This window comes from Streptomyces sp. NPDC008313, from assembly GCF_042956125.1.
In the GTDB taxonomy this organism is placed as follows: domain Bacteria; phylum Actinomycetota; class Actinomycetes; order Streptomycetales; family Streptomycetaceae; genus Streptomyces.
The window spans coordinates 1-57,671 of the sequence record NZ_JBIBFR010000005.1; the positions used below are offsets into that span (position 1 = coordinate 1).

Genomic DNA, 57,671 nt, shown 5'->3' on the forward strand with positions numbered 1-57,671 from the left:
CGCCCGTCGAATACGAAGTCAACTACTACACCGAACTCACGAAACCCCAGTTCATCACCACAATCTGAGATCTCTACCGAACCCGGGGCGGTTCATAGTGACTCGTGGCCTCGCCATAGGCGCACTTGCCGCCCGGGTTCATCATCAGCTCGTCCATCCGCGGCTGGTACGGCGGCCGGTTGTACGTCACCTCGAGCGCGGCGTTGTTACAGAACCGCTTCCAGGACGCATACGTGTCTTCCGAGGCGGCCTGCAGACCGAACGTGGTCGTATCCCACCCGCTGGCGGCGGCCTTCTTCACCGTGTCCGTCACCGCGAAGCGCACGTTCTGGTTGGTCGACGTGCACGACCCGGTCGGGTTGGTCGGGGACTCGGAGGTGATGCGTTCCTTGCTGGAGGGGCGGTTGGACCAGTTCGTTCCGGAGTTGATCGCGCTGCCGCCGGAACTGTTCATTCGGTGCAGCTGCACCGCCCGGGCCTCGCTGTTGTACGTGTGTACCAACGTGATCGCGAACTGAGCTTTGAGGATTGTCTTGCCCTCAAGGCTTCCAGTGGGGGCCGCGTAGTACTGGCGCTGTACGTCGTTGGTACCCGTGCAGCGCACCGAGACATCGGCCGGGCAGCGTCCCACACCCTTGCCGGACTCGACACCGTCGGCCGAGTTGGAGAACTTCCAGCCCTCCAGGCCAGGGTTCGCGGAGGAGACCCAGGTCCAGCCCGTACGGGAAGCGGTTTTGACCACTGGGTCGATGAACACGGGGTAACGGGTGTTCTTGCCGCGCAACAGTTTGGTATCGGGCCTGAGCATCATCGCACCATGCTCGACTGCGAGATTCACATCTGCGACCTGAGCGCCCTCCGGTGGGCCGGGCCCCGCCTGTACCCGATGATCGCTGATCACCGGTGCCCTGCTCGAATCCCACATCACGGGCTGAGGTGCCTCGAACACCGTTCCGCCAGAGGCCGCGTCCTTGGCGACGAGTCCGCCGTCGTCGTCCTCGTCCACCGAAAGGCCTTCTGCCTTGACCGGCAGAGAGATCGCGCCAAGCTTCGGATTGGCTGCTGCTTCGGCCGACTTGACGACAAGCACATGAGAAAAGCCATCGCTCTCAGCACGCACCACCAGGTCAACGTCCGGCAGCACCCCCTTGTACGTTGCCGTGTCACCACGCACCACCGGCTCGGGCAAGTTCGCCGGCCACGAGACCGACATCGATGTGCCGTCCCGCGTCAAAGTGGCGAAAGTCCTGTCCCCGCCCCCGGAGATGCTCATCACCGTACTTGAGGCCCTCGGTGCAAGGCGACCATCCGCCCGCTCGACAAGTGTGGTGTCGATGTCAATCCACTTGCCGTCCTTGCGTGTCCGCACCGGCTGGACGAACTCCTTGAATCTGAACGTTCCGTCCGGGTTCGCGAAGGTCTGACTGCGCTCGTCACGCAATGGGGAAATCTCCACCGGCTTGCCGGACTCCGCCGCCGCGTCACTCGCCGCGGCCTCGGACACGGCCCCCTTCGGGGTCGCCTTCTTCGCTCCACCGTCCTCGGTGGAGGCGGTCGTCGCCGCGACATCGGCGGCAGCGGCGGGTGGAAGCGTCCCCGCCCCCAGTGCGAGGATCGCGACCAGCATGGAGGGCAGGGCCGCTGCCCGCTTCCCAGTCAAGCGCTCTCCACGTCTCGTCCATCGTATTCTCACTGTCCCCACTCCTGCTGTGTACGGCGCCGTGCCCATCACCTAGCGGATTGCCGAGCCGAAAGCCTTGCCCTCCTCCGGGATCCCGTCCATCCCCGGCTTCAGCGTCGTGACCGTCCCTGACGCACCGCCTGCCACCGGCCAGGGAAGGGAGTACACGACGCCCTTCTGCGCGCCTGCCGACTTGCTGTACGGCACCCCTACGTACAGGCGCGATCCCGTCCCCCACAGGCCGAGCCCGGTGAAGTCTCTTGCCTCGGCTGTGTCCGGCAGGCCGGCTCCGCGTGTGAGCATCCGGTCCCCGTCTCCGGGGGCTCCCAGTCCGTTGAAGACCTGGACTGCCCCGGCGTTCTCCACCGAGCCGACCTCCTGGTTGGGCACGCTCACCGCGAGCCTCACGGTCTCCGGCGTTCCCACCTCACCGGCGTCGGTGCCGGAAATCACCACTCGCTGCCCGAAGAAGTCCCCGACCACCGGATCGCCCTCGACACCAGGGGACAGTCGGTCAACCAGGTTGACCTCGTTGACAATTCCAGTGGGCTTCACGTGCACAACCGTCACTGCACCCGCATCCGCGACATTGCCGACATCCTCGTTGGGCGTACCGATGGCCAGTAGCGCGTCCGTCTCCGACGCCGCGTCCTCAGGACGGTAGGAGACGATCGCCACCGCCGTGCCGAACCGGTCATCCTTCTCCGCGGTGCCCGACACAAGTGCCGGTTGATTCTCGTCGACCGCCCCCAGTGCAGTCGGACGACCGTCGGCGAGCGTGTGGTTGAAGACTGTCACCGCCCCCGCGAAAGTCTCCGTGCCGATCGCCTCGCCGGGCGCACCGACGACGAAGTAACGACTGCGTGCGGCGAGCGAGTAGCCGAATCGGTCGTTCGCCTCCGCGACTCCTGGGATCCCCGGGTCATCCTGATTGACAGTCGTCGCCATGCTCCCCTGTACGTAGTGGATACAACCCGCGTCCTCCAACGAGCCGATCGCTTCGCCCGGCACCCCGACTGCCAGGAACGGCTTGCCTGTCGACGTCCGGGCCGCCGCCAAGGAGAACCCGAACAGGTCGCCGGCCTCCGTCGCCGTCGAACCGTCCAGGCCTGCCTGGGTATAGCTGTCGATGACCGACCCTGCCCCAATCCCTGCCGGTGTGCCGTGGACGACGTACACCCCGCCTGCGTCCGGCTGCGGCCCCTGCGCGGTGGTGACGTCCTCGTATGGCGCGCCGGCCACCAGGTCTGCGCATCCGTCGTCGTCTGCGTCATAGACCGAGATCGCGTAGCCGAACTGGTCCCCCGCCTCCGGATTGGCGGTCATGCCGCTCAGCGCTTGAGATATCTCGTAGACGCCCTTGCCTCCGCCCAGCACCACCCGAACCAAGCCCGCCTTGGACTGTCCTTCCACCGTGGCCTGTGGGTCCGCGATGGCCGTGTCTCTGACGCCATCGCCGTTGAAGTCCGACTCGACCCCTGCCGTGCAGGAGGCAGCCACAGCGGGTCGCGCCGTCGCGAGCACAAAGGTTCCGACGGCAGTGATCAGGCCCGCCGCAAGTCCCGCACCGATCGCACGCGAACACACACGACCACCTGACCTCAACCGCACAATCGCCACCCCATGTCACAAGATCCGCGCAAGAAGGCCGAGGTAACAGCAGTTGATGACGCAGAGTCAACGGCCGTGACAAGGAATGACGCAATGAGCACAAGAAGCGCAAGCAAGTAAACGAGAAGCACCAAACGGGGTGAGAGATTTGCAGCAACTGGAATTCGCCCACCACGACCGGACACCACGCACCCGGTGCGCAGACCTTGGCGCCCTGGTTCAGCGGGCCCGCCTCGCGAAGGGGACGCGCACGCGTCGAGCCCATCAGCGTTTGCGAACGCCATGGCTTCGCCGGCGCACCGACAGGCCCGACCCGATCGCCCTTCTCATCGAGCACTTGGCCGATACTGGCCGCGTCTTGCCACAGGCCGGATGATGCCGAGATGCGCATCACTTCCTGTCTTCGGCCGGCGGGACTGGCGGGACTCGACTTCACGCGCGCCCGATTTACCCTCGTTTGCTCCCGTGCGGTCAAGCGGGCGGTGGGCCCCGGGAGCGCAGCACTTCACCGGCGGACGCAGACGAGGACGAGTTCGGTGGCCTCGCCGCCCGGCAACTGGTCCTCGATCCGGGCGACCCTGGTGGAGGCGGCGCTCGCGGGCAGGTGGTCGGTGGCCCGGTCGTGCTGGACGTCGGCGAGCCTGGCCGCGAACGGCCCGGCGACGGCGAGGACGGCCACCCACAGCCCGAGCAGCAGCCAGGGCACGGCCCTTCGCCGGGCGGGCGTGGTTGTCTTTCCGGACCCCATGCCGGGTCCCCGTCCTGGGCGGGTGTCTGGACACGCACCAGACACCCGCCGCGCGGGACCGGATTCGTCACGCCGGAGGGCGACTTGAGGGCTACTGCGCGGGGTGGCGGGACGCCGGGACTACTCCCTGGGGAGTACGGGGGTGCCGTGCGCGGGGGCTGGTACCGGGTCCGGCCGTGCCGGTCCTCACGACGGCATCCGGGCCGCCTCCAGCAGCCGGCTCACGTCGTCGGGGTGGATCGTCAGGGCCGCGCCGACCGTCGCCAGCGCGTCCCGTTCGGCCGGGGTGTAGGGGCCGTCGGCGAGGGCGATGTGCGCTCCCTGGAGCAGGACCGCCTCGCGGCCGGCGGGGGCGAGGTGCGGGGCCAGCGGGTCGAGGGCCTCGTGGAGCTCTATGGTGAGCCCGGCGCCGCAGGGCTGCCCGTAGACGCGGCCGGTGTCGGCGGCGAGCGCGTCGACGAGGGCGTTGAGCCCCTCCGCGGTGCAGTCGTCGTACCCCGCCGCGCGGACGGCGCCCGCCGCCGCCTCCAGGGACGAGGTGGCGCAGCCGCCGCCGGCCGCGAGGACGGCGAGGGCGACGGTGTGCACGGCGTCGCGCAGCATCGCCGAGAAGCGGACGGTGGTCGGGTGGTCGAGGACGTCGGTGCCGTAGTGGTGGCGGCAGGCGGCGCACTCGACGACGGGGCCGCTCTCGCCGCGCGGGAGGACCGGGACGCCCAGGAGGGTGAAGCGGCGGCGGCCGGTCAGGCGCTGGTAGTTGCGGTCGCCTCCGCAGCCGGGGCAGAAGAACTCGCCGTCGCCGACGGCGGTCCAGGCGGTGCGGACGCCCAGGATGCGGGGAACGCGACCTGTGTGACCGTCGTGGACAACACGGTCGTTCCGTCCCCATCCTGGCAGCACGTCGCACCTCCGTAACCCCGCGGCCACATCGCCGCGTTGGCGTGATGTTAGCCACATTGTCGACGCCGAGTCAGTACCTCGGGCGAGACCTCTCCGTGACACGCGCGGGGATTGGCCGGTATGCGACGGAGCCCCGCCCGCCGGAAACGGCGGGCGGGGCTCCACAAGCCGCTGGTGAGCGGGGTCAGCGGGAGGCACGGTTGACCGCGGAGACGACGGCCTTCAGCGACGCGCGTGTCGTATTCGCGTCGATGCCGATTCCCCACAGAACCTGGCCGTCGATGGCGCACTCGATGTACGAGGCGGCCTGTGCGGACGCACCCTCGCTCATCGTGTGCTCCTGGTAGTCCAGCAGCCGTACGTCGATGCCGACGGACTGCAGGGCGTCGAAGAACGCGGAGATCGGGCCGTTGCCGGAACCGGTCAGGACCGTGTCGGCGCCGTCCACGGACGCCTCGACGGTCAGCGTGTCGACGCCGTCCTTGTCGGTGGTCGACTGGCCGTTCTTGACCTGGATGCGGCCCCACGCGTTCTCGGGGTTCGGCAGGTACTCGTCCTGGAAGACCGCCCAGATGTCGCCCGGGGTGACCTCGCCGCCCTCGGCGTCCGTCTTCGCCTGGATGATCTTCGAGAACTCGATCTGCATCCGGCGCGGCAGGTCCAGCTTGTGGTCGTTCTTCAGGACGTACGCGATGCCGCCCTTGCCGGACTGCGAGTTGACGCGGATGACGGCCTCGTAGGAGCGGCCGACGTCCTTCGGGTCGATCGGCAGGTACGGGACGGCCCACTCGATGTCGTCGACGGTGACACCCCTGGCCTTCGCGTCGGCCTCCATGGCGTCGAAGCCCTTCTTGATGGCGTCCTGGTGGGAGCCGGAGAAGGAGGTGTAGACGAGGTCGCCGACGTAGGGGTGCCGGGCGTGCACCTCCATCTGGTTGCAGTACTCGGCGGTGCGGCGGACCTCGTCGATGTTCGAGAAGTCGATCTGCGGGTCGACGCCCTGCGAGAAGAGGTTCATGCCCAGGGTGACCAGGTCGACGTTGCCGGTGCGCTCGCCCTGCCCGAACAGGCAGCCCTCGATGCGGTCGGCGCCGGCCATCAGGGCCAGCTCGGCGGCGGCGACGGCCGTGCCGCGGTCGTTGTGCGGGTGGACCGACAGGCAGACGTGCTCGCGGCGCGACAGGTTGCGCGACATCCACTCGAAGCGGTCGGCGTGCGTGGACGGGGTGGAACGCTCCACGGTGGCCGGCAGGTTGAGGATGATCTCGCGGCCGGGGCCGGGCTGCCAGACGTCCATGACGGCCTCGCAGACCTCCAGGGCGAAGTCCAGCTCGGTGTCGGTGAAGATCTCGGGGCTGTACTGGTAGCCGAAGGTGGTCCGGTCGTCCAGCAGCTTCTCCGCGTACTCCATGACCAGGCGCGTGCCGTCGACGGCGATCTGCTTGATCTGGTCCTTGGAGCCGCGGAAGACGACCCGGCGGAAGACGGGCGCGGTGGCGTTGTACAGGTGGACCGTGGCGCGCCGGGCGCCGACCAGGGACTCCACCGTGCGCTCGATCAGGTCCTCGCGGGCCTGGGTCAGTACGGAGATCGTCACGTCGTCGGGGATCGCGGTCTCGTCCTCGATGATCGAGCGGACGAAGTCGAAGTCGGTCTGCCCGGAGGCGGGGAAACCGACCTCGATCTCCTTGTAGCCCATCGTGACCAGCAGGTCGAACATCTCGCGCTTGCGGGCGGGCGACATCGGGTCGATCAGCGCCTGGTTGCCGTCGCGCAGGTCCGTGGACAGCCAGCGGGGGGCGACGGTGACCCGGTTGCCGGGCCAGGTGCGGTCGGGGATGTCCACCTGCTCGTACCGGCCGTACTTGTGGACCGGCATGGAGGTGGCGCGCTGGAAGGTCGCGGCGTTGGTGATCGGGGTGGGGCTGGTGGGGCTACCGGCTGTGGCGGTCATGACGCGAGGGGCTCCTCTGGGTCCGCTTGACCTGGGAGGCATCAGCCTCCGAGGGACGGCCGACGGCGCAACGCCGAACTCCGCGGGGAGGGGGTCGGCCTCGACTACAGGCCCTCGCCGCGGCAGCTAAGGAGAAGCAGCCCGAAACGCATGATGCTCCGCAGCCTAACCGAGGCGCGCCGCGTACGGGGGCCTGTATCAGTATGCGGGACCGCGTGGCGCCAATGGGAGAAAAGTGCCGTATACCACTGAAGAGTGGGCGATGTGGACGGTTGCCCCGTCATTTCACCTATCCATGTCGCGGATAGTGACAGCGCCCTCACGGAGTGCGACTCTGCGAACATGACTGCCGAACCCGCAGGCTTCGAGCCTGTCTTCTGCACCATCGTGCCGCCCCACATCCTCGACACGCTCGCGCAGCACGAGGATCCCGCCCTCGCCGGCCCCGCCCGCCGCACCCTGCAGCGCGACGCCTTCGAGCGCACCCAGCGCCACATGACGACCGTCCTCGGCGCGACGGGCCTGGCCCCGCTGGAGACGGCGGCCGAGGAGACGCCCCACCGCACCGTGTACGACGCCCGGCACCACGAGACCCTGCCCGGCCGCAAGGTGCGCGGCGAGGGCGACGACCCCGGCAGGGACGCCACGGTCAACCGCGCCTACGCCGGGCTCGGCGCCACCTTCGAGCTGTACCTGAAGGCGTACCGGCGCAACTCGATCGACGGCAAGGGCCTGCCGCTGAACGCGACCGTGCACTACTCCGAGGACTACAACAACGCCTTCTGGAACGGCGAGCAGATGGTCTTCGGCGACGGAGACGGCGAGATCTTCCTCGACTTCACCATCCCGGTCGACGTCATCGGCCACGAGCTGACCCACGGTGTCACGCAGTACACGGCGAACCTCACCTACTTCGGCCAGCCGGGCGCCCTCAACGAGTCGATGTCGGACGTCTTCGGCTCGCTGATCAAGCAGTACGCGCTCGGGCAGACCGCCGCCGAGGCCGACTGGCTGATCGGGGCGGGCCTGCTCGCCCCGCGTGTCACCGGCAAGGCGCTGCGCTCCATGAAGGCGCCCGGCACGGCGTACGACGACGACGTGCTCGGCAAGGACCCGCAGCCCGCGACGATGGACGACTACGTCACCACGGGCCGCGACAACGGCGGCGTCCACATCAACTCCGGCATCCCCAACCACGCCTTCTACCTGGTCGCCGACGCGCTCGGCGGGCACGCGTGGGAGCGGGCCGGGCGGATCTGGTACGAGGTGCTGACGGGCGGCGAGCTGGGCTCACAGGCGAGCTTCGCGGACTTCGCCAAGCTGACGGCCGCCCAGGCCCGCAGCAGCTTCGGCGACGGTGACGAGCTGCGCGAGGTGCAGAAGGCGTGGGAGCGGGTCGGCGTCCCCACGACCTGATCCCGAGGGCGTCGTGGCGTCGGCGGCCGTCCCGTACTAGACAGGAGCCATGCGTATCCAGGTGGAGCGGACAGGCGGGTTCGCCGGCATCGAACGCCGCGCCGAGATCGACACCTCGGGGCTGGCCGACGCCGGCGAATGGCACGCGCTGGCCGAGCGGGTGCTGGCCGCGGGCGGCGGCACACCGCCCGCCGGGGTCCCGGACGGCTTCCGGTACCGGATCACCGTCGACGGCCGGACCGTGCACGCCGCGGACCCCCGGCTGACGGAGGACCAGCGGCGGCTGGTCTCACGCGTGCTGAAGGAGGGCGCCTAGCGGCCCGGGTGCCCGGGGCCTGACCCCTGGGACCCGGGTTCCGCCTCCGCGCCGCTCAGAAGCCCAGCTTGCGCAGCTGCCTCGGGTCGCGCTGCCAGTCCTTCGCCACCTTGACGTGCAGGTCGAGGAAGACGGGCGTGCCCAGCAGCGCCTCGATCTGCTTGCGGGACTTGATGCCGACGTCCTTCAGGCGCTTGCCCTTCGGGCCGATGATGATGCCCTTCTGGCTGGGGCGCTCGATGTAGACGAAGGCGTGGATGTCGAGGAGCGGCTTGTCGGCGGGGCGGTCCTCACGGGGCAGCATCTCCTCGACGACCACGGCGATGGAGTGCGGCAGTTCGTCCCGCACGCCCTCCAGCGCGGCCTCGCGGATCAGCTCGGCCACCATGACCTGCTCGGGCTCGTCGGTGAGGTCGCCCTCCGGGTAGAGCGCCGGGCCCTCGGGCAGCAGCGGGATCAGCAGGTCCGCGAGCAGGTCGACCTGCTGGTTGGCCTTCGCCGAGACCGGCACGATCTCCGCCCACTCGAAGCCCAGCTCCCGGCCGAGCTGGTCGATGGCGATCAGCTGTTCGGCGAGGGCCTTGCTGTCCACCAGGTCGGTCTTCGTGACGATCGCGATCTTCGGCGTCTTCTTGATGGACGCCAGTTCCTTCGCGATGAAGCGGTCGCCCGGGCCCAGCTTCTCGTTGGCCGGGAGGCAGAAGCCGATCACGTCGACCTCGGCCCACGTGGTGCGGACGATGTCGTTGAGCCGCTCGCCGAGCAGGGTGCGCGGCTTGTGCAGCCCCGGGGTGTCCACCAGGATCAGCTGCGCGTCGGGCCGGTGCACGATGCCGCGCACCGTGTGCCGCGTGGTCTGCGGCTGGTTCGCGGTGATCGCCACCTTCTTGCCGACCAGAGCGTTCGTGAGGGTGGACTTGCCCGCGTTGGGGCGGCCCACGAAGCAGGCGAAGCCGGCGCGGTGAATGGCCTCGGACGGCTCGGATGACTGGGTACGGACGCTCATGGCGCCCATTGTCCCTGATCCCCGGAGCGCCGCCGCACGCCCCGCGCTGAGCGGCGCCCCCGAGGGCCGCCCGGCGGGTCCCCGGCGACGCCCGCGCCGCCGCCCGCGCGGCTTCCAGGCCATCCGAAACACGCCGGAAACCTGGACGTGCGCAACCCGAAACGCGAGCCGGTGACCCTCGGACGACGCCCCGACACCGCTGGAGTGCCCGTGACCCTGGCCGCCTCACTGCCCCTCGTTCTCGGCTCCGCCCGCACCGAGGGCCCCCGCATCGACACCGGGGACACCGCCTGGCTCCTCGCGGCGACCGCGCTCGTCCTGCTGATGACCCCCGGTCTCGCCCTCTTCTACGGCGGCATGGTGCGGACGAAGAGCGTCCTCAACATGCTGATGATGAGCTTCGTCTCGATCGCCCTGGTCACGGTCGTGTGGCTGGCGGCCGGCTACTCCCTGGCGTTCGGCGACGACGCCTTCGGCGGCCTCGTCGGCGGTCTGCGGCACGCCGGCATGGCGGGCCTCGGCCCGGACAGCGTCCAGGGCACGGTCCCCACCGTGCTGTTCGCCACGTTCCAGCTGACCTTCGCGATCGTCACGGCCGCGCTGATCAGCGGCGCGGTCGCCGACCGGACGAAGTTCGGGGCCTGGCTCGTGTTCGTCCCCGTGTGGACGCTGCTCGTATACGTTCCCGTCGCCCACTGGGTGTGGGGGCCGGGCGGCTGGATCACGGCCGACCTGCACGCGCTGGACTTCGCGGGCGGTATGCCCGTCGAGATCGCCTCGGGGGCGTCGGGGCTCGCCCTCTGCCTGGTCCTCGGCCCCCGGCTCGGCTTCCGGAAGGACGCCATGCGGCCGCACAACCTGCCGATGGTCGTCCTGGGCGCGGGCCTGCTGTGGTTCGGCTGGTTCGGCTTCAACGCGGGCTCCGCGCTCGCCGCCGACGGGCTCGCCGCCTCCGCCTTCCTCAACACCCTCGCCGCCGGCTGCACCGGCCTGCTGGGCTGGCTCTTCGTCGAGCAGAAGCGCGACGGGCACCCCACGACGCTGGGCGCCGCGTCCGGCGCGGTCGCGGGCCTGGTGGCCATCACCCCGTCCTGCGGCTCGGTCTCGCTGCTCGGCGGGCTCGTCGTCGGACTCGCCGCGGGCGCGGTCTGCTCGTACGCGGTGAGCTGGAAGTTCAAGCTGAACTACGACGACTCGCTGGACGTCGTCGGCGTCCACCTCGTCGGCGGGATCATCGGCACGCTGCTCATCGGGGTGTTCGCGGTGCGGGGCATGACCGGGGGCGCGCAGGGGCTGCTGTACGGGGGCGGGCTCGGGCAGCTCGGCCGGCAGCTGGTCGGCGTCCTGGCGGTCGGGGCGTACGCCTTCCTCGTCACGTACGGCATCGGGAAGCTGATCGACACCACGATGGGTCTCAGGGCCGCCGAGGACGAGGAGCGGACCGGCCTCGACCTTACGGTGCACGCGGAGAGCGCCTACGATCACGGGGTTCTGGGGCACGGAGCCCCGGTCTCGTCCGCCAGCGCCCAGAAGGTCAGGCTCCAGTGAAGCTCATCACCGCGATCGTCAAGCCGTACCGCCTCGACGAGGTCAAGACCGCGCTCCAGGAGATCGGCGTGCAGGGCCTGACCGTCACGGAGGCGAGCGGCTACGGCCGCCAGCGCGGCCACACCGAGGTGTACCGGGGCGCCGAGTACCAGATCGACCTGGTCCCCAAGGTCCGCATCGAGGTCGTCGTCGAGGACGCGGACGCCGAGGCCGTCGTCGACGCCGTCGTCGGGGCCGCCCGCACCGGCAAGATCGGCGACGGCAAGGTCTGGTCGGTCCCGGTCGACACGGTCGTCCGGGTCCGCACCGGCGAACGCGGCCCGGACGCCCTGTAACTGTTCCAGCCCCTCCGGCGTCTGAGGAGCGGGGCCCGGGGCAGAGCCCCGTTTCGGGAAGGGAAGGGGCGGAGGGGGTGAAGAACTACTCCGCGGAGACGACGCTGCGCACCGCCCCGTCCACTCCCGCGAGCAGCACCGGCGTCCCCGCGCCGCCCAGGTCCCGCACCGCCGCCAGGTCCTCCTCCGGCAGCGCCTCCGCCTCGGAGACGACCGCCGCCGCCTCCAGGGACTTCGCCCCGGACGCCACCGCCATCGCGACGGCCGTCCGCAGCGCGCTCAGCCGCAGCGAGGGAAGGCCGACCGTCCCGGCCACGTACGTACGCCCCGTCTCGTCCCGTACGGCCGCCCCCTCGGGCACACCGTTGCGGGCCCGGGCGGAACGGGCCAGGGTGACGATCTTGCGGTCCTCGGGGTCCAGCGCGCTGCTCTCGGTCATGCCCCGAGCATACGAAGCGGCGGCCACGCCCCCGCGCTCACCCCGCCACCGGGCGGCCGGACGCGGCGGGCCGCCCCCGGCCGGCGGGTCTCAGGGCCGGTTCTCGGGGCCGGGTATCGGGGGCGGGTCTCAGGGCCGGTCGAGGCGGAGGCGGTCGGCCCGCGGCAGACCGGCCACCACCAGGTCGTACGAGTCCTCGACGAGCTCCCGGACCAGCCGGTCGGGAAGCGCGCCGTCGACGGTCACCGTGTTCCAGTGCCGCTTGTTCATGTGGTAGCCGGGGACGACGAGGTCCGGGTATTCCTCGCGCAGACGGACCGCGTCCTCCGGGTCGCACTTCAGGTTGACCGTGAGGGGGCGGGCGTCGAGGGCCGTGAGCGCGAAGAGCTTGCCCTGGACCTTGAAGACCGAGGTCTCCGGGTTGAAGGGGAAGTCCTCTACGACCGCGTTGAAGGAAAGGCAGAACGCGCGCAGCTGCTGCGGGGTCACTCCGGTTTCTCCTCCTCCTTGGGCACTTCCACGGCGGGCGCGGGCTCGACGAGCACCGTGACGATCTTGTTGCGGCGGCCCGCCGACGCCTCGGCGGTGAGCCGCAGCTTCCGCTCGTCGGGCAGCTCGACCACCGACGAGGCCCCGGCGATCGGGACCCGTCCGAGGGCCTTCGCGAGCAGACCGCCGACCGTCTCCACGTCCTCGTCGTCGTACGCCTCGATGCCGTACAGCTCGCCGAGGTCGCCGATGTCCAGGCGCGCCGTCACCCGGAAGCGGTCCTCGCCGAGCTCCACCACCGGCGGCAGCTCGCGGTCGTACTCGTCGGTGATCTCGCCGACGATCTCCTCGAGGATGTCCTCGATGGTGACGATGCCGGCGGTGCCGCCGTACTCGTCGATGACGACGGCAACGTGGTTGCGGTGCTGCTGCATCTCGCGCAGCAGGTCGCCCGCGTTCTTCGTGTCGGGCACGAAGGCGGCGGGCCGCATCGCCGTCGAGACGAGCTCGCTCTCGGCGTCGCGGCTGATGTGCGTCTTGCGGGCGAGGTCCTTGAGGTAGACGATCCCGACGATGTCGTCCTCGTTCTCCCCGGTGACGGGGATGCGCGAGAAGCCCGAGCGCAGCGCGAGGGTGAGGGCCTGGCGGATCGTCTTGAAGCGCTCGATGACCACCAGGTCGGTGCGCGGCACCATCACCTCGCGGACGAGGGTGTCGCCGAGCTCGAAGACGGAGTGCACCATACGGCGTTCCTCGTCCTCGATGAGCGACTCCTTCTCGGCGAGGTCGACCATCGCCCGCAGCTCCGCCTCGGAGGCGAACGGGCCGCGCCTGAAGCCCTTGCCGGGGGTGAGCGCGTTGCCGATGAGGATGAGCAGCGGCGGGATCGGGCCCATCACACGGGCGAGCGGCAGCAGGACGTACGCCGCCGCCGTGGCCGTGTTCAGCGGGTGCTGGCGGCCGATGGTGCGCGGGGAGACGCCGACGGCCACGTACGAGACGAGGACCATCACGCCGATCGCGACGACGAGCGACTCCCAGGTCCGGTCGAACTCCTTCAGGCAGGCGTACGTGACGACCGAGGCGGCCGCCATCTCGCAGGCGACGCGCACCAGCAGCGCGACGTTCAGATAGCGGGTCGGGTCGGCGGCGACCTGCGCGAGTTTCGCGCTGCCGCGCCGGCCGACGCGGACGGCCTCCTCGGCGCGGAAGCTGGAGACGCGGGCGATCCCGGCCTCCGCGCAGGCGGCGAGCCAGGCGACGACGATGAGGGCGACGACCCCGAAGGCGAGTTGGAGGCTCATGAGACGGTCGGGGCCGGGGACGGGCCGGTGAGGCCCTTCTCCGCGCGCCAGCCGTCCACGATGGCCGCCTGGAGGCCGAACATCTCGGCCTTCTCGTCCGGCTCCTCGTGGTCGTAGCCGAGCAGGTGCAGCACTCCGTGGACGGTGAGGAGCTGGAGCTCCTCGTCCATGGAGTGCTGCGTCGGGGCGTCCTTGCCCTGCTGCTCGGCGACCTCCGGGCAGAGCACGATGTCGCCGAGCAGGCCCTGCGGCGGCTCGTCGTCGTCCTTCGTCGGCGGACGCAGTTCGTCCATCGGGAAGGACATGACGTCCGTGGGCCCGGGCAGGTCCATCCACTGCACGTGCAGCTGCGCCATGGCGTCGGTGTCCACGACGATCACCGAGAGCTCGGAGAGCGGGTGGATGCGCATCCGTGCGAGCGCGTAGCGGGCGATGTCGAGGATCGCCTGCTCGTCGACCTCGGTTCCGGACTCGTTGTTGACGTCGATCGACATGGTCGCGCTGGCTCTACTTCCCCTTATGGCCGGCTTTGCCGCGAGTGCTCCTGTGGGAGCCGTTCTCGGTGCCGTTCTCACTGTCGTACTTCTCGTACGCGTCGACGATACGGCCGACGAGCTTGTGCCGTACGACATCCTGGGACGTGAGACGCGAGAAGTGCACGTCGTCGATGCCCTCCAGGATCTCCTGCACCTGGCGCAGACCGGACTTCGTGCCGCTCGGCAGGTCGACCTGCGTCACGTCACCGGTGATGACGATCTTCGAGTCGAAGCCGAGCCGGGTGAGGAACATCTTCATCTGCTCGGGGCTGGTGTTCTGCGCCTCGTCCAGGATGATGAAGGCGTCGTTGAGGGTGTTGTGCGTCAGGAGATAGTCCTGGGTGACGTACAGGGAGTCCTCGGCCGCCACCTGGATGCAGACGGTTTCCTCACGGCCCGCGGGTTCGATGCTGTCGATGAATCGCGACGGGTTTCCGCCGCCTCCGGCCATGAGGTACCTCTCCGCCTTGCGTGCGAGGCGGAAGGGGGCGATGTCCTCGGGCAGGCGGATGTCGACGATGTGAGCGTCGTGGCGGTGCTCGACCTGCCGGCCCTTCGCCAGTCCTGGCTTGCGGCCGTCGGCCGGCCGACGACGGGCGTAGGCCACCCCGCCCAGAGATCGTACGAGGGAGACCACGTCGTCGCGCAGCAGGATCGATGTCGTCGTGTACTGGATCCGGCAGGTGCGGCCCGCCTGAGCGACGGGGCCGCCGTCGGAGTCGAGAAGCCCCTGGAGGAGCGCGAGCCGGACTTCTGCGGAGTTGTGCAGGTAGTCGTCCGGGACGAACTTCGAGTGCGAGCGGGTACGCAGCAGGTCCAGCTCGCGCAGAATGCGGGTGACCGGGTTCTCGAGCGTGACCACGTCTCCGGGGGACTTGATTCGGTTGAGCACGTAGTCCGAACCGCCCTTGTGGCGAGCCACGACACCCGGAAGCGCGGCCTCCAGGGCCTGTGCCAGCTCGGGATCCGCCGTCGCGAAGGACGGTGTGGTGGAGCCCGTCAGACAGCCGTCGCCCAGCAGCAACCCCAGCGCGTACGGGTCCATCGGGACCTTGCGCTCCGGGAGGTGGACCGGCGCGGTGAGCATCGGCAGCTCGTAGCGGCGCGCGTGTGCCGCCCGCAGGTTGCCGATCATCTCCTGGGTCTCCAGGACCCGCCACGGCTTGTTCCGCCGACGGTCGGAGGCCGTGCGGACCGTCCACAGGTGCTCGCCGCAGCACAGAGTCCAGGAACCGTCCTGGGCGCTGACGCGGTAGACGTCCTTCTCGCCCTGCGGATAGACGCCGAGCACCGGGGTCGGTTCGCCGTTCGATCCGATGACCAGGTCACCGACCCGCAGGTCTCCGATGGGCCGCCAGCCGTCCGGAGTGAGGACGTTCGTGAAGACGGGCTGAGCCCGGCCACGCATGTACGCCAGGGGTGCCACCTCGATCGTGCCCGCTGCCATGAGGCGCGGGATGGAGTCGGGGTCGAGCATGTCGTGCAGGGCGTCGTAGAGCGGGCGCAGGTAGGGGTCGATCTTCTCGTAGAGGGTGCCGGGCAGGAAGCCGAGGCGCTCGCCGGCCTCGACGGCCGGGCGGGTCAGGATGATGCGGTTGACCTGCTTGGACTGCAGGGCCTGCACCGCCTTGGCCATGGCCAGGTAGGTCTTGCCGGTACCCGCGGGGCCGATGCCGAAGACGACCGTGTGCTTGTCTATGGCGTCGACGTATCTCTTCTGGTTGAGCGTCTTGGGGCGGATGGTGCGGCCCCGCGAGGACAGGATGTTCTGCGTGAGCACCTCGGCCGGGGTCTCCTGGCCGTCGCCCTCCCCCGCCCCGCTCGCCCTGAGCATGGCGATCGAGCGTTCCACTGCGTCCTCCGTCATCGGCTGGCCCGTGCGGAGCACCAGCATCATCTCGTCGAACAGGCGCTGGACGAGGGCGACGTCGCCCGGGTCTCCCACCGCGCTGATCCGATTGCCCCGGACATGGATGTCGGCCGCCGGGAAGGCCTTCTCGATCACGCGCAGCAGCGCGTCCCCGGAACCGAGCACGGTGACCATGGGGTGCTTGTCGGGGACCGTGAAGTGCGCTCGCGCCTGCCCCTGATCGGGGGTCTGAGCTGTGGGTGTCTGAGTCATGGGCCGGCTCTGGAGGCCTGCTCGTCCCTCCTCGTTGCGGGGCTGTGCCGCGTGACAGCCGTGGACCTGTCGCGCTTCCCAGCGTACGACGCGCCACCCGTACTCCCCCAGGGCTTTTCCGCGCCCCCCCGAGGCGGGACGGGCCCGCGGGTCAGGCCGAGCGGCGGAAGCCGATGGTGGGGACGGCCCGGCGCAGCGGCCAGGGGCGGGCGGAGCCGGGGATCAGGTCCTCCAGGAAGGCGTAGCGGCGCAGGGCGGCGGGGTCCTGGTCGTCGTAGGACTGGACGCGGCGCCACCAGGCGGCGATCTCCTCCCAGCCGGGAGCGGAGAGGGAACCGCCGAACTCCTGGACGGAGAGGGCGGCGGTGAGGCCGGCGAAGGCGAGCCGGTCGGCGAGCGGCCAGTCGGCCAGGGTGCCCATGACGAATCCGGCGACGAAGACGTCCCCGGCGCCGGTCGGGTCGAGGGCCTCGACGGCGATGGCGGGGACCTCGGCGCTGACTCCGGTGTGGCCGTCGACGGCGTAGGCGCCCTCGGCGCCGAGGGTGACCACGGCGAGCGGCACGTGGTCGGTGAGGGCGTGGGCGGCGGCGCGCGGGCTGTCGGCGCCGGTGTAGCGCATGGCCTCCGCCGCGTTCGGCAGGAACGCCTCGCAGTGCCGCAGGTCCGGCAGTGCGGCCAGGTCCCAGCGGCCCGTGTCGTCCCAGCCGACGTCGGCGAAGATCCGGGTGCCGGCCCGGGCTGCCTCGGCGATCCAGGGCGCGCGGGTTCCGGGGGTGAGCGAGGCGACGGCGGCACGCGCGTGGGGGGCGTGGTCCGGGGCGGCCTCCTCCGGGGGCGGCTCGTGGCCGTGGGAGACCATGGTCCGCTCGCCCTCGTAGGCCATCGACACGGTGACCGGGGAGTGCCAGCCGGGGACGGTGCGCGAGGGGGAGAGGTCGATGCCCTCGCCCTGTTCGAGGGCGTCCCAGCAGTACTCCCCGTAGTGGTCGTCCCCGAAGGCGGCCGCCAGGGACGTGCGCAGGCCGAGGCGGGCGAGGGCGGTCGCCATGTTGGCCACTCCGCCGGGGCTGGAGCCCATGCCGCGGGCCCAGGACTCGGTGCCGCGCACGGGGGCGGAGTCGAGCCCGGTGAAGATGATGTCGAGGAAGACGGGGCCGGTCAGATAGACGTCCCAGGGCGGTTCGCACGGGGTGCGCAGCCCGGCGAGCGGGTCGACGTGGGCGGGCCGGTGCGGTCGCTCTCCGGTGGACGCCATCTGGTGTGCTCCCTGACGTGGTGCGGATCCAGGCCAGTGTGCACCACGTGCCGGGCCGGGCACCGCCCGTCGGGCCCGCCCGGCTCCGGCGTGATCCGTACGCGGGGTCCCTACGCGAACGTGTACGCGTCGACCTCGGCGAGGTACCGGGCCCGCCGTTCCTCGTCGTGTTCCAGGAACGACGCGAGGAAGGAGTTGCGGGCCAGTTCCCGCAGCCGTCCGGGGTCCAGGCCCAGGGCCTGCCCGACGACGAGGTAGTTGTCCTCCACGTATCCGCCGAAGTAGGCGGGGTCGTCGGAGTTGACGGTGCAGAGGAGTCCGGCGTCCATCATCGCGGGCAGCGGGTGCTCGGCCAGGACGTCCACCGCGCGCAGCCGTACGTTGGACAGCGGGCAGAGCGTCAGCGGCACCCTCTCGCGGACGAGGCGCTCGACGAGCGCGGGGTCCTCCAGGCAGCGCAGGCCGTGGTCGACGCGTTCGACGCCGAGCACGTCCAGCGCCTCGGTGATGTAGGACGGCGGGCCCTCCTCGCCCGCGTGCGCGACGCGCCGCAGTCCGAGGGCCGCGGCGGCCTCGTACACCTCGCGGAACTTCGCCGGCGGGTGGCCGACCTCGGCGGAGTCCAGGCCGATGCCGGTGATCCGGCCGAGGTGGGGCTTCGCGGCGTGCAGCGTCTCCATCGCCGACTCGGCGGACTCGTCCCGCAGGAAGCACATGATCAGCTGGGTGGAGACGCCGTGCGCGGACTCGGACCGCTCCAGCGCGCGGGCGAGCCCCTCGATCACCGTGCCCATGGCGACGCCCCGGGCGAGGTGGGCCTGCGGGTCGAAGAATATCTCCGCGTGGCGCACGCCCTGCGCGGCGGCCCGCGCGAGGTAGGCGTCGGCGAGGTCGGTGAAGTCCTGCTCGGTGCGCAGGACGGCCATCAGCTCGTAGTAGAGGTTCAGGAACGACTGGAGGTCCTCGAACCGGTACGCCTCGCGCAGCGCTTCGGTGTCGGCGTACGGCAGGGTGACGCCGTTGCGCGCGGCGAGCGCGAACGCCAGCTCGGGCTCCAGGGTGCCTTCGATATGGAGGTGCAGTTCGGCTTTGGGGAGGGGCATCAGAGCATGGTACGGGCGTTTCACCCGTGTTTCGGAACCGGGACCGGGTCAGGTCCGCTTCGGAACCGGGACCCGGTCGAGGTCGCGGGCCACCGTCAGCTCCCCGGTGTAGCCCGCGGCGCGTGCCTGCCGCTCGAACTCCCCGGGATCGGAGTAGCGCTGGCTGAAGTGGGTGAGGACCAGATGCCGTACGCCCGCGTCCCGGGCCACCCGCCCGGCCTGTCCGGCCGTCAGGTGTCCGTGGTCGGAGGCGAGCCGCACGTCCTCGTCGAGGAAGGTGGACTCGATGACCAGCAGGTCGGCGCCGTCGGCGAGCGCGTGCACCCCGTCGCACAGCCGTGTGTCCATGACGAACGCGAAGCGCTGGCCGCGGCGCATCTCGCTCACCTCGTCGAGCGTGACCCCGCCGGCCGAGCCCTCGCGCTGGACGCGTCCGACGTCGGGCCCCGCGATGCCGTGCTCGGCGAGCCGCGAGGGCAGCATCCGGCGCCGGTCCGGCTCGACGAGCCGGTACCCGAACGACTCGACCGGATGCGAGAGCGCGCGGGTCTCCAGCGTGTACGAGGGGGTCGCCGCGAGGACACCGTCGCTCTCGACGGGCGCCTGGGCGAGCACGACGGTCTCCCGGTACGCCGTCGCGTACCGCAGCCGGTCGAAGAACCGCTGCCCGGAGGCCGGGTAGTGCGCGGTCACCTCGTGCGGCACCCGGTCGAGGTTGATCCGCTGGATCACCCCGGCGAGCCCGAGGGAGTGGTCACCGTGGAAGTGGGTGACGCAGATCCGGTTCAGGTCGTGGGCGGCGACCCCGGCGCGCAGCATCTGCCGCTGGGTGCCCTCGCCGGGGTCGAAGAGGATGCCGTCGCCGTCCCAGCGCAGCAGATAGCCGTTGTGGTTGCGGTGCCGGGTGGGGACCTGGCTGGCGGTGCCGAGGACGACCAGTTCGCGTACGGACAAGGCGCGTTACCCGGGGGGCCATTCGAGGCCGCGGCCGCCCAGCAGGTGGGCGTGCACGTGGAAGACGGTCTGACCGGCGCCCGTCCCGGTGTTGAACACGGTGCGGTAGCTGTCCAGCTTCTCCTCGGCGGCGATCTCGCCGATCTCGCGCAGCACGTCCCCGACGAGTTCGGGGGCGGCGGTGGCGAGGGCGGCGACGTCCCGGTGGTGCGCCTTGGGGACGACCAGGACGTGCGTGGGCGCCTGGGGGTTGATGTCCCGGAAGGCGAAGGTCGTCGCGGTTTCCCTGACGACGGTCGCCGGAACCTGCCCTGCGACGATCTTGCAGAACAGGCAGTCGTCCTGCGGCTCTCCGGCCACGGTCACGCTCCTCACTCCTCGTCCGACCCGTACCGCGTCATCGTATCGATCCCGGCCGTCCAAGATCACCCGGTCGGGCCGGGGTCCGTGCCGCCGTCCGTGCCGCCGTCCGTGCCGCCGTCCGTGCCACCGTCCGCCGGGAGCGGCGGGAGCGGCGGGAGGGACGGGGCCGACTTGGCCGGGGTCTCGGCGAGCGCGGCGAGGGCGATGCGGATCGCCTCGTCGAGCTGGGGGTCGCGGCCCGCCGCGTGGTCCTGGGGTGTGGGGACGACCTCGACGTCCGGGTCGACGCCGTGGTTCTCCACGCCCCACTCGTACCCCTCCAGCCAGAAGGCGTACTTCGGCTGGGTGACCAGCGTGCCGTCGACCAGCCGGTAGCGGCTGTCGATGCCGACGACGCCGCCCCACGTCCGCGTCCCGACGACCGGGCCGATGCCCAGGGCCTTGATCGCCGCGTTGACGATGTCGCCGTCCGATCCGGAGAACTCGTTGGCGACGGCCACGACCGGGCCGCGCGGGGCGTCCAGGGGGTAGCTGAAGGGGCGGGCCCCTCGCGGCACGTCCCAGCCGATGATCCGGCGGGCGAGCTTCTCGACGACGAGCTGGGAGGTGTGCCCGCCGCGGTTCTCCCGGACGTCGACGACCAGGCCCTCGCGGGTCACCTCGACGCGCAGGTCGCGGTGGAGCTGCGCCCAGCCGGAGCCGACCATGTCGGGGACGTGCAGATAGCCGAGCCGTCCGCCCGACCTCTCGTGCACGTACGCCCGCCGGTCGGCGACCCAGGCGTGGTAGCGCAGCGCCTCCTCGTCGGCGAGGGGGATCACCACCGCGTGGCGCGGATCGCCGCCGCCCGAGGGGGAGACGGTCAGCTCGACCGGCTTGCCCGCGGTGCCGACGAGCAGCGGACCCGGCCCGGTCACCGGGTCGACGGGCTCCCCGGCGACCGCGACGATCGCGTCCCCGGCGCGCACCGCGACACCGGGCGCGGCGAGCGGGGCGCGTGCCTCGGGGTCGGACGTCTCGGACGGCAGGATCCGGTCGATCCGCCAGCGCGGGGCGCCGTCCGGGCCGTCCTCGTGGCGGGAGATGTCCGCCCCGAGCAGGCCCTGGCGCCGGCCGCCCGCCCCGCCGCCGCCCGGCGAGACGTAGGCGTGCGAGGTGCCCAGCTCGCCCTGCACCTCCCAGAGGAGGTCGACGAGGTCGTCGTGGGTGGCGACCCGCTCAAGGACCGGCCGGTAGCGGTCGAGGACGGCGTCCCAGTCGACGCCGCCGAGGTCGGGACGCCAGAAGTTGTCCCGCATGAGGCGGCCCACCTCGTCGTACATCTGCCGCCACTCGGCGGCCGGGTCGACGGTCTGCCGGACCCGGGACAGGTCGACGGTGATGTTGCTGTCGCTGTCCTCGTCGCCGGAGGCCCGGCGGTCGCTGGGCACCACCTTGAGCCGGCCGTCGGTCCACAGCAGGACCCGCTTGCCGTCGCCGGTGACCGCGAAGTGGTCGGCGTCGGCGGCGAGGTGCTCGACGCGCTGCTGGGCGAGGTCGTACCGCTCCAGCTCCGACTTCGGTTCGGGGTCGTCCGGGGTGGCCCGGGAGGCGCCGAGCACACCGCGGACGGGGTGGCGCAGCCACAGCAGCCCGTCCTTGGCGGCCCGCAGCCCCGAGTAGCGGGCGGCCTCGACGGGGAACGGCACGATGCGGTCGGCGAGCCCTTCGAGGTCGATCCGGGTCGTCGGGGCGCCCTCGCTGTCGGGGGTCTCGTCCTTGTCGGGGGCCTCGAAGGGGCGTCCGTGGCGCTGCGGTCCGAACGGCGAGGGAGTGGTCGCGGCGAGGGTGATGAGGTGGGGCCGGGAACCGCCGACGAAGGCGAGGTCGAAGACGTGCTCGTCGTAGACGGGGTCGAAGGCCCGCGCCGAGAGGAAGGCGAGGTGCTTGCCGTCGAGGGTGAACGCGGGCGCGTAGTCCTGGAAGCGCAGCGGCGTCGCCTCGGTCACCGACAGGTCGGCGGTGTTGGCGAGCTTGAGCTGGCGCAGCGGCTGCGGCCCGGGGTGGGACCAGGCGAGCCAGGAGGAGTCGGGTGAGAAGACGAGCCCGGTCACGTCGCCGTCCGGGCTGCGGTCGACCTCCCGCACCTCGCCGGTCTCCCGCTCGACGAGGAGGACCCGGCCGTCGTGCGAGGCGACGGCGGCGCGGGAGCCGTCGGGCGCCATGGCGAGGCCGAGGACCCGGCCGAGCTGTCCGGCGGCGAGCCGGCGCGGGAGGGCGCCCGGCGCGGCGCCGGTGGCGGGCGCGAACTCCAGCGCGTCGTCGCCCTCGGCGTCGGTCACCCACACCACGTACTCCTCGCCGTCGGCGCGGAAGGTGCGGGGCAGCCGGGCGCGGACGCCCTGCGCGGCGGCGAGCGCGCGGGCGGGGCCGGAGCGGTGGGTGACCCAGTGGACCGCGCCGCGCACGGCGATCGCGCTGCCGCGTCCGGTGTGGTCGGGGGCGGCGGCGCCGAACCAGTGCGCCGCGTTCACGGGGTGCGGCTGGAGGTCGGTGCGCTGGCCGCCGAGCCTGATGTCGAGGCGGCGGGGTTCGGCGCCGTCCAGGTCGTCGAGGATCCACAGCTCGCCGGCGGAGGCGTAGACGACACGGTTGCCGTCGGTGGCCGCGTGCCGTGCGTAGAAGCTTCCCTCGACGGGGGTGTGGCGGCGCAGTCCCGAGCCGTCGGCGAGGGAGGAGTAGAGCGCGCCGACACCCTCGTGGTCGGAGAGGAAGGCGACCCTCCCCCACTCTCGGCTGCGCTCGAGCGGGGGAACCCCCATCCCGACCCACAGCGGGTACTCGATGTTCCCGTCGAGGTCCTCGTGCAGCCGCACGAACTCGCCGTCGCCGTCCCGGTCGATCCACAGCTTGCCGGCGGTGCCTCCCCGGTACCGCTTCCACCAGGCGGCCTCGCGCCCCATGGGCGCCGACAGCAGGAGCACGCCGCCGGGGCCGTGCGCGACGCCGCCGACGGGCCCGTACGGGAGGGTCGCCGCAGGTCCGCCGTCGAGGGGGACGGCGCGGGCCCAGGAGCGCCGGAAGCTCGCCTCGCCGTACGGGCTGATGGCCAGCACCCGGCCGTCGGCGGTCCAGCCGCGCACCTGGGTCCTGGCGCTGCCCCAGTACGTCAGCCGCTTCGACGGGCCGCCGTCGACCGGGGCGACGTGCACCTCGGGTGCCCCGTCCCGGGTGGAGGTCCAGGCGAGCGTCGTGCCGTCGGGAGAGATCCGCGGGTGGTCCACCGGGACGTTGTCGGCGCTGACGCGCCACGCCCTGCCGCCGTCGAGCGGCGCGACCCAGACATCGTCCTCGGCGGTGAAGGCGACCGAGTCGCCGTGCAGATGCGGAAACCGGAGATACGCGGACAGCGCAGACTGTGTCACCCGATCACCCTATGCAGCAGGCGCGCCGCCGGACAGGGGTTTGGATCACTTCGCCCGTCACGTCACTTGCCCTCGACGGGGCCGCAGCCGGGGTCGCCCTCGCACCAGACGGTCCGGGTCACGGTGACGGTGGGCGCGGGCCGGCCCGGGTCGTGGGAGCCGCCGCCGGGTGCGGACGTGCCGTCCGAGGCCTCGCAGTCGCCGAGGACGTCCACATGGAAGCGCTGCTTGCCGCCGACCCTCGCGGTCAGGTCGCCGCGGACGCACTTGCCGTCGACCGCCCGCGTCACCTTCCCCTTCAGGGTGATGTCCGTGCCGTCGCCGGTCTCACCCTGGCAGTCGACCCCGGCGACGTCGCGGGTGCCGGACGAGGCGGTGGCCTTCCCGGGGGTGTACGCCTTGTTCCCGCCGCCGTAGGTGGCCGTGCAGCTGAGCCACCGTACGTCGATGCCCTGCTTCTCCAGTGCCCTGGTGCCGGTCTGGTCGGTGGTGTAGGCGACGGCGGCGGAACTGAGCCCGTCCGTCGGTTCGCAGGCGGTGACGACCGACACCGCGGCGAGCACCGCGAGTCCGGCGACGGCCGGCCGCCCGCGCCCCGCCCACCGCGGTCCCTGACGCCACCGCTGTGCAGGACGCCGCCGCTGCCCGTCACGCCGCCGCTGTGCAGGACGCCACCACTGCCCGTGAAGCCTCGATGCCCGCATGGACGGCAGCGTGCCACCGTCGGGCGCGGGCGCGGTAGACCGCATGTGGCCACGGTGACGGCGGTGCCGGTGGCGCCCGGCCGCCGTGTCCGCCGCGCGCCGCCGTGTCCGCGCCCCGCCCCTCGTCAGCCGCGCAGCAGGAGCCACTCCTGCAGCTCGACGAGGTTGCCCTCCGGGTCCTTGAGGTGGGCCACGCGCATCCGGTCGGTCATCGGCGCCGGACCGTGCACCAGGCTGCCCCCGCGCGCGGTGATCGCCTCGCAGTGGGCGTCGAGGTCGTCCACGCGCAGGACCACCAGGGAGCGGTGGCCGCTCGCCGGTTCGCCCAGCTCACCGAGGACCTGCGACATCATGGCCCGGTCCTGCAGGGCGATGCCCGCGGAGCCGGTGGCGGGGCTGAACTTCTCGTACGGTCCTTCGGCCGCGCCCGACTGCGGCTTGAGGCCGAGGACGTCGGCGTAGAAGCGGTAGCAGGCCGGGAAGTCCGAGACCAGCAGCCGTACCTGTGCGAGTTCCAACGCGTCTCCCTGAGGGTGTCGGTCAGGCGTCCGGGGCGGGCGCTGGGGCCGGGGGCCGGAGGCTGGGGCAGGTGTAGAAGGTACCGGGCCGCCCGCCCGTGGGGCCGGACCGGCGGGCGAGCGGGACCGGCGGGCGGGCAGACCGGCGAGCGGTCAGGACCAGCGGCCGGTGCGTCCCAGCAGCAGGGCCGTCGCGGCCGTTCCGGCGGTGGAGGTGCGCAGCACGCTGCGGCCGAGCCGGTAGGGCTTCGCCCCGGCCTCGGTGAACAGGGCCAGCTCCTCGGGCGACACCCCGCCCTCCGGCCCGACGACGAGCACGATGTCGCCCCGGTCGGGGAGTCCGGCGGTGGCCAGGGCCTCCACACCCGTCTCGTGCAGGACGGCGGCGAACTCCGCTTTGGCGAGAAGTGCGGCAACCTGCTTGGTCGTCATCGCGTCCGCGACCTGGGGGAAGCGCGTCCGGCGGGACTGCTTGCCCGCCTCGCGTGCCGTGGCCCGCCACTTCGCCAGCGCCTTGAGGCCCCGCTCGCCCTTCCACTGCGTGATGCAGCGGGAGGCCGCCCAGGGGACGATCGCGTCGACGCCGGTCTCCGTCATCGTCTCGACGGCCAGCTCACCCCGGTCGCCCTTGGGCAGGGCCTGTACGACGGTGACGCGCGGCGCTTCCTCGGGCTCGTGGTGGACCGGTTCGAGGTCCGTCACCACGAGGCGGTCCTTGCCCTCCGCCGACCGCACGACTCCCCGGGTCCAGCGCCCGCGTCCGTCGGTGAGGACGACCTCCTCGCCCGCCCGCAGCCGCTTCACGGAGACGGCGTGCCGCCCCTCGGGCCCGTCGAGCACGAACTCCGCGGCGCCGTCGGCCAGTTCCTCCACCACGAACACCGGCGCGGTCATCGGCCCGCACCTCCTCCCGCGTGCCGGGACAACGCCCTCGCCGCCGCGTCCAGCTCGTCCACCAGGACCTCGACGAGCCCTCCGGCGGACAGCTCGCGGGCCATCCGGTGCCCCTGGCCCGCCCACAGCGCCATGCCCTGCGCGTCACCGGCCCGGGCGGCGGCCTTGCGCAGCGGAGCGGCGAGGTGGTGGACCTGGGGGTAGGCGGCGGGCGCGTACGGGCCGTGTTCGCGCAGGAAGCGGTTGACCAGGCCGCGCGCGGGACGCCCGGAGAACGCGCGCGTCAGCTCCGTACGGACGAAGAGCGGGTTGGTCAGCGCCTGCTTGTGCAGGGCGTGGGCGCCGGACTCGGGGGTGGCGAGGAACGCGGTGCCGAGCTGGGCGGCGCTCGCCCCGGCCGCGAGGGCGGCGGCGATCTGGCCGCCCCTCATGATGCCGCCGGCCGCGACGATCGGGATGGTCACGGTCTCGCGGACCTGGGCCAGCAGCGAGAGCAGTCCGACGCCGGAGCCGTCCGCCTCCGGGACGTCGCGGTGGCTGCCCTGGTGGCCGCCCGCCTCGACGCCCTGCGCGATCACCGCGGCGGCGCCCGCCCGCTGCACGGCCAGCGCCTCCTCGGCCGTGGTCGCGGTGACCAGGGTCAGGGTGCCGGCGCGGGCGAGGGAGTCCAGTACCTCGCGCGAGGGGCAGCCGAAGTGGAAGGAGACGACGGGCACCGGGTTGTCGAGGAGTACGGCGAGCTTGGCGTCGTACCCGTCGTCGCGGCCGCTGTCGGGGTCGCCGAGCTCGGTCTCGTACCAGGCGGCCTCACCGGCGAGCTGGTTGGCGTAGACCTCGACGGAGGCCGGGTCCGCGTACTCGGGCTGCGGCATGAACAGGTTGACGCCGAAGGGGCGGCCGGTCAGCCCGCGCACCTGCTTGATCTCCTGGTACATGCCGTCGGCCGTCTTGTACCCGGCGGCGAGGAAGCCGAGCCCGCCCGCCTCGGACACGGCGGCGACGAGATGCGGGACGGAGACACCGCCCGCCATGGGCGCCTGCACGATCGGGTGAGGGAAGAGATCGGTCAGTGCGGAGGACATGACGGCATGTTGTCACGCCCCCCGCACGACTCCGAATCGGGGAGCGGTTCAGCCCGTCCGGCGTCTGAGGACTGGGGGCCCAGGGGGCAAAGCCCCCGGAATACGGGAAGGGAAGGGGCGGAGGGGGCGAAAAACCACCGCACCCCACCACCCCGCACGTCCCGTCACCGCCCGTTGAACGCGTCCTTCAACCGCGAGAACAGCCCCTGCCGCCCCAGCTGACTGTGCCTGCCCGGAGGCCAACCCCCGGACCCCCGGCCAGACCCGCTCACCGCCCGTTGAACGCATCCTTCAACCGCGAGAACAGCCCCTGCCGCCCCAGCTGACTGTGCCTGCCCGGGGACCAACCCCCGGCCCCCCGGCCAGACCCGCTCAACGCCCGTTGAACGCATCCTTCAACCGCGAGAACAGCCCCTGCTGCCCCGGCTGACTGTGCCTGCCCGGGGACCAACCCCCGGACCCCCGGCCAGACCCGCTCAACGCCCGTTGAACGCATCCTTCAACCGCGAGAACAGCCCCTGCTGCCCCGGCTGGAACTGCCCTGTCGGCCGCTCCTCGCCCCGCAGCTTCGCCAGTTCCCTCAGCACCCGCTCCTGCTCGGCGTCGAGCTTCGTCGGCGTGGTCACCTCGACGTGCACGATGAGGTCGCCGCGTCCGCCACCGCGCAGGTGGGTGACGCCGCGCCCGTGCAGCGGGATCGACTGCCCGGACTGGGTGCCGGGCCGGATGTCGACCTCCTCCAGCCCGTCGAGCGTCTCCAGCGGCACCTTCGTACCGAGCGCCGCCGCCGTCATCGGGATGGTGACCGTGCAGTGCAGATCGTCGCCGCGCCGCTGGAACATCGCGTGCGGCAGCTCGTGGATCTCCACGTACAGGTCACCGGCGGGGCCGCCGCCGGGGCCGACCTCGCCCTCGCCCGCGAGCTGGATCCGCGTGCCGTTGTCGACACCGGCCGGGATCTTCACGGTCAGGGTCCGGCGCGAACGCACCCGCCCGTCGCCGGCGCACTCCGGGCACGGCGTCGGGACGACCGTGCCGAAGCCCTGGCACTGGGGGCAGGGCCGCGAGGTCATGACCTGGCCGAGGAACGACCGGGTGACCTGCGAGACCTCACCGCGGCCGCGGCACATGTCACAGGTCTGCGCGCTCGTACCGGGCGCGGCACCCTCGCCGCTGCAGGTGGCGCAGACGACGGCCGTGTCGACCTGGATGTCCTTCGTGGTGCCGAAGGCCGCCTCGTCGAGCTCGATCTCCAGCCGGATCATCGCGTCCTGGCCGCGGCGCGTGCGCGACCGGGGGCCGCGCTGCGACGCCGTCCCGAAGAACGCGTCCATGATGTCGGAGAAGTTTCCGAAGCCGCCCGCGCCGAAGCCGCCCGCGCCGCCGCCCGCCTGGGACAGCGGGTCGCCGCCGAGGTCGTAGACCTGCTTCTTCTGCGGGTCCGACAACACCTCGTAGGCGGCGTTGATCTCCTTGAAGCGCTCCTGCGTCTTCGGATCGGGGTTGACGTCCGGGTGCAGCTCGCGGGCGAGCCTCCGGAACGCCTTCTTGATCTCGTCCTGGGAAGCGTCGCGGCTCACGCCGAGTACGGCGTAGTAGTCCGTGGCCACCTACGACTCCGCCAGGATCTGTCCGACGTACCGTGCCACCGCTCGTACCGCTCCCATCGTTCCCGGGTAATCCATGCGGGTCGGTCCGACCACGCCCAGTTTGGCTACTGCCTCGCCGCCCGAACCGTAGCCGACCGAGACCACGGACGTGGAGTTGAGTCCCTCGTACGCGTTCTCGTGCCCGATCCGTACGGTCATGCCCGAATCCCCGGCCTCGCCAAGGAGTTTGAGGAGCACGACCTGTTCCTCGAGGGCTTCGAGGACCGGCCGGATGGTGAGGGGAAAGTCATGTCCGAAGCGGGTGAGATTGGCGGTACCGCCGATCATCAGCCGCTCCTCGGTCTCCTCGACGAGCGTCTCCAGGAGGGTGGAGAGTACCGTCGCGACCGTCCCCCTGTCCTCGTTCTCGAAGGCGTCCGGCAGGTCCTGCACGAGCTGCGGGACGTCCGCGAAACGGCGGCCCGCGACCCTGCTGTTGAGCCGCGCCCGCAGATCGGCGAGCGAGGCCTCGCCGAACGGCGCCGGGCAGTCGATCATGCGCTGCTCGACCCGGCCCGTGTCGGTGATCAGGACGAGCATCACGCGCGCGGGGGCGAGGGAGAGCAGCTCCACGTGCCGCACGGTGGAACGCGTCAGGGACGGGTACTGGACGACGGCGACCTGCCGGGTCAGCTGCGCGAGCAGCCGCACCGTACGGCCCACGACGTCGTCGAGGTCCACGGCGCCGTCCAGGAAGTTCTGGATGGCGCGGCGCTCGGGGGCGGTCATCGGCTTGACGCCCGCGAGCTTGTCGACGAACAGCCGGTAGCCCTTGTCGGTGGGGATGCGTCCGGCGCTGGTGTGCGGCTGGGCGATGTAGCCCTCGTCCTCCAGGGCCGCCATGTCGTTGCGCACGGTAGCCGGGGAGACCCCCAGCCGGTGCCGCTCGGTGAGCGCCTTGGACCCGACGGGCTCCTCGGTGCCGACATAGTCCTGGACGATCGCGCGCAGCACTTCCAGCCTGCGTTCACTGAGCACCGCGCACACCTCCAGCTGTCGTCCCCTGGCGCCTCGCCTGGCACTCAGCGCGTGCGAGTGCCAGCATTCCCCGGCCCAGTGTACGGCCGGTGGGTACGGCCCGGGCAAGGGGCGGCCCCGCGATCTGTCGCGATGTCCCGCGATGCCTACTCACGGGTACGAGCCGGTCCCGCTGCGCTGTCGCCGCGCGGGCTCCCGGACGCCCGGCGGGGACAGCCCTTAGCGTCGACGCATGACGGTGACTCGGGAAGAGCCGCGGTGGGCGGAAGCGGGCTGGGAGCGGCTGGCCCCGGGGGTGGGCAGGCTGCGGCTGCCCGTCTGGGACTGCACGGCCGGACTCGTGGCGGGCCCGGCGGGGGCGCTGCTGGTCGACGCCGGGTCCAGCCCGGCGGAGGGCACGCGGCTGCGGGAGGAGACCGGGCGGCTGCTCGGCGGGGGCCGGCGGGTGACGCATCTCGCACTGACCCACGCGCACTTCGACCACGTCTTCGGGGCGTCGGCGTTCGCGGACGCGGAGGTGTTCGGCGCGGTGGGCCTGGACGCCGTCCTGGCCCACGGCCGGGAGGAACTGCGCGCGGACGCCGTGCGCAACGGGCAGGACCCGGGGGTCGCGCGCGAGGCGGCCGACGCCCTGCTCCTCCCCCGGCTGTCCGGTGCGTCCGCCGTGGACCTGGGCGGCGGCCTGAGCGCCGTGCCGGTCGGTGTGGGGCCCGGCCACACCTCCCACGACCTGGCCGTGGTCGTCCGGTCCACGTCCCCCGGGTCGCGGCCGGTGGTCTTCTGCGGCGACCTGGTGGAGGAGTCGGGCGAGCCGCAGGCGGGCTTGGACGCGGTGCCGTCGCACTGGCCGGCGGCACTGGACCGGCTGCTCGCGCTGGGCGGCGAGGAGGCGGTGTACGTCCCCGGGCACGGCGCGGCGGTGGACGCCGCGTTCGTCCGGGCCCAACGGGACGCGCTGACCCGGCGTTTCGGGGTGCCGTAGGAGGTACGCCGTCGGAGGTGCGTCTGGTCCGGGGCGCCTGGTCCGGGTGCCGTGGAAGGTGTTCGCGCCGCCGTCCTCGGCGTGTCGCGGCGCGGTGCGCGACACGCCCGGCCGGCTTCTCCTATCGTCATCCGAATGCGCCAGTACTCTCCGGACCTGACCCCGCCGTGGAAGAAGCCGAAGACCGTCCCCGAGGTGCCGGCGGAGCCCGGTCTGGTGGTCGAGGAGCCCGGGACCGGTTTCTGCGGCGCGGTGATCCGCTGCGAGGCGGGCACGGTCACGCTGGAGGACCGCTTCGGCAAGCACCGGGTGTTCCCGATGGAGCCGCGGGGCTTCCTGCTGGAGGGGCGCGTGGTGACACTGGTCCGCCCGTCGGCGGGGCCCGCGCGGCCCGCCCGTACGGCGTCCGGCTCCGTCGCCGTGCCCGGCGCGCGGGCCCGGGTGGCGCGGGCGGGACGGATCTATGTGGAGGGCCGCCACGACGCCGAGCTGGTCGAACGCGTCTGGGGCGACGATCTGCGCGTCGAGGGTGTCGTCGTGGAGTACCTGGAGGGCGTCGACGACCTGCCGTCGATCGTCGCGGACTTCGCGCCGGGCCCGGACGCCCGGCTCGGCGTCCTGGTGGACCACCTGGTCCCCGGCTCGAAGGAGTCCCGCATCGCGGCCTCGGTCACGAGCGGGCACGCCCTGGTCGTCGGCCACCCCTACATCGACATCTGGGAGGCCGTGAAACCCGCGTCGGTGGGCATCGCGGCGTGGCCCCGGGTGCCGCGCGGCCAGGACTGGAAGACGGGGGTGTGCCGGGCCCTGGGGTGGCCGGACAACACGGGCGCCGCCTGGCAGCACATCCTGTCCCGGGTGCACTCCTACAAGGACCTGGAGCCGGCCCTCCTGGGCCGCGTGGAGGAACTGATCGACTTCGTCACGGAAGGCGGTGAGGCCTGACGCCCGGGTAGGTGCCGAATTCGCTGGTGTCCAGTTCCACGCCGAGGAACTCCAGCGGAAGAGGATCACCGAACTTCGAGATCCGCTGTGCCCGGTAGTCGGCGCCCTGTCCGTCGCCGACGGGCTCGGTGAGCAGGACACAGTGCGCCACAACGGGGTCGACGACGAGATAGGCGGGCACCCTGCCCGCCGCGTAGATCGATCGCTTGGCCCCGTAATCCCGGTCGACACTGGTCTTGGAGACGACCTCGACCACCAACGTGATCAGCTGGGACGGCAGCAGACGACCGGAGTCCGGGCGGAGTTCACGCTCCAGCACCACCAGGTCCGGTACGGGCTCACTTGCCTCGTCGATGATGTCGACGTCCTGGGTCTGCAACCGTGCCCACCGCTTGCGAGGGATCTGATCCTGCACCTCCTCGACGATCAGGTTGTGCACCAAATCCGGACTCGCCATCATCACGATTTCCCCCCGAAGAAGCTCGACCCTGACGCCCTCGGGAGGCTCGAACTTCTCGAAGAACTTCGTCATCCCGCGCTCGTCCACAGCGGTCATCTCCGTAGCCCTCCAGATCCGCCGCGTTACTCTCGCGCGGCAGCTTACGAACCAGGTTAGGGGGCCGCCTCGGGATCCGCACCGATTCACTCCCCCGAGTGATCAGTCCACCAGATCCCGCACCACCGCGTCCGCCAGCAGCCGCCCGCGCAGCGTCAGCGCCGCGCTGCCGGCCTCGTACGGAGCCTCCTGGAGGAGCCCGTCGGACAGCGCGCGGCGTGAGGCCGCGAGGCCCGCCTCGCGCAGCAGGGACAGCGGGACGCCGTCGCGCAGGCGCAGTTCCAGCAGGATCCGCTCGACCCGCCGGTCCTCCTCCGAGAGGAGTTCACGCCCGGCCCCCGGCGACTTCCCCGCCGCCAGCGCGCCCGCGTACGCCCCGGGGTGCTTCACGTTCCACCAGCGCACCCCGCCGACGTGGGAGTGGGCGCCCGGTCCCGCGCCCCACCAGTCGGCTCCGCGCCAGTACAGCTCGTTGTGCAGGCAGCGGGCGGCCTCGGAGGTGGCCCAGTTCGACACCTCGTACCAGTCGAAGCCGGCCGCCGAGAGCATCTCCTCGGCGATCAGATAGCGGTCCGCGTGGACGTCGTCGTCGGTCATCGGGACCTCGCCGCGCCGGATGCGCCGGGCCAGCTGGGTGCCCTCCTCCACGATCAGCGCGTACGCCGAGACGTGGTCGGGTCCGGCGCCGAGCGCGGCGTCCAGCGAGGCACGCCAGTCGTCGTCGGACTCACCGGGGGTGCCGTAGATCAGGTCGAGGTTGACGTGGTCGAAGCCCGCCGCGCGGGCCTCGGCGACGCAGGCCTCGGGGCGGCCGGGCGTGTGCGTGCGGTCGAGCACCTTCAGGACGTGCTGGCGGGCGCTCTGCATGCCGAAGGAGATCCGGTTGAAGCCCCCGGCGCGCAGCGTCGCGAGGTACGCCGGGTCCACCGACTCCGGGTTCGCCTCCGTCGTGATCTCCGCGTCGTCCGCGAGGCCGAACTCGTCACGGATCGCGCCCAGCATCCGTACGAGGTCGCCGGCGGCCAGCAGCGTGGGCGTGCCGCCGCCGACGAAGACGGTACGGGCCGGGCGGCGGTCGTCGCCGAGGACCTTGCGGGCGAGGCGGACCTCGTCGGTCAGGGTGGACGCGTAGTTGTCGCGGGAGGCGAGCACGCCCCCGGTGCCCCGCAGCTCGGTGGCCGTGTAGGTGTTGAAGTCGCAGTAGCCGCAGCGGGTCGCGCAGTACGGCACGTGGAGGTAGAACCCGAGGGGGCGTGCGGCGGCGTCCGCCAGGGCGTGCGCGGGCAGCGCCCCGTCGTCGGGCACGGGTTCACCGTCGGGGAGTGCGGAAGGCATGCGTTCCATTGTCCCGTACGCGCCGGGGTTTCCCCGCCCGCGCGTCCGGTGCCCGCGGGGGCCGCCCCGCCGGTGCCTCCTGGCGGCCCTCGCCCCTGCCCGCGGGCGCGGGGTCCGCGGCCCGCTCCGCCTGCAGCACCAGCAGCGCCAGGTCGTCCTCCGGCGGGCCGCTGCCGAACTCGTGCACCAGCCCGCGGATCCGCTCGGCGATCAGCTGGGCGCTGAGGCCGGCGCAGCCGGCGAGGGCCGTGGCGAGGCCGTCGGCGTCGTCGAGCTGCCGGGAGCCGCTGCGACGCTCCGTGACCCCGTCGGTGACGCACAGCAGGGTGTCGCCGGGACGCAGCTCGAACGTGTCCGCCGTGTACGTCTCGTCCTCGATGACACCCAGCAGGGTCTGCGGCAGGGCCACCTCCCGTACGCCACCGGCGGGGTCCAGGAGCAGCGGCAGCGGGTGCCCGGCGGAGGCCACGGTGCAGCGGACGCCGCCCTCGAACGGCACCAGCTCGCCGTAGAGGAGGGAGAGGAAACGTGTCTGCGGGCCCTCCGGATCGGCCAGCCCGGGATCGCCGGCGGCCACGAGCGCGCGGGCGGCCGCGTCGGCGGCCTCGGTGGCGTCGTCGAGCAGGAGCTGGTTGAGGCGGTCGAGGACGTCCGCGACCTGGTAGCCCTCGCGGGCCAGCAGACGCAGCCAGGGGCGGGCGAGGCCGATGACGACGGCGGCCTCCGGGCCCTTGCCCTGCACGTCGCCGACGGCGAAGCACCAGCGCCCGTCGCCCGCCGGGAACAGGTCGTAGAAGTCGCCGCTGGGGCCGCCCTTGTCGCACGGCTCGTAGACGAGGGCGCTGCGCACGCCGGGGATCTCGGCGACGGCGCCGGGCAGCAGGCCGCGCTGGAGGACCCGGCTGATGGTGGCCTGGCGCGCGTACTGCCGGGCCGCGCCGATGGCGAGGGCCACCCGGCGGCTGAGGTCCTCGACGAGCCCGGTGATCTCGTCGGGAAAGCCCGCCGCCCCGGCCCGCCCGATGACCAGGGTGCCGAGCGGCCGCCCTCCGGCGATCAGCCGGTACGCGAGCGCCGCGCCGGTGCGGTCGCGGGCGGCGGGGGTGTGGTCGGGGGTGCGGTGGTGCGCGTCGGGGGTGCGGTCGGGGGATCGGTGGCGCCCGTCGGGGGTGCCGGCGGTGGCCTGGGGGGTGGCGGTGTCGTGGGGGACCGGTGCGCCGCTGCCGCTGTCCGAGTCGCGCCGGTCCGCCGGCTGCCCGGCGCCGTCCGGCGGGGCCCACGGTTCGCCCGGCCAGGGCACGGGGACGGGTCGGGAGCGCACCGCGTCGGGGACGCGGGGCGGATCCTTCTCCAGGGCGGTGCGCAGTTCCTCGACGCGGTCCTCGCTGGTGTGCCAGACGCGGGCGAGCCGTGGCCCCAGGGCCATGCCGAGGCCGCCCGCGCGGTCGGTGGCCTCGTCCTCCAGCCACACCGCGCACCAGTCGGCCAGGCGCGGCACGAGGAGCTGCCCGGTGAGCGCGGCCACCAGGTCCTCGTCGAGCTGTCCGGCGAGCAGGTCCGACGCCTCGGCCAGGAAGGAGAGCGCACCCCGGCTCGCGCCCCGGCGCAGCCAGCCGTGCCCGCCCGCGCTCCGCACCGGCTCGGGAGCGGCGGGGACCTCGCCGGTCCGCGCGGTGGGACGGTGGGCGCCCTGCTCCCCGTACGCCCCGGTCCGCTCCCCGGCGGGCGGGCCGCCGTCGGTGAGCGGCGTGCCCCCGGTGCCGTGGCCGTCCGGCGGGGTAGGGCCGGACGTGAGGACCCCGCCGGCCGGCAGTCTCGCCCAGACCGTCTTGATCCCGGTACGGTAGGTGATCCCCCACGCCTCGGAGAGCGCGGCGACGAGCCGCAGACCGCGCCCGTACTCCGGTGTCCCGTAGGGCCGGATGCCTGAGTCCGCCTCGTCGCGCGGGGCCCGCGAGGGGTGCCGGTCGGAGACCTCGACGACGAGGGCGCCGTCCGACTCGCCGTCGGCCGGTTCCAGGCGGCACAGCACCTCGACGTCCGTACCGGCGTGCACGACGGCGTTGGTGACGAGTTCGCTGACGACCAGGACGGCGTCGTCGGCGAGCCCGTCGGACAGCGGTACGGAAGCGTCGAGGGCGCGCTCGGACCAGTCGGTGACCGTGTCCCGTAAGAAGCGGCGCGCGGCCGCCGGCGCGAGCGACGTGCCGGGCAACGACGCGCGCGCCGGTGCCTCCCGGCCCGCGCGGTGGTGCGCGGGCGCATCGGGCGCACGGGGTATGAATTCCCGTCGCTTCGGTATGACCCCCACGGTGTGGCTCCCTGAGCAGTTCGGACGAATACGCCTCAGGCGACAGGGACAGAGTGACAGACCGGCCGCACCCATAAGCACGGAGTTACCGAAGTGGGCCGCCACGAGCGGGAACGGTGCTATGCGTGCGCCCGGGGACGGACGGACGCGGACACCGGGAACCGGGCGGGCGGAGGCGCTCACCCTCAGGCACATGGGGGTGGAGCGGGGCCGCTGCCGGAGACGCGACGGGGCCGGGGCGCATGCCCCGGCCCCGGCCCACCTGTACCGCTGTCCGCCTCCGCGTCCGCCTCCGCGAGGACGGACCTGACGCCTACGCCTCCCGCGCCCCCGAGTACATCTCGTCGATGAGGTGCTTGTACTCCCGCTCGACGACCGGGCGCTTCAGCTTGAGGCTGGGGGTCAGCTCGCCGTGCTCGATGTCGAGGTCGCGCGGCAGCAGCTTGAACTTCTTGATGGTCTGCCAGCGCTGGAGGCCCGTGTTGAGCTCCTTGACGTATCCGTCGATGAGCTCGACGGTGGCGGGCTGCTCGACGACCTCCGCGTACGACTTGCCCGCCATACCGTTGTCCGTGGCCCAGTCGAGGAGGGCGGGCTCGTCCAGCGCGATCAGCGCGGTGCAGAAGTTCCGGTCGGCGCCGTGCACCAGGATGTTGGAGACGTAGGGGCAGACCGCCTTGAACTGGCCCTCGACCTCGGCCGGCGCGATGTACTTGCCGCCGGACGTCTTGATCAGGTCCTTCTTGCGGTCGGTGATCCGCAGGTAGCCGTCGGGCGAGAGCTCGCCGATGTCGCCGGTGTGGAACCAGCCGTCGGACTCCAGCACCTCGGCGGTCTTCTCGGGCAGCTTGTGGTAGCCCTCCATGATGCCGGGGCCGCGCAGCAGGATCTCGCCGTCGTCCGCGATGCGCACCTCCGTGCCGGGCAGCGGCTTGCCGACCGTGCCGGTGCGGTAGGCCTCGCCCGGGTTGACGAAGGAGGCGGCGGAGGACTCCGTGAGGCCGTAGCCCTCCAGGATGTGGATGCCGGCGCCCGCGAAGAAGTAGCCGATCTCGGGTGCGAGGGCCGCGCTGCCGGAGACGCAGGCGCGCAGCCGGCCGCCGAACGCCTCGCGGATCTTGGCGAAGACGAGGGTGTCGGCGACCTTGTGCCGGGAGGCGAGGCCGAAGGGGGCGCTCGCGACGCCGGTGCGCCTGAAGTTGTCCTGGGTGACCTTGGCGTACTCGCGGCCGACGCCCGCCGCCCACTGGAAGATCTTGTACTTGGCCCCGCCGCCGGCCTTCGCCTTGGCGGCGACGCCGTTGTACACCTTCTCGAAGATGCGCGGCACGGCCGCCATGTAGGTGGGCTGGACGACCGGCAGGTTCTCGATGATCTTGTCGACGCGGCCGTCGACGGCGGTGACGTGCCCGACCTCGATCTGGCCGGAGGTGAGCACCTTGCCGAAGACGTGTGCGAGCGGCAGCCAGAGGTACTGCACGTCGTCCGCGCCGACCAGGCCGGTCGCGGAGATGGCCTTCGCCATGTACGACCAGTTGTCGTGCGGGAGGCGGACGCCCTTGGGACGGCCGGTGGTGCCCGAGGTGTAGATCAGCGTGGCGAGCTGGTCCGCGGTGATCGCGGCGACCTTCTTCTTGATCAGGTCGGGGTTCTTCTCCAGATGCGCGGCCCCCCGCTTCTCCAGCTCGGCGAGGCTCAGCACCCAGTCGCCCTCGCCCTCGACGGGCTCGACCCCGGTGGCGTCGACGACCACGACGTGGGCCAGGTCGGGCAGGTCGGCGCGGCGCTCACGGGCCTTGGCGAGCTGGGCGGCGTCCTCCGCGATCAGGACCCGGCTCTCGGAGTCGGACAGGATGAACGCGGACTCCTCGGCGTTCGTCTGCGGGTAGACCGTCGTGGTGGCCGCGCCCGCGCACATGATGCCGAGGTCGGCGAGCACCCATTCCACGCGTGTGGAGGAGGCGAGCGCGACGCGCTGCTCCGGCTGGACGCCCAGCTCGATGAGGCCGGCGGCGATGGCGTGGACGCGCTCGGCCGCCTGCGCCCAGGTCAGTGACTTCCAGTCGTCCGGCCCCTCGCCCGACGCGGGGGGCACGGGGTAGCGGTAGGCCTCGGCGTCGGGGGTGGCCGCGACGCGCTCCAGGAAGAGGGACGCCACGGACGGCGGGCGGTTATCGATCAGGGTCTGTGTGTCGCTCACGACATCCTCCGGGGCCCGCGACAGTGCGTGCGACTCGCTCGATCGACTGCTGGGCGGCTGTCTGGTTGCGGCTGTTGTTTAACTCACGAGTAACTACCGAGCAGAGATCAGAGTAAGGCTCGACCGGCCGACGCGTAAGGGGCGGCGACCTGTCACTTCGCGACGATGCACAGCTGTCACTTCCACCATGCACAACCCCGTGCACAACCGAAGGGCCCGCCGCGCCGAAGCGCGACGGGCCCGATGGCACAAGGGGTCCGCGGGAAGAGCGGGAGAGGACGGAGCGGCTACTTCTTGGCCTTGCCGCCGCCTGCGCTGTCGTCGCTGGACAGGACGGCGATGAAGGCCTCCTGCGGAACCTCCACAGAGCCCACCATCTTCATCCGCTTCTTGCCCTCCTTCTGCTTCTCCAGCAGCTTCCGCTTACGGGAGATGTCACCGCCGTAGCACTTGGCGAGGACGTCCTTGCGGATGGCGCGGATGGTCTCGCGGGCGATGACCCGGGAGCCGATGGCGGCCTGGATGGGCACCTCGAAGGCCTGCCGGGGGATCAGCTCGCGCAGCTTGGCGACGAGCCGCACACCGTACGCGTACGCCGCGTCCTTGTGGGTGATCGCCGAGAACGCGTCGACCTTGTCGCCGTGCAGCAGGATGTCGACCTTGACCAGGCTGGAGGCCTGCTCGCCGGTCGGCTCGTAGTCCAGCGACGCGTAACCGCGCGTCTTCGACTTCAGCTGGTCGAAGAAGTCGAAGACGATCTCCGCGAGGGGCAGCGTGTAGCGGATCTCGACGCGGTCCTCGGAGAGGTAGTCCATGCCGAGCAGGGTGCCGCGGCGGGTCTGGCAGAGCTCCATGATCGAGCCGATGAACTCGGACGGCGCGAGGATCGTGGCCCGCACGACCGGCTCGTACACCTCGTCGATCTTGCCCTCGGGGAACTCGCTCGGGTTGGTCACCGTGTGCTCGGCGCCGTCCTCCATGAGGACGCGGTAGACCACGTTCGGCGCGGTGGCGATGAGGTCGAGCCCGAACTCGCGCTCCAGCCGCTCACGGATCACGTCGAGGTGCAGCAGTCCGAGGAAGCCCACGCGGAAGCCGAAGCCGAGGGCCGCGGAGGTCTCCGGCTCGTACACCAGCGCGGCGTCGTTGAGCTGAAGCTTGTCGAGGGCGTCGCGCAGCTCCGGGTAGTCGGACCCGTCCAGCGGGTACAGCCCGGAGAAGACCATGGGCTTGGGGTCCTTGTACCCGCCGAGCGCCTCGGTCGCGCCCTTGTGCAGGCTGGTGATCGTGTCACCGACCTTGGACTGGCGGACGTCCTTCACGCCGGTGATGAGGTACCCGACCTCGCCGACGCCGAGACCGTCGGCGGAGAGCATCTCCGGGGAGTTGGTGCCGATCTCCAGCAGCTCGTGCGCGGCGCCGGTGGACATCATCCGGATCCGCTCGCGCTTGTTGAGCTGGCCGTCGATGACACGGACGTACGTGACGACGCCGCGGTAGGAGTCGTAGACCGAGTCGAAGATCATCGCGCGGGCGGGCGCGTCGGCGACACCGACCGGGGCGGGGATCTCGGCGACGACCTTGTCCAGCAGCGCCTCGACGCCGAGACCGGTCTTCGCGGAGACCTTCAGCACGTCCTCGGGGTCGCAGCCGATGAGGTTCGCCAGCTCGTCGGCGAACTTCTCCGGCTGCGCGGCCGGCAGGTCGATCTTGTTCAGTACGGGGATGATCTTGAGGTCGTTCTCCATCGCCAGGTAGAGGTTGGCGAGAGTCTGGGCCTCGATGCCCTGGGCGGCGTCGACGAGGAGGACGGTCCCCTCGCAGGCCGCGAGGGACCGGGACACCTCGTACGTGAAGTCCACGTGCCCGGGGGTGTCGATCATGTTGAGGATGTGGGTGTTGCCCGGATCATCGCTCGGGGCCCAGGGCAGCCGGACCGCCTGGGACTTGATCGTGATGCCGCGCTCGCGCTCGATGTCCATGCGGTCGAGGTACTGAGCGCGCATCTGCCGCTGCTCGACCACCCCGGTCAGCTGGAGCATGCGGTCGGCGAGCGTGGACTTGCCGTGGTCGATGTGCGCGATGATGCAGAAATTGCGGATCAGAGCCGGGGCGGTACGGCTCGGCTCGGGCACATTGTTAGGGGTCGCGGGCACGCAGGGTCCTGTCTCTTGAGGCGCCTGTCGCCTCGGGTCGGATCGATACGTAGGCTCCATGGTCCCACGGCCGGGGAGCCGCGACCGGTTTGGGCCGGTCCCGCGGCGGCTGGTAGCCTGAGTGGCTGTGTCTCCTGCCCTCTCAGCACGGGACACACCCCAAGGAAATCAAACGGTGTGCGAGACGTGCTGTCTCGCGTGCCTGAACCTGTAGAGGCTCATTCGTGGCGAACATCAAGTCCCAGATCAAGCGGATCAAGACCAACGAGAAGGCCCGGCTGCGCAACAAGGCCGTCAAGTCTTCCCTGAAGACCGCGATCCGCAAGGCCCGCGAGGCCGCTGCCGCGGGTGACGTCGAGAAGGCCACCGAGTACACGCGCGCCGCGTCGCGCCAGCTCGACAAGGCCGTCTCGAAGGGCGTCATCCACAAGAACCAGGCCGCCAACAAGAAGTCGGCGCTCGCTTCCAAGGCCGCGACCCTCAAGGGCTGAGTCGGCCGGGTCCTCGTGACCCGTCCCCTGACTTGACCTACCGCCGGCTGGACCCGAGCAGGCCCTCTCTCCCGCTCCCACCCGGCACCCCGGACCCACGCACGACTGCGTTCGCCACGCGGGCGTGGATCCACCATCGTGACCCGAGGCCCCGGCCGCTCCCCTTCCCCAGGGGACGCCGGGGCTTCGGGGTTTCCGGCGCCCTCTGCCGCGCCGTGACCGGGCTCCCCGCGCGGCCGGACATGACTGAGCCGTTGCGGTGACCGGGCCGTGCGCGCCGCCGGGCTACCTTCGAAACCGGGCCGTGCGCGCCGCCCGGCTACCTTCGAAACCGGGCCGTGAGCGCTGCCGGGCTACCTTCGGGACCGGGCCGCCCGGGCGATCGTCACGACCGCCTTCTCCAAGGCGTACTCGGGATCGTCCCCGCCGCCCTTCACCCCCGCGTCCGCCTCCGCGACCGCCCGCAGGGCGACGGCGACACCGTCCGGTGTCCACCCGCGCATCTGCTGCCGCACCCGGTCGATCTTCCACGGCGGCATCCCCAGCTCACGGGCCAGATCGGCGGGCCTGCCGCCCCGCGCGGACGACAGCTTCCCGATCGCCCGGACCCCCTGGGCCAGCGCGCTGGTGATCAGCACCGGCGCGACTCCCGTCGACAGCGACCAGCGCAGCGCCTCCAGCGCCTCCGCCGCCCGCCCCTCGACGGCCCGGTCGGCCACCGTGAAGCTGGACGCCTCGGCCCGCCCGGTGTAGTACCGCCCGACGACGGCCTCGTCGATCGTCCCCGCCACGTCCGCGACGAGCTGCGACACCGCGGACGCCAGCTCCCGCAGGTCGCTGCCGATCGAGTCGACGAGCGCCTGGCACGCCTCGGGCGTCGCGGCCCTCCCGGCGGTCCGGAACTCACCCCGCACGAACGCCACCCGGTCCGCCGGCTTCGTCATCTTCGGGCACGCCACCTCGCGCGCCCCCGCCTTGCGCGCGGCGTCCAGCAGCCCCTTGCCCTTGGCGCCGCCCGCGTGCAGCAGCACCAGGGTGATCTCCTCGACGGGCGCCCCCAGATACGCCTTCACGTCCTTGACGGTGTCCGCCGAGAGGTCCTGCGCGTCACGTACGACGACGACCTTGCGCTCCGCGAACAGCGACGGGCTGGTCAGCTCCGCGAGCGTCCCGGGCTGCAACTGGTCCGGCGCGAGATCCCGGACGTCCGTGTCCGCGTCGGCCGCCCGGGCGGCGGCCACCACCTCCCGCACGGCACGGTCGAGCAGCAGGTCCTCCTGGCCCACGGCGAGCGTCACGGGGGCGAGAGGGTCGTCTTGTGCGGTCTTCCTGGCCATCGCGCCAAGCATCCCACGCCCCACTGACAACGGAATCCCCTACCGGGCCCGGGGGAGCCGGGGCTAGGGTGCCGGGGGCACGAGTGCGCGCGGGGGCGCGGGTGTCGACAGGGGTGCGGGCACCGTCCGAGGTGCGGGCGCCAAGGAGGTGCGGGCACCCGAGGTCTCGGCGCAGCCCGCCACGGGAAGGGGCAGGCGTGAGGATCGAGAAGGCCACCGAGGCGGACACAGAGGTCATCTCCCGGCTGCTGGGCGAGGTCGAGTCGTACTACGGCGGCTCCGACACACCGGGTGACCCCGACCAGATCCGCGGAGCGCTCTTCGGCGAGCACCCCGTGGCCACCGTGCTGCTCGCCCGCGCCGGTGAGGACGTCCTGGGCTTCGCCGCGTTCAGCATGGTGTGGCCGGCGGCCGGAGCCGGCACCTCCCTCTTCCTGAAGGAACTGTTCGTACGCGAGGCGCACCGTCGCGGCGGCGTCGCGCGGCGTCTCATGGAAGCCGTCCAGGAGGCGGGCCGCGAGGCGGGCTGTACACGCCTGGACTGGACGGCGGACGCGGACAACCCCGCTGCCCTCGACTTCTACCGCGGCCTCGGCGCGGAACCGCGCGCGGGCAAGATCTTCCACCGCCTCGGCCTGTAGGGCCCACTCCTCGAACAGCCCGGGAACGCCGGCTCCCCGCTTCCCTCCGCCCTGACGGCGGTTCCGCTCAGCTCTACGGCTCCTCGCGCCAGCCGTCCCACTGCGCGGCGAACTCGTCCAACTGCCCGGCGTCGAGCCGCTGCTCCTCGTCACGGAGGACCACGAGCCACTGGGCGTCCTCGGCGTCGTCCTCACCGGCCAGGGCGTCCCGCACGAGCCGTGGCTCCTCGTCGATCCCGAACCGCTCGCCGAGGAGTTCCGCGGCCTCCTCGGCGGCATCGCGGTCGGGCAGCACCAGGACATGTCTCACATCGCTCACGCGGCCATTTTCCGATACTCCCGAGCCACCGCTTCTCAGCCCCTCGCCACCCGCAGTCCGGCCCCCTTCCCCGCGACGGCCAACGGCCCGTCACGGTCCGTCCGCAGCACCACCGCGCCACCGGCCCGCAACGCCGCGACCGTGGCGGGTGCCGGATGTCCGTACTCGTTGCCGGCGCCGCAGGAGATCAGCGCGAGGCGCGGTGCCACCCGGCGCATGAGCTCCGGATCCTGGTACGCCGAGCCGTGGTGGGCGACCTTGAGGACGTCCACGTGTCCGAGGTCAGCGGCTCCGGGTGATCTCAGCAGCGCCTGCTGCGCGGGCGGTTCGAGGTCGCCGAGGAGGAGCAGGCTCAGCCCGGCCGTCCGGACGAACAGCGTGACGCTGGCGTCGTTCGGACCCTCCGGGGCCACAACCGGATCGGACGGCGGCCACAGCACCCTCCAGTCGAGGCCGCCCGCCCGCCGGCGCTCACCCGCCACGGCCCGGGTCACGGGAACGTGCCGGGCCGCCGCCTCCCTCCGTACGAACTCGGCCTGGTCCTGCGGCTCCTCGAACCCCGTCGTCTCGATCCCGCCGACCGCGCGTCCGTGCAGCACGCCCGGCAGCCCCGCGACATGGTCGGCGTGGAAGTGGGTCAGCACGACCAGGGGCACGCGGGTGACGCCGAGCGCCCTCAGACAGCGGTCGACCAGCACCGGGTCGGGCCCCGCGTCCACGACGACGCCCGCTCCGTCCCCCGCGGCGAGCACCGTCGCGTCGCCCTGCCCCACGTCGCACATCGCGTACCGCCAGCCAGGCGGCGGCCAGCCCGTGATCACCCGGGTCAGGGGCGGCGGGCGTACCACGGCCAGCAGGAACAGCACGGCGCAGGCGCCGCACAGCCACGGGTGCCTGAGGACCCGTCGGCCGACGAGTACGGCCACCGCCGTGACCAGCGCCAGCAGGACGGCGCCCGTCCAGCTCCCCGGCCAGTCCACTCCCCCGCCGGGCAGCGCGGCTCCCGTACGGGCGATGTCCGCGATCCACCCCGCGGGCCAGGCGGCGCACCACGCCAGGATTCGCGCGACCGGCATCGCCACCGCCGCCGCCCCCAGGGTGCCGAAACCCAGCACGGTGGCGGGCGCGACCGCGAACTCCGCGAGCAGGTTGCACGGCACCGCGACCAGGCTCACCCGCGCCGACAGGACCGCCACCACCGGCGCGCACAACGCCTGCGCGGCCGCCGCCGCGGCCAGCGCCTCGGCCGCTCGCGGCGGCACCCGGCGTCTGCGCAGCGCCGCGCTCCACCGGGGTGCCAGGGTCAGCAGCGCCCCGGTGGCGAGGACCGAGAGCAGGAAGCCGTAACTGCGGGCCAGCCACGGGTCGTAGAGGACCAGCAGCAGCACGGCCGTGGCCAGCGCCGGGATCAGCGATCTGCGGCGCCCGGTCGCCACGGCGAGGAGCGCGACCGCTCCGCAGGCCGCCGCCCGCAGCACACTCGGGTCCGGCCGGCACACGATCACGAAGCCCAGCGTGAGCACACCGCCGAGGAACGCCGTCGCCCGCAGCGGAACACCGATCCGCGGCGCGAGGCCCCGGCGTTCGGCGCGCTGGGCGATTCCGGCCGGTCCGATGAACAGGGCGAGCAGAATCGTGAAGTTGGCACCGCTGACGGCCAGCGTGTGGGTCAGGTCGGTCGCCCGGAACGCCTCGTCCAGCTCGGAGGTGACCCGGGAGGTGTCTCCCACGACCAGCCCGGGGAGCAGCGCCCGCGCGTCCGCGTCCAGCCCGTCGGTCGCCTCCCGCAGCCCGCCGCGCAGCCGTCCCGCCAGCCGTTGCGGAGCCGACGGCTCCCCCACCACCAACGGCGGCGCGCTGCCCCGTACGCGCAGCACGGCCGCGAACCGGGCCCCGTCCGCCAGTGGGGGCACGGCCCGTGCGGACACGCGCACCCGTGTGGAGGGCAGGAGCGACAGCCAGGGCGACCGCGCCGGCCCGCCGCGGACACGGTCCGCACCCCGGTCCCGATGCGCTCCGTCCGCGCCGGGTGCTGCGGGTGCTCCGGGTGCGATCGGCGAGCCCCTGGGGGGAGTCGCGTCGGCGATCAGTAGTACCGGCGTGCGGGTGGCGACGACGGTCCCGTCCGGTCGGATCACGCGCCGTACCTCGGCGTCCAGCAGGACGGCCGTCGGGGCTGCGTGGTCGCCCTGGATCCGGGGACGGGTGAGCCGCGGGTCGGAGGTCAGCTCGACCTCCGCGTCCACGTGGGCGTACCGCTGGGCCAGGGCCGGAACCGGTCCACGGCGCAGGTCCGCCCCGTGCAGCCCCGCGGAGGCCGCGGCCGCGGCGACGCAGAGGAGTACGGCCGAGACGGAGACACGCTGCCACGGGGGCGACAACGCTCCGGTGTCCCCCTTCCGCTTCGTGCGCCGTCCACCTCGTCCCGCCCTCACGAGCAGCACCGTGCCGACGGCCAGACTGGTCAGGACGACACCCAGGACCCAGCCGGCGGAGGCACCGAGCGTGGCCGCGGCCGTGCCCCAGGCCGCGAGGGCGGGTGGCACCAGCCGCAGGTCCGCCGGTCCCTCCTGCCGGGGGTGCGCATCCCCGAGCCGCTTCCCCGAGGCGGCGTGGACGAGGCTGCGGCCGGGGGCGGCGGACGCCGGGTCACCGGTTGCCGGGTCACCGGTTGCCGGGTCACCGGTTGCCGGGTCACCGGACGCCCTGCCGGTCGCTCTCGTCGCGGCCGCCTCGTCCGTCGCGGCCGTCGTGCCGGTCCCGTCCCGTGTCCGCGACTGCCTCATGGCCGCACCAGTTTCTGGAGGTCGGCGAAGCGGCGGTCGCCGATCCCGGTGACCTGGCGCAGTTCGCCGACGGAGCGGAAGCCACCGTGCTGGGCGCGGTAGTCGATGATGTGCTGGGCCAGGACGGGGCCGACTCCCGGGAGCGTGTCGAGCTGCTCGGCGGTGGCCGTGCTGAGGGAGACCGGAGCCGTGACTCCCGGCCCGGCGACGGTTCCGCTTCCACCCGCCCCGGTGCCCGCACCGGTGCCCGCACCGGCAGCTCCCCCGGTGCCTCCCTCCGCCGCGCCGGGCGGCACGGGGGCACCGACGACGACTTGTTCGCCGTCCACCAGGAAGCGGGCGCGGTTGAGGCCGTCCGTCTTCGTTCCCGGACGCACCCCGCCCGCCGCCCGCAGGGCGTCCACCACCCGTGAGCCGGCGGGCAGTCGCTGGATCCCGGGATGGCGCACCTTGCCCCTGACGTCGACCACGATCCCGGCCCCCGGCCCCGTCCGCACCGCTCCCGGCCCGGGCGAGGCATCCTGACCCGAGGCATGGTCCGACGCCCGCCCGCCGTAGGGAGCCGCCGCCCGCACGACCTCGGGGGCCCGCACCTGCTGAGTCCTGCCGGTCCAGAAATGCTGGACGGCGAAGGCCGCGGCAGCGACGAGGAGCACGGTGAGGGCGATGACGCTCCTGCGCTCCAGTCCGCACCGCGACTGGAGCCACAGCGGCATCCGGTCCCTCAGAGCGGGCCCCGCCCGCTCCCGCCACCCGCCGAGCCCCGCGCCCGAACCGTCACCGCCACCACCCACGGCACCGGCACCGTCGACCACGCGATCACCACGGTCGGCCCCCGCCCCACTCCCCACACCCGCACCCGCACCCGCACCCGCACCCGCACCCGCCTCAGGGCCCGAGCCCGCCCCGGGATCCGCGACCGCGACCCCCGACTCCCGCTCCCCCGTGCCCCGTTCGGCGAAGAGGAGTTCCGCGCGCCGGCGGAGTGCCTCCGCCGACGCCTGGCGGCGTCCGGGCAGGCTACGGCTGCCCGGTAAGGCCGGAGAATGCCTGCGGTGGCGGCGGGTACGGCCGTCGGACCGGGGCCCGCGGCCGGGACCGCTGGTCGGAGTCGCCGTGCGAGGGCGTGATCGAAGTGCCATGCGCCGAGGATGCGACAGCCGGGCACCTTCGCGATGATCTTGCTCGGTTTCCGGGGACTACCGCCCTGTTGTGGACAACTCCGTCACTCCACCGGGGTGAAACACACCCACCGGAGCGAGACCACACCCCACCGGAGCGAGACCACACCCACCGAAGCGGGACGACCGCTCAGCGAGGTGAGACCAGCGCTCACCGGGGTGAGACGACCGCCCCCAGCAGCCCGGGTCCGGTGTGCGCGCCGATGACCGCTCCGACCTCGCTCACATGGAGGTCGGCGAGTCCGGGCACCCGGGCGCGCAGCCGGTCGGCGAGGGCCGACGCCCGCTCCGGGGCCGCGAGGTGGTGGACGGCGATGTCGACCTGGGCGCCTCCTGCCCGGTCGGCCACGATCTCCTCCAGCCTGGCGATCGCCCTGGACGCCGTCCGTACCTTCTCCAGGAGTTCGATGCGGCCGCCCTCCAGCTGCAGCAGCGGCTTCACGGCGAGCGCGGAGCCCAGCAGCGCCTGGGCGGCTCCGATACGACCGCCGCGCCGCAGGTAGTCGAGGGTGTCGACGTAGAAGTGGGCGGAGGTGCCCGCGGCCCGCTTCTCCGCTGCGGTGACCGCCTCGTCCACCGTGCCGCCGGCCTCGGCGGCCTCGGCCGCGGCGAGCGCGCAGAATCCGAGGGCCATCGCGACCATGCCGGTGTCCACCACCCGCACCGGCACCGGTGCCTCGCGCGCGGCGAGGACGGCGGCGTCGTAGGTGCCCGAGAACTCGGCGGACAGGTGGAGGGAGACGATGCCGGTGGCGCCGGTCTCGGCGACGCGGCGGTAGGTCTCGGCGAAGGTCTCGGGGCTGGGCCGGGACGTGGTGACGGAGCGTCGCTTCTGCAGTGCCTGGGCCAGGGACCGGGCGGAGATCTCCGTACCCTCTTCGAGCGCCCGGTTGCCGAGGACGACGGTCAGGGGCACCGCGGTGATGCCGTGGCGCTCCATCGTCCGGGGCGGCAGGTAGGCCGTTGAATCGGTGACGATCGCGACATGGCGGGACATGAGCTGGAGGTTACCCGCCAGGGCGCCCGGGCGGCAGCCCGGCCCCTCTCACCTGCGGCGCCGTGGCGCGCATGTGCCCCCGCCGCCGCAGTACGGCCGTGCGCCGTCCCGGCGGCACCTCCACGGCCACCGCGTCCACCGTGTCCGCCGCGCGCGGTCAGGTGGTGCTCTCGGGCCGGGGCTTCTTCTGCCAGGGGTACGTGGGCTGTGCGGCCGACGGCGTGATGGCGGGACGCGCCGGCTCCTCGGCCGTCGTCCGGGGGCGCGGGGCCTGCTGCCCGGTCTGCCCGGCGGGGTCGGGCGTGCCGGGTTCCGGGGTCTCGGGCCACGGCGGGGCGGGCGTCGTCGGCTCCGTGGTCCAGTGGCGCAGGGCGCCGGACTCGACGTCGATCTGCGCGCTGAGCGAGTCCAGGTCGTCGTCCGCGAAGCGGCGTGCCCGGTCGCGGGCGGCCCAGCGCAGCGAGTCGGCGGACCGGGTGATCCGCTCGGTCCGCTCGCGCAGCGCGGGCAGCCGCTCGGCGAGCGTGGCCCGGTCGGGCTCGCTCTCCAGCCGCCTCAGCTCGCCGTCGAGTTCGTGTCCGTGGGCGCTGAGGCGCTCGAAGAGGGACAGTGACTCCTTCAGGGACTCGTCCTCGGCGGCACCGGCGGCCAGCGCGTCCTGAGTGGCGCGCATCGACGTGCGCAGCCTCAGCCGCAGCTCGGCGAGCTGGCCCACCGGGCCGGGCTGGGCGAGGGTCCGGGCGCGCAGGGTGGTGTCCTCGACGGTGCGGCGGGCCTGCGAGAGGGTGCGGTCGACGCCGCGCCTGGCCGCGCCCACCACCTTCACCGTGGCGTACGCGCCCGCCAGGACGCACAGCAGGAAGAGCAGGGCGAACACTGCGATCACGGTCCCCACTTTGCTCCTCCTTCGGGCCGCTCACGGCGGTCCGGGTGCGGGCCGCTGCTCTTCCACGGTAAACGCAACAGGTGGGTCCGGAGTTCCACCGGAACCCCGAACCCACCCGTAGGGGACCACCCCGATGCGACGAGCGTCCCGAGTCAGCCGGCCCCCCGGACACGTGACCGGGTGAGCCGCGCGGACGCAGCGCTACGCGGGGACGATGTTCACCAGCTTCGGCGCCCGCACGATCACCTTGCGGATGCCGGCGCCGCCCAGCGCGGCGACTACCCTGTCGTCGGCCAGGGCCGTCTTCTCCAGCTCCTCGTCGGAGATCGACGGGGAGACCTCCAGGCGGGCCTTGACCTTGCCCTTGATCTGGACGACGCAGATGACGCTCTCGTCGACGACGTAGGCCGGGTCGGCGACCGGGAAGTCCCGGTGGACGACGGAGTCGGTGTGGCCCAGCTTGCGCCACAGCTCCTCGGCGATGTGCGGGGCCAGCGGAGCGACCATCAGCACCAGCGCTTCGGCGACCGGGCGCGGGACCGGACCGGACGCCTTGGTCAGGTGGTTGTTCAGCTCGGTGACCTTGGCGATGGCGGTGTTGAACCGCAGGCCCTCCAGGTCCTGGCGGACGCCGTCGACGGCCTTGTGCAGGGCGCGCAGCGTGCCCTCGTCGGCCTCGGTGTCGACGACGGTGACGTCACCGGAGTCCTCGTCGACGACGTTGCGCCACAGCCGCTGCAGCAGCCGGAACTGGCCGACCACCGCGCGCGTGTCCCACGGCCGGGAGACGTCCAGGGGGCCCATCGCCATCTCGTACAGACGCAGCGTGTCCGCCCCGTACTCGGCGCAGATCTCGTCCGGGGTGACCGCGTTCTTCAGGGACTTGCCCATCTTGCCCAGCAGCCGGGAGACCTTCTCCTCCTGTTGGTAGTACGCGCCGTCGCGCTCCTCCACCTCGGCGGCGGGGACGGCGATGCCCCGGCTGTCGCGGTACACGTAGGCCTGGATCATGCCCTGGTTGAACAGCTTGTGGAACGGCTCGGCCGACGAGATGTGCCCCAGGTCGAACAGGACCTTCGACCAGAAGCGGGCGTACAGCAGGTGCAGTACGGCGTGTTCGGCGCCGCCGACGTACAGGTCGACGCCGCCGTGCGGCTGCCCCTCGCGCGGGCCCATCCAGTACTGCTCGACGGCCGGGTCGACCAGCTTCTCGTCGTTGTGCGGGTCCAGGTAGCGCAGCTCGTACCAGCAGGAACCGGCCCAGTTGGGCATGGTGTTGGTCTCGCGGCGGTACCTGCGCGGACCCCGGCCGTCGCCCAGGTCCAGCGTGACGTGGACCCAGTCGTCGTTGCGGGACAGCGGGGTCTCGGGGGACGTGTCGGCGTCGTCCGGGTCGAAGGTACGCGGTGAGTAGTCCTCGACCTCGGGCAGTTCCAGGGGCAGCATCGACTCGGGCAGCGGGTGGGCGACGCCGTCCTCGTCGTAGACGATCGGGAACGGCTCGCCCCAGTAGCGCTGCCGGCTGAACAGCCAGTCGCGCAGCCGGAAGTTGACGGTGCCCTCGCCGATGCCCCGGCGGGCCAGCCACTCGGTGATGCGGGCCTTGGCGTCGACGACGCCCAGCCCGTCCAGGGTGATCTCGTCGTTCGCGGAGTTGACGATCGTCGCGTCGTAGGAGGCGAAGGCGTCGTCCCAGGCGGAGGTGTCGGTGCCGCGGCCGTCGGTGGGCCCGACCACGCAGCGCACGGGCAGTTCGAAGGCGCGGGCGAAGGCGAAGTCACGGGTGTCGTGGGCCGGGACGGCCATGATCGCGCCGGTTCCGTAGCCCATCAGCACGTAGTCGGCGATGAAGACGGGGACACGCTCGCCGCTGACGGGGTTCGTCGCGTACGCGCCGGTGAAGACGCCCGTCTTGTCCTTGGCCTCGGCCTGCCGCTCGACGTCGGACTTCGAGGCGGCCTGCGCGCGGTAGGCGGCGACGGCCTCGGCGGGGGTGGCGTGACCACCGGTCCACACGTCGTGGGCGTCGTCGGGCCAGGCGTCCGGGACGAACGTGTCGACCAGCGGGTGCTCGGGCGCCAGCACCATGTAGGTGGCGCCGAACAGGGTGTCGGGGCGGGTGGTGAAGACGGTGATGCGCTCCTCGCCGACGGGGAAGTCGACGCGGGCGCCTTCGGAGCGCCCGATCCAGTTGCGCTGCTGCAGCTTGATGGCCTCGGGCCAGTCCAGCTCGTCCAGGTCGTCCAGCAGCCGGTCGGCGTAGGCCGTGATGCGCATGTTCCACTGGCGCAGCTTGGACTTGAAGACGGGGAAGTTGCCGCGCTCGGAGCGGCCGTCGGCGGTGACCTCCTCGTTGGCCAGGACGGTGCCGAGACCGGGGCACCAGTTGACCGGCGCGTCGGAGGCGTAGGCCAGCCGGAAGCCGCTCAGCACGTCGGCGCGTTCGGCGGCGGTCAGCTCGTGCCACGCGCGCGTGGAGCCCGGTACGGCGCGCTCACCGCTGTCGAACTGGGCGACCAGCTCGGCGATCGGACGGGCCTTGCCCGCCTCGTCGTCGTACCAGGAGTTGAAGATCTGCAGGAAGATCCACTGGGTCCACTTGTAGTACTCGGGGTCGATCGTGGCGAACGACCGGCGCCTGTCGTGGCCCAGGCCCAGCCGGCGCAGCTGGGACTTCATGTTCTCCATGTTGGCCTCGGTCGACACGCGCGGGTGCGTGCCGGTCTGCACCGCGTACTGCTCGGCGGGCAGGCCGAAGGCGTCGAAGCCCAGGGTGTGCAGGACGTTGTGACCGGTCATCCGCTGGAACCGGGCGTACACATCGGTGGCGATGTAGCCCAGCGGGTGTCCGACGTGCAGGCCCGCACCGGAGGGGTACGGGAACATGTCCATGATGAACTTCTTGGGCCTGGCGGCCACGGCGGGGTCGCCGGCCAGGTCACCCGTCGGGTTGGGCGCCTCGTACGTCCCCTCAGCGTCCCAGAAGTCCTGCCAGCGTGCCTCGATCCCGGCGGCCGTGGTGGCCGTGTAGCGGTGCGGCGCGACCGCCTCGGAGGCGGAGGTGGCACCACCCGCGCTGTCCGCGGCGGGGGAGTTCGTCTCGCTCATGATCCTCAAAGCTCCATCGATCGTCTCTGCCAGCGGCCCGGAAATGAAAAAGCCCCTCGCACAGGAGGGGACGCCGCGCCGATTCCGACCACGGTTGTTCAGCGGTCGGTGCTGATCAGCGCGGCTCGCTAAGCAGAAGGCGTACGGCACGCATGGCGTCAGGGTACCGCAGGGGTCACGCGCGTCGCGACGGGCTTTCCCAGGACCGCCGAACGGACGGCGGGCGGAAAGGCGGCGACTCACGGGAGGCCGGCGGGTTACTTCGCGTAACGACCCCTAAGGGACACCGCAACGGCCTCATTGTCGTTTGATAACAACGCAATAACCTAAACCTCGTACTCCCCGGTACGGCTTCGACCTAGAGTGCGGCAGCGGGACCGCTTTACCGAACCGCTCGGAGTCGCCCCATGAAACCTCGTCGAAGCAACACCTCGCTCCCCGCACCGGGCCGGTCGGCCTACGGGGCGGCGACGGCTGCCGCTCTGCTGCTGATACCGGTGATCGTCCTGGTCGGAGGTGACGATTTCCGCGAGTTTCTGAACTTCGGCGCCGGTGTGCTCGCCCTGGTGGCCCTCACCTCCTCCGTCGTCTGGGGGCTGGTGGCGAGCGACCGGCTCTTCCTCAGCACCCGCCAGCGGCTGGTGGCGCAGGCGGTGCACCGCACGACCGCGGTCTCCTCGGTCGCGTTCCTGCTGCTGCACATCACCGTCAAACTGGCGCTGGAGCACACCTCCCCGATCGGCGCGCTGATCCCCTTCGGCCTCGGCGTCACCGGCTCCGCCGGGCTCATCGGGCTCGGTTCCCTGGCCGCCCTGCTCATGATCTTCACGGCCGTCACCGGCGCGCTGCGCAGCGCCTTCGCGTCCCCCGCGCCGGTGGCCGCACGCTGGCGCGCGGTGCACATGCTGGCCTATCCGGCCTGGTGTGCGGCGCTGGTCCACGGGCTCTACGCGGGTCGAGCGGCGAAGCCGTACGTCACGGTGTCGTACAGCCTCTGCCTGTTCGCCGTGCTGGGCGCGCTGGCGCTGCGCTCGGCCCCGGCACCCTTCAAGCGCGAGGTCGCCGCACGCTTCCTGGCCGCCGTCGGGGAGCAGGGCGCGAGCCGGCCGTCCCGTGAGGAGCGGGAGGCGTCGCGTGGCGGCGCGGCGGACGGTCCGCTGCCCGGCTACGCCGGACGCCAGGCCCGGCGGTCCGCCGCCGAGGACACGTTCGTGCCCTCGCAGCGCGCGCAGTCGCCGGAGCGGTCCCTCTACGAGACGTCGGCGGGCCGGGCGGCCGGCGCGGACGGCGGGCCGACCGGATTCGCCGCCGCCTACCGGGCCGTGTCGGGCAACCCGGCCGGTGCCGCCGGGGGCGACGCTCCGGCCGGGCGCCTCCAGACGCCCCCGGACGCGCAGCCCACGGAGGTGTTCCCGCGCGTCGACGGCGGCGGCAGCACCTCCGGCAACTGGCCCATCCCCTCGCCGCCGCCGGTCGGCGAGGCCCCCCGTTCCGCGTACGACCCCCTGACCGACACGGGATATTCCCTCCCCACCTACGACAATCCGGCAGCCGGCGGGTACGGCGCGAGTGATGTGTACGACACCGGTGAGTCGAACGGGCTCCATGGCACGTACAACACCTACGACACGTACGACAGCGGTCCCACGACTGACGTACTGCCGGGCGCCTTCGACGCTCCTGGCCCCGGTGAACCATGGAACGCCCCTTCCGGAGGCTATTAGTGAACGAGGCTTTGCCCGACGTCCCGGAGGTCCGCGTCGTCGGGCTGCCGCAACTCACGTCGGGTTTCGACCTGGTCGACCGGCTCGATCTGCCCATGCACCTCAAGGTGCACGGGCCGCTCGAGCCGATGGGCGGCGAGCGACTCGCGGCTCTGGCCGAGGCGATATCCCTGAAGGGCCGCGGCGGCGCGGGTTTCCCCTTCGCCAGGAAACTCCGCTCGGTGGCCGAGTCGGCCATCAGCAAGGGCATCCGGCCCGTGGTCGTGGTCAACGGCAGTGAGGACGAACCCGCCTGCCGCAAGGACACGGTGCTCATCAACCGTGCTCCTCATCTCATCCTGGACGGGGCCCTGCTGGCGGCGGAGGCCATGGGAGCCCGCACCCTCGTCATCGGGGTCACCCGCGCCTCCACCCAGGCGTCCATGGAGGCGGCCCTGGCCGAGCGCGGCCTGAACAACCGGCGCGGATCGGCCCTCCGCGCGCGCGTGCAGCGCAACCCGGTGCGCATGGTGACCGGGGCGGCCGCGTCCCTGATCCGTTCCATCGACGGCGGCCCGGCCATCCCGCCGGGCCGCAAGATCAGCGCGTCGCAGAGCGGCGTCGGCGGCGCCCCCACGCTGCTGTCCAACGCCGAGACGTTCGCGCAGCTGGCCATCGCCGCCCGCATCGGCCCCGAGCGCTACCGCAACACCGGCCTGTACGACGAGCCGGGCACCGTCATGCTCACGGTCTCCGGAGCGGTCGCCCGCCCCATGGTGATCGAGGTCCCCACCGGTGTGCCGCTGCGGTACGTCCTCCAGCTCGCCGGCGCCCCGCCGGTGCCCCAGGGCGTGCTGACCGGCGGCTACCACGGCAAGTGGCTGGACGCCGCGACGGTCGACGAGGCGGTCGTCTCGCGCAACTCCCTCGACGCGGTGGGCGGTTCGCTCGGCGCGGGCGCCATCCTGCCCATCACGCAGGAGACGTGCCCGCTCGGCGAGTCGCTGCGGGTGGCGCAGTGGCTGGCCGAGGAGAGCGCCGGCCAGTGCGGCCCCTGCTACCTCGGTCTGCCCGCGGCGGCGCGCGGCCTGGAGGACATCCTGAACGGCGGCGGACCGGCCGCCCTCGAGGCGGTCAAGCAGGTCGCCAAGGCCGTGAAGAGGCGCGGGGCCTGCTCGCACCCGGACGGCTCGGCGATGTTCATCGAGTCGACGCTCAAGGCGTTCACGGACGACCTGGCCGCGCACGTCCTCGGCAACGGCTGCGGACGGCCCGTGGAGGGCGTTCTGCCGCTCTTCGAGGGCGGCGGGACCCCCACGGGCATCCCCGGCGGCCAGGGGCAGCAGGAGAACGGGCCCAGCCGCCAGAAGATCTACGTCGACTGGACCCTGTGCCGGGGCCACGGACTGTGCGCCGACATCCTGCCGGAGGTCTTCGAGCTGGGCGCGGACGGCTTCCCGACCGTCGCACAGGCGGCGGTGCCCCGGTACGCGGAGGCGAAGGCCCTGCGGGCCGTGCGCCGGTGCCCGGCGCTGGCGCTGCGGATCGAGGAGGACACGCGGTCCGCCGCCCCGGCACGCGGCAACCTGCCGGTGCTCTCGCCGGGCCGGGGCCGCCGGGCCCTGGGCAGCGGACGCTGAACACGAGGAAGGCGGGCCACCCTGGTGGGTGACCCGCCTTCAGTCCCTGTGGAGCTAAGGAGAATTGAACTCCTGACCTCCTGCATGCCATGCAGGCGCTCTACCAACTGAGCTATAGCCCCTCGTAGCCGTGCGGTGGATTCGCACTGTGGCCGTGCCGCCCGGTTTCCCCGGCGGCGACGCCAACATTACACGGTCGGGTGGGTGCACCACCAAATCGATTCCCGCCCGCACCGGCAATACGGACGATCCGGACATCGGGCCGTGAGAGGCGCCGGGCCGCGAGAGGCATCGGACCGTGTGGGACGTCAGGCCGTGCGGGACGTCAGGCCGTGGCGAACGAGTAGAAGCGCTTGAGGGTGCAGTGCTCGTCCAGGAGCCGCCCGTAGATCGGCTCGCCCTCCAGCTCGCGGTACGTCTCGATCGGGTCGCCCTTTATGATCAGCGCCCGCGCGCATTCCTCGCACCAGTACTGGTAGTCGTGGTTGAGCGGTTCCATGTCGCGGACGATCGGCGTACCGCTGCCGCACCAATCGCACTTCCGCCTGTGTGCACCCATCGCTCAGCTCCAGCTGTGGCCGCAGGCCGTGCACACGTAGGAGATCCCGCCGTTGTCACCGAGTACTTGGGCGCAGTGGGCCGAGCCGCAGGAAGGGCAGTGGAGGAGCCTGGCGGTCGTACGCGTCACCGCCGCTTCGAGGAGGTGGTCGACCTCCTCGAGCCTGCTCGCAGGCATCGCTACTCCCTCCCGTCGGGCCGCGCCCCCTTCCGGCCGTTTGATTCTGCCACGGCCGGAGCAATACGGTCAGCGACGCCTGCGTACCAGTCCGGACACGCCCCCGCGCCACGGCCGTCGCGACCGGCGCGTATGCGCACGCGAACGGCGCGTCCGCAGAGATATACGCCCCCGAGGGCCCAAGTGACTCAAGCCACCCGGAGAAGAGTGCGCAGGGCAGGTGCGACGCCCGGCGGTTTTGTCGTCACCGGCCCTTCGGGCACACAAAAAATCCCGCCCCCCATCAGGGAGCGGGATCTCTCTTCGCGCACTCAGGCGTCCATCTCGTGAGATCAGGACGTCCATCGTGTGGAGCTAAGGAGAATTGAACTCCTGACCTCCTGCATGCCATGCAGGCGCTCTACCAACTGAGCTATAGCCCCTTGCGCCACGCGGCGAGCCGCATGGTGTTTCGCCCCGCTCGGCGGGGCGAACAAGAAGAACTTTAGCCTGCGACCTGCCGGAAAGTGAAATCCGGCCCCGTCGAGCCTCCGGGCCGCACGGCAGGGTCCCGGCGCCGGCGTGCGGGCCCGGCTCGGACCGCGTCGGGCGGGCCGGTGAGGTCCGCGCCGTACGGGTTCAAGCGGCCGTCCGCCGGCCGGTGCGGCCCGCTCAGTCGTCGTCGCCGAACACGGGCTCCGGCAGCGTGCCGGCGTTGTGCTCGAGCAGCCGCCAGCCGCGGGCGCCCTCGCCCAGCACCGACCAGCAGCAGTTGGAGAGGCCGCCGAGGCTCTCCCAGTGGTGCGCCTCCAGGCCGAGAAGGCGTCCGATGGTGGTGCGGATCGTGCCGCCGTGGCTGACCACCACGAGGGTGCCGTCCTCCGGGAGCTTCTCCGCGTGCCGCAGCACCACGGGGGCGGCCCGGTCGGCGACCTCGGTCTCCAGTTCGCCGCCACCGCGCCGGACCGGCTCGCCGCGCTTCCACGCCGCGTACTGCTCGCCGTGCCGGGCGATGATCTCCTCGTGCGTCAGCCCCTGCCAGACGCCCGCGTAGGTCTCCCGCAGGGCCTCGTCGTGCGCCACCGTGAGGCCGGTGAGCGCGGCCAGCTCGGCGGCCGTGTCGGCGGCGCGCCGCAGGTCGGAGGCGACGATCGCGGCCGGCTTCAGCGAGGCGAGCAGACGGGCGGCCCGACGGGCCTGGCCGATGCCCGTCTCGGTGAGCTCGATGTCCGTGGTGCCCTGGAAGCGCCGCTCCAGGTTCCAGGCGGTCTGCCCGTGCCTCCACAGGATGACGCGGCGGCCGCGGACCGGCCGCTGGCCGGCCCCCGCGGCGGCGGCACTCACCGGAGCCCACCACCGAGCTCGGCGGCGTCCTCCGCGTCCTGGAGCCGGGCGTGCTCGGCGCCCTTGCCGCGCGTGGCCTTCGCGTCGGCGGGCAGGTCGAGCTCGGGGCAGTCCTTCCACAGCCGCTCCAGGGCGTAGAAGACCCGCTCCTCGCTGTGCTGGACGTGCACGACGATGTCGACGTAGTCGAGCAGGACCCAGCGGGCCTCGCGGTCGCCCTCGCGGCGCACCGGCTTGGCGCCGAGCTCCTTGTTCAGCCGCTCCTCGATCTCGTCCACGATCGACTTGACCTGGCGGTCGTTGGGCGCGGAGGCGAGCAGGAAGGCGTCGGTGATCGACAGTACGTCGCTGACGTCGTAGGCGATGATGTCGTGCGCGAGCTTGTCGGCGGCCGCCTGCGCGGCGCTGTTGATGAGCTCGATGGAACGGTCAGTGGCGGTCACTACAAGGCTTTCCGTCGGCGGTCGGGGAACCCCTCACGGGGTACCTCAAGGGTCTCACGGACCGCCGACGGCGCCCCACGGGTTTCGACCGGGTGCGCCCGGGCCCGCCGGGCGCACCCCGCTCACCCGGCGGAGCCGCCCGCCTTGTAGTCCTGGCCGAGGACGACCGTCACGTCGGCGCCGGTCTCGGCCTTGCTTTTCCTCACCGCGCTCGCGGGCAGACCCAGGGTCTTGGCGACCTCCACCGCGTCCTCCTTCCTTGCGGCGTCCGCGTACGTGACGG

The 57,671-nt window shown here is 72.2% G+C and carries 48 protein-coding genes, 2 tRNA genes and 1 pseudogene (1 of these 51 running past the window's edge); 10 read left to right on the forward strand and 41 right to left on the reverse strand.

The window, feature by feature from the left end; genetic code table 11:
• Positions 1-73: 73 nt before the first annotated feature.
• The 5 genes and pseudogenes from ACFY93_RS08360 to leuA all read right to left on the reverse strand — a co-directional run bounded on the left by ACFY93_RS08360 (position 74) and on the right by leuA (position 6,819).
• Positions 74-1,627 (reverse strand): DNRLRE domain-containing protein, encoded by a 1,554-nt coding sequence (locus tag ACFY93_RS08360; RefSeq protein ID WP_391354834.1) that lies wholly within the window; start codon positions 1,625-1,627, stop codon positions 74-76.
• 105 nt (positions 1,628-1,732) lie between these two features.
• The gene (locus ACFY93_RS08365; RefSeq protein ID WP_391354837.1) at positions 1,733-3,268 is read right to left on the reverse strand and encodes an integrin alpha; all 1,536 of its coding nucleotides are present in this window, start codon (positions 3,266-3,268) and stop codon (positions 1,733-1,735) included.
• A 544-nt stretch (positions 3,269-3,812) separates the two neighbouring features.
• Positions 3,813-4,040: pseudogene (locus ACFY93_RS08370) on the reverse strand (MMPL family transporter); the annotation flags it as partial.
• A 186-nt stretch (positions 4,041-4,226) separates the two neighbouring features.
• Positions 4,227-4,940 (reverse strand): TerB family tellurite resistance protein, encoded by a 714-nt coding sequence (locus ACFY93_RS08375; protein ID WP_391354839.1) that lies wholly within the window; start codon positions 4,938-4,940, stop codon positions 4,227-4,229.
• A 184-nt stretch (positions 4,941-5,124) separates the two neighbouring features.
• Positions 5,125-6,819: a 2-isopropylmalate synthase gene (gene leuA, locus ACFY93_RS08380; RefSeq protein ID WP_391355479.1), complete on the reverse strand. Its 1,695-nt coding sequence runs from the start codon at positions 6,817-6,819 to the stop codon at positions 5,125-5,127.
• Positions 6,820-7,236: 417 nt separating this feature from the next.
• Here leuA and ACFY93_RS08385 point away from each other — a divergent pair, with 417 nt between their 5' ends.
• Positions 7,237-8,310, forward strand: a complete 1,074-nt coding sequence (locus tag ACFY93_RS08385) for a M4 family metallopeptidase (protein ID WP_391354841.1) — start codon at positions 7,237-7,239, stop codon at positions 8,308-8,310.
• A 49-nt stretch (positions 8,311-8,359) separates the two neighbouring features.
• Positions 8,360-8,626 (forward strand): protealysin inhibitor emfourin, encoded by a 267-nt coding sequence (locus ACFY93_RS08390; protein ID WP_391354844.1) that lies wholly within the window; start codon positions 8,360-8,362, stop codon positions 8,624-8,626.
• A gap of 55 nt (positions 8,627-8,681) precedes the next feature.
• Here ACFY93_RS08390 and era read toward each other — a convergent pair whose 3' ends face one another.
• Positions 8,682-9,641, reverse strand: a complete 960-nt coding sequence (gene era / locus ACFY93_RS08395) for a GTPase Era (RefSeq protein ID WP_391354846.1) — start codon at positions 9,639-9,641, stop codon at positions 8,682-8,684.
• Positions 9,642-9,860: 219 nt separating this feature from the next.
• Between era and ACFY93_RS08400 the strand changes: the two genes are divergently transcribed.
• Together ACFY93_RS08400 and ACFY93_RS08405 are read left to right on the forward strand one after the other, a co-directional pair.
• On the forward strand, positions 9,861-11,180 hold the full coding sequence (locus ACFY93_RS08400) for an ammonium transporter (protein WP_391355482.1): 1,320 nt from the start codon (positions 9,861-9,863) through the stop codon (positions 11,178-11,180).
• Entirely contained in the window at positions 11,177-11,515 is a 339-nt protein-coding gene (locus ACFY93_RS08405; RefSeq protein WP_391354848.1) for a P-II family nitrogen regulator, read from the forward strand. Before ACFY93_RS08400 ends, ACFY93_RS08405 begins: the two co-directional genes overlap by 4 nt.
• Before the next feature lie 85 nt (positions 11,516-11,600).
• On the opposite strand, the gene ACFY93_RS08410 is transcribed toward ACFY93_RS08405, so the two are convergent.
• The 16 genes from ACFY93_RS08410 to hrcA all read right to left on the reverse strand — a co-directional run bounded on the left by ACFY93_RS08410 (position 11,601) and on the right by hrcA (position 29,312).
• On the reverse strand, positions 11,601-11,954 hold the full coding sequence (locus ACFY93_RS08410) for a cytidine deaminase (RefSeq protein ID WP_391354850.1): 354 nt from the start codon (positions 11,952-11,954) through the stop codon (positions 11,601-11,603).
• A gap of 129 nt (positions 11,955-12,083) precedes the next feature.
• The gene (locus ACFY93_RS08415) at positions 12,084-12,443 is read right to left on the reverse strand and encodes an MmcQ/YjbR family DNA-binding protein (RefSeq protein WP_391354852.1); all 360 of its coding nucleotides are present in this window, start codon (positions 12,441-12,443) and stop codon (positions 12,084-12,086) included.
• Positions 12,440-13,747: a CNNM domain-containing protein gene (locus ACFY93_RS08420; RefSeq protein WP_391354855.1), complete on the reverse strand. Its 1,308-nt coding sequence runs from the start codon at positions 13,745-13,747 to the stop codon at positions 12,440-12,442. Before ACFY93_RS08420 ends, ACFY93_RS08415 begins: the two co-directional genes overlap by 4 nt.
• Positions 13,744-14,241 (reverse strand): rRNA maturation RNase YbeY, encoded by a 498-nt coding sequence (ybeY, locus tag ACFY93_RS08425; protein WP_391354857.1) that lies wholly within the window; start codon positions 14,239-14,241, stop codon positions 13,744-13,746. The genes ACFY93_RS08420 and ybeY overlap by 4 nt, the downstream gene beginning before the upstream one ends.
• A gap of 13 nt (positions 14,242-14,254) precedes the next feature.
• Positions 14,255-16,405 carry a PhoH family protein gene (locus tag ACFY93_RS08430; protein ID WP_391354860.1) on the reverse strand — a complete coding sequence of 717 codons (2,151 nt, stop codon included), beginning with the start codon at positions 16,403-16,405 and terminating at the stop codon, positions 14,255-14,257.
• A 151-nt stretch (positions 16,406-16,556) separates the two neighbouring features.
• The gene (locus tag ACFY93_RS08435; protein WP_391354863.1) at positions 16,557-17,663 is read right to left on the reverse strand and encodes a PfkB family carbohydrate kinase; all 1,107 of its coding nucleotides are present in this window, start codon (positions 17,661-17,663) and stop codon (positions 16,557-16,559) included.
• Between the two features lie 110 nt (positions 17,664-17,773).
• Positions 17,774-18,766, reverse strand: coding sequence for an adenosine deaminase (locus ACFY93_RS08440; RefSeq protein ID WP_391354866.1), 993 nt, complete (start codon positions 18,764-18,766; stop codon positions 17,774-17,776).
• Between the two features lie 48 nt (positions 18,767-18,814).
• The gene (locus ACFY93_RS08445; RefSeq protein WP_391354869.1) at positions 18,815-19,720 is read right to left on the reverse strand and encodes a ribonuclease Z; all 906 of its coding nucleotides are present in this window, start codon (positions 19,718-19,720) and stop codon (positions 18,815-18,817) included.
• A gap of 6 nt (positions 19,721-19,726) precedes the next feature.
• The gene (locus ACFY93_RS08450) at positions 19,727-20,080 is read right to left on the reverse strand and encodes an HIT domain-containing protein (RefSeq protein ID WP_391355484.1); all 354 of its coding nucleotides are present in this window, start codon (positions 20,078-20,080) and stop codon (positions 19,727-19,729) included.
• Positions 20,081-20,145: 65 nt separating this feature from the next.
• Positions 20,146-23,487, reverse strand: a complete 3,342-nt coding sequence (locus ACFY93_RS08455) for a S41 family peptidase (protein ID WP_391354871.1) — start codon at positions 23,485-23,487, stop codon at positions 20,146-20,148.
• A gap of 62 nt (positions 23,488-23,549) precedes the next feature.
• Complete coding sequence (locus tag ACFY93_RS08460; RefSeq protein WP_391354874.1) at positions 23,550-24,050, reverse strand: hypothetical protein; 501 nt, start codon at positions 24,048-24,050, stop codon at positions 23,550-23,552.
• Positions 24,051-24,316: 266 nt separating this feature from the next.
• On the reverse strand, positions 24,317-24,709 hold the full coding sequence (locus ACFY93_RS08465; protein WP_391354878.1) for a VOC family protein: 393 nt from the start codon (positions 24,707-24,709) through the stop codon (positions 24,317-24,319).
• 153 nt (positions 24,710-24,862) lie between these two features.
• Positions 24,863-25,603 (reverse strand): 16S rRNA (uracil(1498)-N(3))-methyltransferase, encoded by a 741-nt coding sequence (locus ACFY93_RS08470; protein ID WP_391354880.1) that lies wholly within the window; start codon positions 25,601-25,603, stop codon positions 24,863-24,865.
• The gene (locus ACFY93_RS08475) at positions 25,600-26,685 is read right to left on the reverse strand and encodes a nitronate monooxygenase (RefSeq protein ID WP_391354883.1); all 1,086 of its coding nucleotides are present in this window, start codon (positions 26,683-26,685) and stop codon (positions 25,600-25,602) included. Before ACFY93_RS08475 ends, ACFY93_RS08470 begins: the two co-directional genes overlap by 4 nt.
• A gap of 476 nt (positions 26,686-27,161) precedes the next feature.
• Positions 27,162-28,295: a molecular chaperone DnaJ gene (gene dnaJ / locus ACFY93_RS08480; protein ID WP_391354885.1), complete on the reverse strand. Its 1,134-nt coding sequence runs from the start codon at positions 28,293-28,295 to the stop codon at positions 27,162-27,164.
• The gene (gene hrcA / locus ACFY93_RS08485) at positions 28,296-29,312 is read right to left on the reverse strand and encodes a heat-inducible transcriptional repressor HrcA (RefSeq protein WP_391354888.1); all 1,017 of its coding nucleotides are present in this window, start codon (positions 29,310-29,312) and stop codon (positions 28,296-28,298) included.
• 232 nt (positions 29,313-29,544) lie between these two features.
• Between hrcA and ACFY93_RS08490 the strand changes: the two genes are divergently transcribed.
• Together ACFY93_RS08490 and ACFY93_RS08495 are read left to right on the forward strand one after the other, a co-directional pair.
• On the forward strand, positions 29,545-30,294 hold the full coding sequence (locus ACFY93_RS08490) for an MBL fold metallo-hydrolase (protein WP_391354891.1): 750 nt from the start codon (positions 29,545-29,547) through the stop codon (positions 30,292-30,294).
• 135 nt (positions 30,295-30,429) lie between these two features.
• Positions 30,430-31,239 carry a DUF3097 family protein gene (locus tag ACFY93_RS08495; RefSeq protein ID WP_391354894.1) on the forward strand — a complete coding sequence of 270 codons (810 nt, stop codon included), beginning with the start codon at positions 30,430-30,432 and terminating at the stop codon, positions 31,237-31,239.
• On the opposite strand, the gene ACFY93_RS08500 is transcribed toward ACFY93_RS08495, so the two are convergent.
• From ACFY93_RS08500 to lepA, 5 genes are all read right to left on the reverse strand, one after another.
• Complete coding sequence (locus ACFY93_RS08500; RefSeq protein ID WP_391354897.1) at positions 31,217-31,795, reverse strand: Uma2 family endonuclease; 579 nt, start codon at positions 31,793-31,795, stop codon at positions 31,217-31,219. The genes ACFY93_RS08495 and ACFY93_RS08500 overlap by 23 nt on opposite strands.
• 102 nt (positions 31,796-31,897) lie before the next feature.
• Positions 31,898-33,130 carry a radical SAM family heme chaperone HemW gene (gene hemW, locus ACFY93_RS08505; protein WP_391354900.1) on the reverse strand — a complete coding sequence of 411 codons (1,233 nt, stop codon included), beginning with the start codon at positions 33,128-33,130 and terminating at the stop codon, positions 31,898-31,900.
• On the reverse strand, positions 33,105-35,441 hold the full coding sequence (locus ACFY93_RS08510) for a SpoIIE family protein phosphatase (protein WP_391354902.1): 2,337 nt from the start codon (positions 35,439-35,441) through the stop codon (positions 33,105-33,107). Before ACFY93_RS08510 ends, hemW begins: the two co-directional genes overlap by 26 nt.
• A gap of 313 nt (positions 35,442-35,754) precedes the next feature.
• The gene (locus ACFY93_RS08515; RefSeq protein ID WP_391354905.1) at positions 35,755-37,641 is read right to left on the reverse strand and encodes an AMP-binding protein; all 1,887 of its coding nucleotides are present in this window, start codon (positions 37,639-37,641) and stop codon (positions 35,755-35,757) included.
• 287 nt (positions 37,642-37,928) lie between these two features.
• Positions 37,929-39,797 (reverse strand): translation elongation factor 4, encoded by a 1,869-nt coding sequence (gene lepA, locus ACFY93_RS08520; RefSeq protein ID WP_391354908.1) that lies wholly within the window; start codon positions 39,795-39,797, stop codon positions 37,929-37,931.
• 224 nt (positions 39,798-40,021) lie between these two features.
• Here lepA and rpsT point away from each other — a divergent pair, with 224 nt between their 5' ends.
• The gene (gene rpsT, locus ACFY93_RS08525) at positions 40,022-40,288 is read left to right on the forward strand and encodes a 30S ribosomal protein S20 (RefSeq protein ID WP_391354911.1); all 267 of its coding nucleotides are present in this window, start codon (positions 40,022-40,024) and stop codon (positions 40,286-40,288) included.
• A 353-nt stretch (positions 40,289-40,641) separates the two neighbouring features.
• On the opposite strand, the gene holA is transcribed toward rpsT, so the two are convergent.
• Positions 40,642-41,625, reverse strand: coding sequence for a DNA polymerase III subunit delta (holA, locus tag ACFY93_RS08530; protein WP_391354913.1), 984 nt, complete (start codon positions 41,623-41,625; stop codon positions 40,642-40,644).
• Positions 41,626-41,822: 197 nt separating this feature from the next.
• Between holA and ACFY93_RS08535 the strand changes: the two genes are divergently transcribed.
• The gene (locus ACFY93_RS08535) at positions 41,823-42,266 is read left to right on the forward strand and encodes a GNAT family N-acetyltransferase (protein ID WP_391354915.1); all 444 of its coding nucleotides are present in this window, start codon (positions 41,823-41,825) and stop codon (positions 42,264-42,266) included.
• A gap of 73 nt (positions 42,267-42,339) precedes the next feature.
• Here the strand turns inward: ACFY93_RS08535 and ACFY93_RS08540 are convergent, their stop codons facing one another.
• The 6 genes from ACFY93_RS08540 to leuS form a co-directional block, all read right to left on the reverse strand.
• Entirely contained in the window at positions 42,340-42,585 is a 246-nt protein-coding gene (locus tag ACFY93_RS08540; protein WP_391354917.1) for a hypothetical protein, read from the reverse strand.
• A gap of 35 nt (positions 42,586-42,620) precedes the next feature.
• The gene (locus tag ACFY93_RS08545) at positions 42,621-45,371 is read right to left on the reverse strand and encodes a ComEC/Rec2 family competence protein (protein WP_391354919.1); all 2,751 of its coding nucleotides are present in this window, start codon (positions 45,369-45,371) and stop codon (positions 42,621-42,623) included.
• A complete protein-coding gene (locus tag ACFY93_RS08550; RefSeq protein ID WP_391354922.1) occupies positions 45,368-46,513 on the reverse strand; it encodes a helix-hairpin-helix domain-containing protein in 1,146 nt (381 codons plus the stop codon). The genes ACFY93_RS08545 and ACFY93_RS08550 overlap by 4 nt, the downstream gene beginning before the upstream one ends.
• Positions 46,514-46,703: 190 nt before the next feature.
• Positions 46,704-47,549 (reverse strand): DegV family protein, encoded by an 846-nt coding sequence (locus ACFY93_RS08555; protein WP_391354925.1) that lies wholly within the window; start codon positions 47,547-47,549, stop codon positions 46,704-46,706.
• A 157-nt stretch (positions 47,550-47,706) separates the two neighbouring features.
• Complete coding sequence (locus ACFY93_RS08560) at positions 47,707-48,444, reverse strand: hypothetical protein (RefSeq protein WP_391354927.1); 738 nt, start codon at positions 48,442-48,444, stop codon at positions 47,707-47,709.
• Positions 48,445-48,636: 192 nt separating this feature from the next.
• Positions 48,637-51,543, reverse strand: coding sequence for a leucine--tRNA ligase (gene leuS, locus ACFY93_RS08565; protein WP_391354929.1), 2,907 nt, complete (start codon positions 51,541-51,543; stop codon positions 48,637-48,639).
• Positions 51,544-51,950: 407 nt separating this feature from the next.
• On the opposite strand from leuS, the gene ACFY93_RS08570 reads away from it, so the two are divergent.
• Positions 51,951-53,267, forward strand: coding sequence for a cytochrome b/b6 domain-containing protein (locus tag ACFY93_RS08570; RefSeq protein WP_391354932.1), 1,317 nt, complete (start codon positions 51,951-51,953; stop codon positions 53,265-53,267).
• Positions 53,267-54,886: an NADH-ubiquinone oxidoreductase-F iron-sulfur binding region domain-containing protein gene (locus tag ACFY93_RS08575; RefSeq protein ID WP_391354934.1), complete on the forward strand. Its 1,620-nt coding sequence runs from the start codon at positions 53,267-53,269 to the stop codon at positions 54,884-54,886. The genes ACFY93_RS08570 and ACFY93_RS08575 overlap by 1 nt, the downstream gene beginning before the upstream one ends.
• A 49-nt stretch (positions 54,887-54,935) precedes the next feature.
• On the opposite strand, the gene ACFY93_RS08580 is transcribed toward ACFY93_RS08575, so the two are convergent.
• The 7 genes from ACFY93_RS08580 to ACFY93_RS08610 all read right to left on the reverse strand — a co-directional run.
• Positions 54,936-55,008, reverse strand: a tRNA-Ala gene (locus ACFY93_RS08580).
• Positions 55,009-55,211: 203 nt separating this feature from the next.
• On the reverse strand, positions 55,212-55,445 hold the full coding sequence (locus tag ACFY93_RS08585; protein WP_121403099.1) for a hypothetical protein: 234 nt from the start codon (positions 55,443-55,445) through the stop codon (positions 55,212-55,214).
• A gap of 3 nt (positions 55,446-55,448) precedes the next feature.
• Positions 55,449-55,622, reverse strand: a complete 174-nt coding sequence (locus ACFY93_RS08590) for a hypothetical protein (RefSeq protein WP_391354936.1) — start codon at positions 55,620-55,622, stop codon at positions 55,449-55,451.
• A gap of 349 nt (positions 55,623-55,971) precedes the next feature.
• A tRNA-Ala gene (locus ACFY93_RS08595) sits at positions 55,972-56,044 on the reverse strand.
• A 229-nt stretch (positions 56,045-56,273) separates the two neighbouring features.
• Positions 56,274-56,945: a histidine phosphatase family protein gene (locus ACFY93_RS08600; protein ID WP_391354938.1), complete on the reverse strand. Its 672-nt coding sequence runs from the start codon at positions 56,943-56,945 to the stop codon at positions 56,274-56,276.
• Positions 56,942-57,388 carry a ribosome silencing factor gene (gene rsfS / locus ACFY93_RS08605; RefSeq protein ID WP_391354941.1) on the reverse strand — a complete coding sequence of 149 codons (447 nt, stop codon included), beginning with the start codon at positions 57,386-57,388 and terminating at the stop codon, positions 56,942-56,944. Before rsfS ends, ACFY93_RS08600 begins: the two co-directional genes overlap by 4 nt.
• 122 nt (positions 57,389-57,510) lie before the next feature.
• Positions 57,511-57,671: the final stretch of a LytR C-terminal domain-containing protein gene (locus ACFY93_RS08610; protein WP_391354944.1), read on the reverse strand. It continues 1,594 nt past the right edge of the window; the window shows 161 of its 1,755 coding nt (coding positions 1,595-1,755); its start codon lies beyond the right edge, outside the window; its stop codon occupies positions 57,511-57,513.

Coding starts and splice junctions, on each gene's coding strand:
- ACFY93_RS08360 (WP_391354834.1), bottom strand. CDS start 1,627: ATGCTGGTCGCGATCCTCGCACTGGGGGCGGGGACGCTTCCACCCGCC.
- leuA (WP_391355479.1), bottom strand. CDS start 6,819: ATGCCGGTCCACAAGTACGGCCGGTACGAGCAGGTGGACATCCCCGAC.
- ACFY93_RS08385 (WP_391354841.1), top strand. CDS start 7,237: ATGACTGCCGAACCCGCAGGCTTCGAGCCTGTCTTCTGCACCATCGTG.
- ACFY93_RS08390 (WP_391354844.1), top strand. CDS start 8,360: ATGCGTATCCAGGTGGAGCGGACAGGCGGGTTCGCCGGCATCGAACGC.
- era (WP_391354846.1), bottom strand. CDS start 9,641: ATGGGCGCCATGAGCGTCCGTACCCAGTCATCCGAGCCGTCCGAGGCC.
- ACFY93_RS08410 (WP_391354850.1), bottom strand. CDS start 11,954: ATGACCGAGAGCAGCGCGCTGGACCCCGAGGACCGCAAGATCGTCACC.
- ACFY93_RS08420 (WP_391354855.1), bottom strand. CDS start 13,747: ATGAGCCTCCAACTCGCCTTCGGGGTCGTCGCCCTCATCGTCGTCGCC.
- ybeY (WP_391354857.1), bottom strand. CDS start 14,241: ATGTCGATCGACGTCAACAACGAGTCCGGAACCGAGGTCGACGAGCAG.
- ACFY93_RS08430 (WP_391354860.1), bottom strand. CDS start 16,405: ATGACTCAGACACCCACAGCTCAGACCCCCGATCAGGGGCAGGCGCGA.
- ACFY93_RS08435 (WP_391354863.1), bottom strand. CDS start 17,663: ATGGCGTCCACCGGAGAGCGACCGCACCGGCCCGCCCACGTCGACCCG.
- ACFY93_RS08440 (WP_391354866.1), bottom strand. CDS start 18,766: ATGCCCCTCCCCAAAGCCGAACTGCACCTCCATATCGAAGGCACCCTG.
- ACFY93_RS08470 (WP_391354880.1), bottom strand. CDS start 25,603: ATGACCGCGCCGGTGTTCGTGGTGGAGGAACTGGCCGACGGCGCCGCG.
- ACFY93_RS08475 (WP_391354883.1), bottom strand. CDS start 26,685: ATGTCCTCCGCACTGACCGATCTCTTCCCTCACCCGATCGTGCAGGCG.
- ACFY93_RS08490 (WP_391354891.1), top strand. CDS start 29,545: ATGACGGTGACTCGGGAAGAGCCGCGGTGGGCGGAAGCGGGCTGGGAG.
- ACFY93_RS08495 (WP_391354894.1), top strand. CDS start 30,430: ATGCGCCAGTACTCTCCGGACCTGACCCCGCCGTGGAAGAAGCCGAAG.
- ACFY93_RS08500 (WP_391354897.1), bottom strand. CDS start 31,795: ATGACCGCTGTGGACGAGCGCGGGATGACGAAGTTCTTCGAGAAGTTC.
- hemW (WP_391354900.1), bottom strand. CDS start 33,130: ATGCCTTCCGCACTCCCCGACGGTGAACCCGTGCCCGACGACGGGGCG.
- holA (WP_391354913.1), bottom strand. CDS start 41,625: ATGGCCAGGAAGACCGCACAAGACGACCCTCTCGCCCCCGTGACGCTC.
- ACFY93_RS08545 (WP_391354919.1), bottom strand. CDS start 45,371: ATGAGGCAGTCGCGGACACGGGACGGGACCGGCACGACGGCCGCGACG.
- ACFY93_RS08550 (WP_391354922.1), bottom strand. CDS start 46,513: ATGGCACTTCGATCACGCCCTCGCACGGCGACTCCGACCAGCGGTCCC.
- ACFY93_RS08555 (WP_391354925.1), bottom strand. CDS start 47,549: ATGTCCCGCCATGTCGCGATCGTCACCGATTCAACGGCCTACCTGCCG.
- leuS (WP_391354929.1), bottom strand. CDS start 51,543: ATGAGCGAGACGAACTCCCCCGCCGCGGACAGCGCGGGTGGTGCCACC.
- ACFY93_RS08570 (WP_391354932.1), top strand. CDS start 51,951: ATGAAACCTCGTCGAAGCAACACCTCGCTCCCCGCACCGGGCCGGTCG.
- ACFY93_RS08585 (WP_121403099.1), bottom strand. CDS start 55,445: ATGGGTGCACACAGGCGGAAGTGCGATTGGTGCGGCAGCGGTACGCCG.
- ACFY93_RS08590 (WP_391354936.1), bottom strand. CDS start 55,622: ATGCCTGCGAGCAGGCTCGAGGAGGTCGACCACCTCCTCGAAGCGGCG.